The sequence below is a fragment of the Pseudomonas sichuanensis genome (assembly GCF_003231305.1).
Taxonomy (GTDB): Bacteria; Pseudomonadota; Gammaproteobacteria; order Pseudomonadales; family Pseudomonadaceae; genus Aquipseudomonas; species Aquipseudomonas sichuanensis.
In genome coordinates this window covers 1-56053 of record NZ_QKVM01000025.1, presented here as the reverse complement: position 1 = coordinate 56053, position 56053 = coordinate 1, and the positions used below count along the sequence as shown (strand labels likewise).

Here is a 56053-nt window from a genome sequence, read left to right as displayed (position 1 = left end):
CTGCCGTCCGGCCCGACGATGCTGCTCTGCCCGCAATACTGGATCTCGCCTTCGCTGCCACAGTAGTTGGCGTAGACCAGGTAGCACTGGTTCTCCTGCGCCCGCGAGCGCACGGTCACCTGGCAGACGAAGTCATACGGCGCCATGTTGGCCGTTGGCACCAGGATCAGCTCGGCGCCGGCCAATGCCAGGCGCCGGGCGTTCTCCGGGAACTCGATGTCGTAGCAGATCAGCAGGCCGACCTTCCAGCCGTCCAGCTCGACCACCGGGAAGTGGTTGGCGCCTGGGCTGAACATCGAACGGTCAAGCTCGCCGAACAGGTGGGTCTTGCGGTAGTTGCACAGGCTGCGGCCATGGGCGTCGATCAACTGAACGCTGTTGTAGATCGCGCCGTCGTCGGCCCGCTCGGGGTAGCCGTAGACGATGGCGATGCGCTGAGCCTGGGCGATTTCCACCACGCTCATCGCCGAAGGGCCATCGTCGGCCTCGGCCAGGCGTTCCACCTGGTCCAGGCCAATGTTGTAGCCACTCAGGAACATCTCCGGGCACACCAGCAGCTGGGCGCCTTGTTGGGCAGCCCGCTGGGCCTGGTGCTGCAGGCGTTCGAGGTTGCCGGGCACGTCCAGGGGGCCGGGCGTGCCCTGGAACAGGGCGATGCGCATCACGCTACTCCTTCGCTCAGTCGGCCAGGGCGATCGGTCCGATTTCATGGAACACGTCGCCCGGGCCTGGGTTGTCCGGGTGGGTCTGGCCACCGAAGTGGTTCATGATACCCCACACCGCATTCAGCGAAGTCTGCACCGCGCCTTCCACCCAGGCCGGGGTCCACGACACGTCGTCACCGGCGATGAAGATGCCGCGTTGCTCGGCGGGCATGTCCTGTTGCATGAAGTGCGCGTACATGCGCTGGTTGTAGCGATAGTGGCCCGGCAGCGCGCCCTTGAAGGCACCGAGGAAGTGCGGGTCGGCCTCCCAGGAGATGGTGATCGGGTCGCCGATGATGTGCCCGGCGATGTCGGTCTTGGGGTAGATCTTCTTCAGTGCGTCGAGGGCCAGCTGCACGCGCTTTTCGGTCGGGTGCGGCAGCATCTTCAAGGCATCGCTCATCCAGGCGTAGGACAGGCAGATCACCCCTGGCTTGTCGTCACCGTTGTCGAACAGGTAGGTGCCGCGGGTCAGGCGGTCGGTCAGGGTCATGCTCATCAGGTCGCGGCCGGTCTCTGGGTCCTTGTCCTTCCAGAATGGCCGGTCGACCATCACGAAGGTCTTCGACGACTGCATGTAGCGGGTGCGGTCCAGGGCCATCCACATCTTTTGCGAGAACAGCGCCTCCTCGCAGTCGATCTGGGTGGTCAGCAGCCAGCTCTGGCAGGTGGTGAGCACCGCCGCATAGTGGCGTACGTCGCCATAGTTGTCGGTAACGGCCAGCAGGCCATCGGAGGCCCGAGCGATGCGCTTGACCCCGGTGCGCGGTGCGCCGCCGTGCAGCGAACGCAGGCTGGTGCCGGCCGGCCAATGGGCGCAACGCTCCGGCACATGGCGCCAGATACCCTGCGGTACCTGCTCGACGCCGCCGACTACCAGGTGCTGATGATCGTCGCAGTTGGTCATGACCACCCGGAAGATTTCCAGCATCGAGTTGGGGAAGTCCGAATCCCAGCCGCCGGTACCGAAGCCCACCTGGCCAAACACTTCGCGGTGCTGGAAGCTCAGCTTGGCGAACGAGCGCGAGGTGGCGACGAAGTCATAGAAGGTGCGGTCATCCCACAGCGGCACCAGCTTGTTCCACAGGTCTTTCAGGCGGGGCACGTCGCGGTCGCGAATGGCCTGCTGGATGTCGCTGAATTGCGCGCCGCTTTCCAGGGCGTCGGCCCAGGCATCGGCCACTTCATGGAACAGCTGCGGCAGGTCGGCCTTGTTTTCGGCGTAGTAGGTCTGGCCTTCAAGGTCGATCACTGTGCTGCCCGAGGCAGGGGTGAGCGGGTTGGGGAAGGGTTTGGTTTCCAGGCCCAGCTTGTCGACGTAGTGATAGAACGCCGTGGACGACACCGGGAAGCGCATGCCGCCCAGCTCGGCGACGATGCCATCGGTGCCATTGAAGGCTTGCGAACGCAGGCGCCCGCCCAGCTTCGACGCTTCGTACACCACCGGCTTGAGGCCCAGTTTCATCAGCTCGTAGGCCGCCACCAGCCCGGCAATGCCACCGCCGACAATCGCCACTTCCTCGCCATGCCGCGCCGCGGGGATGCTGCCCAGGCCGGCCGGGTGTTCCAGCCAGTCATCGAAGCCGAAGGGGAAGTCCGGGCCGAAGATGGTGATGGGTTTCTTGCCGTCGGCGGGGTGGCGGTTGTTCTTGTTCATGTAATGACCTTGCCAGAGAGGCTGCGCAGGGGGCGGAGCCTGAGTATAGAGAATGACTGGTGGCCATTTTATGAAGCGCGGTGTTCGTAAATAAGATGCAGAGTGGCGTCGTTATGTCGTTTGTTTCGTCGTTATGTTGCTATGCCATCTCATATCGACGAATCAGCTCAAAGAGGCCAGATGCTCGACTGTCTCGGGGTACTTCTGCACCAGGCGGATCAAGGCGATGGCCTGGGCGTTGGGTTGGGAGCGGCCTTGTTCCCAGTTCTCCAATGTGCGCGCGTTGGTGCGCAGGTAGGCGGCGAACACCGCGCGGGACATGTTCAGGCGCTGGCGCAGTTCGATCAGCTCGTTGGGTACCAGCGGTGCCAACTGTTCGAATTCGACCTTGTGCGAGCGCAGGGTGAGCTTGCCGGCCCGTTCGCCGGCGAGGGCGTCGAAGCCTTCGGTGAGTTCAGTGAAGATGTTGCGTGGCATTGGTTGTCCTCATCAGGTATTCGCGCTCCAGCAGGTGCTTGAGCGCTTGGCGTTGCTGGGCTGTCAGGTCGTCCTGGACGTCCTTGCCGTACAGCGTGAAAAGCCAGAACTGCTGCCCGGCAGCCCACCAGTAGTAGATGATCCGCGTTCCACCGCGTTTGCCTTTGTGCCGTTGAGTGTCCGCGAAGCGCACCTTCCTCAGGCCTCCCGTGCCCTTGATGACATCGCCGGCATGTGGGTGCATCAGGAGCAATCGCTGCAGCAGGCTGAAATCCTCATCGTCCAGAAGTTGAGGGCGATAGCGCTCGAAGGCGGGTAGTTCGACAAATAGCGCTTCCATGCTTTTGTACGTATCCTGCGTATAGTTTGTGGTGTGGTCGCCAAGGCGTCAATAGGGCGGACTGCTGTCAGCCTAATTGGGGAGGGGAGAACGGGGAGGGGGAGAGAATTGCTGAATATGTCGCAGATAAAGGGCTGTAGCCTTGGAAGTCCCGTCTGCTCGGCATCTGCGGCGATGGGTTGTCCAACCATTCCTACAGACCATTTAAAGATAGGGAATTATCCTACCTGTCTTGTCGTTCTGGTCTGGCTGCACGGGTAATTCTTCACGGCTAATTTCTTGCGGTCGCCGCACATTCGGTGACTGGGCGTGAGAAACCCATCCTTCAACTTGAGCGCCGAGGCATGCTTTATGGCAGCCGTGCGCGGGCAGGCTATCGCCTGGCCGGATTCCAAGTTGGCCGGTTTCTCACCCCGCGTACGGCTGCCACCTTGTTCCTGTGAGAAGGAACAGAGGGCAGCTTTTCCTAGCTCAACTTGGAAACTGCGCCATGAAAAAAATCGTCCCCGACCCACCCCTGAAGCTGAACCCCACCACCGAGCGTTCGTTCTGCACCTGCCAGTCCAGTCACCCGCCCATCTTCACCGTCCGCCCCGGCGTCGATGCCGCCGACGCGCTTGTGCATACCAGCATGTTGGCGTCCGCGATCCAGGAAATCGCCGACGACTACGCCCTGCATCACGCCCCCGAGGCGAATCGGGCGATGATCTGGTCGATCGTGCATTCGGCTGAAACCATCCGGGCACTGGCGGATGGCCTGCTCGACGCGATGGAGGCCTGACGGCTTGCCGCGGGGCAGTCAGCCCGGCTGCCCGCGGTCTACCTTGCTGCTGAGAATGATCGACGTGGTGGTTTTCTCGACCCCGTCGAGGCTACCGATCTGGTCGAGCAACTGGTCCAGTTGCTCCGGCGAATCACTGTGCAGCCAGGCCACATAGTCGAACTCGCCACTCACTGCACACAGCTGCTGCACCTGGCCCATGGCCGACAGCCGCCGCACCACCTCCTTGCCCGCGCGCGGCTGCACCTTGATCCCCACATAGGCTTGCAGCCCGCCACCGATCAGGCGCTGGCCAAGCCGTACGCCATAGCCGGTGATCACCTTGCTCTTCTCCAGCCGTGCCAGGCGCGAGTTCACCGTGGTACGGGCGATGCCGAGCTGCCGGGCGAGGGTGGCGACGCTTTCGCGGGCATTGATCTGCAACAGGGCGATCAGCTGGCGGTCGATTTCGTCGAGGGCGATGGGGCGTGAGTCAGGCATGGCGAATCTCTGCAAGGGACGCGCTAGCCTAGCCAGCCGCCACGGTGCAGGGCAAGCGCTGGCTTTTGTAGCGCAAGCCGCTAATATTGCGGCCTCACGCCTCCCGGCAAGGATCGGGCGGCCACCATTGCAGGCGGAGTTGCAGATGAGTCTCAGGGACTGGTACTGGAAACGCTGGATTCGTCGCCAGGGGGGCAAGGTCAGCCTGGGGGTGTCGAAGTTCGGCAAGCGCGCCGTACTCGACCTTGAGCAGGAGGTCCGCCTCGGCGATGTCATACTCGACTGCCGCGAGCTGTCGATCGGCGCCCACACCTACATCCGCAGCGATTGCCTTCTGCAACTGGTCGAGTCTATCGGGCGCTTCTGTTCGATCGGCAGCGGTGCCGTGATCGGCCAGGAAAAGAACACCCATCCGGTCGATTGGCTCAGTACCCACCCGTTCCAGTACACCGGCACGGCCCTTGAGTACACCGCGCGCGTGGACATGGCCAGCATTGGCCACGATGTGTGGATCGGGCACAGCGCGATGGTGATGGAAGGGGTCAAGGTTGGCACCGGGGCGATCATTGCCACCCGTGCCGTGGTCACCCGGGACGTGCCGCCCTATGCCGTGGTGGCGGGTGTGCCTGCCCGGGTGGTCCGTTACCGCTATCCGCCAGAGATGATCGAGCGCCTGCTCGCCAGCCGTTGGTGGGAGCGTGACGTGCAGGCGTTGCAGCGCTTGCCGCTCAATGACCCGGCGGCCTGCCTGGCGGCAATCGAGCCACTGCCCCCGGCACGCTATGGGCGGATTCGCATCAGCCGTAAAGGTGGCGAGGTGCTGGCCGGCCCGCGGTGAGCGCCCAGGCCGCAGAGACGAAAAAGCCGCGCATCAGCGCGGCTTTTGTATTTCTGGTGGGCCCACACGGACTCGAACCGTGGACCAAAGGATTATGAGTCCTCTGCTCTAACCGACTGAGCTATAGGCCCTCAGCAGGTGCGGCGGATTATAACGAGGGTTTCGATACCGTGCCATCCGAAAGATCCGATAGTGCTATGCGCAGGAAGGTAGCGGCGAACTCGGCGGGCGGCAGGGGCAGGCTGACGATGTAGCCCTGGATCTGTTCACAGCCCTCGGCGGCGAGGAAACGCTGTTGGGCCTGGTTCTCCACGCCCTCGGCAATGATGGTGAGCTGCATGCTGCGCCCGAGCGCAATGATCGCACGGGCGATGGCGGCGTCGTGGGGGTCATCTGGCAGGCCGCGGATGAACGACTGGTCGATCTTGAGGATGTCCAGCGGCAGGCGTTTGAGGTAACTGAGCGAGGAGTAGCCAGTGCCGAAATCGTCGATGGCCAGCTGCACGCCAAGCTGTTTGAGCTGATAGAGCACGACCAGGGCCTCTTCGGCCTGGCTCATGATGAAGTTTTCGGTGATCTCCAGCTGCAGGTCGCCGGCCTTGAGCTGGTAAGTCCTGAGCAGTTGCTCGATGCGCTTGGCCAGGTTCGGCTGGCGCAACTGGGCGCCGGCGAGGTTGATCGAGAGCGGGCCGAAGGACTGGTAGTGCTTTTTCCACGCGTGCATCTGCCGGCAGGTCTGTTCCAGCACCCAGTCGCCAAGCTGGAGGATGGTGCCGTTCTCTTCGGCGAGGTGGATGAACCGCTCGGGCGGCACCTCGCCGAAGGTGGGATGGGTCCAGCGGATCAGCGCCTCGGCGCCTACCAGGCCCTGGGTCTTGAGGCTGAACTTGGGCTGGTAGCACAGGCTCAGCTCATTGCGTTCGATGGCGCGGCGCAGTTCGTGCTCGAGGGCGATGCGTTCGCTGGCCTGGGCGGTAAGGTCGCGGGTGTAGGCTTCGACCCGGTTGCGGCCCTTGGCTTTGGAGCGGTACATCGCGGCGTCGGCGTTGCGGATCAGGGTGGCAACGTCGGTGCCGTCCTGTGGGTAAAGGCTGATACCGATGCTGGCGCTGGTGAAGAATTCATGCTCGCCGGCCTGGAAGGGGGCATGGAAGCAGGCCAGCAGCTTGTTGGCGATGGCGCTGGCGTCGTCGGGTTTGTGCAGGCCGGGCAGCAGGATGATGAATTCGTCCCCCCCCAGGCGGGCCACGGTATCGACGTCGCGCACCTGCTCCTTCAGGCGTTGGGCGATACCTTTGAGCAGCAGGTCGCCGACCGGGTGGCCGAGGCTGTCGTTGATGTGCTTGAAGCGGTCGAGGTCGAGGAACAGCACCGCGCCCTGGCGGTTGGAGACCTGGGCGCAGGTCAGCACGGCCTGCAGGCGGCTCTCGAACAGCGTGCGGTTGGGCAGGCCGGTCAGTGGGTCGTGATGGGCCTGGTAGTCGAGCTTGGCCTGGGCGTGCTTGAGGCTGGAGATGTCGGCGAATACGGCGACGAAGTGGGTGATCTCACGCTCGCTGTTGCGCACGGCGCTGATGGTCAGCCAGCTGGGGTAGAGCTCGCCGTTCTTGCGTTTGTTGTGGATTTCGCCCTGCCAGTGGCCTTCGGCGGTCAACTGGTGCCACATGGCGAGGTAGAAGGCGCTGTCGTGCTGGCCGGAGGCAAGCAGGCGAGGGGTCTGGCCGAGGGCTTCGATTTCGCTGTAGCCGGTGATCTCACTGAAGGCGCGGTTGACCGCGCTGATGCGCTGGTCGATGTCGGTGATCAGCACGCCTTCGGCGGTGTTCTCGAATACCGTGGCCGCCAGTTGCAGTTTTTCCTGCATCAGGTGGCGTTCGGTGATGTCGCGGGCGATGGTCAGCATGCAGTCGACGCCGCCGATCGGCAGTGGCCGGGCGGCCAGCTCGCACAGGCGGATTTGCCCGTCGCTGCGCCGGATATGGCAGCTGAAGTCGCGCACGGCACCCTCGCGCTGGAGCCGTTCGACCAGGCGCTGGCGTTCGTTGAGGTCGACCCAGATGCCGAGGTCCAGGGAGGTCTGGTCGACGTTCGGGCTTATGTCGTAACCGGTCAAGCGACAGAAGCCTTCATTGACCTCCAGCAGCAGGCCATCACTCTGGCGCGACAGCAGCAGGCCGTCGGGGGAAGCATGGAAGGCCTTGGCGAACTTTTCTTCCGAGGTCTGCAGTTGCTGCTGGGTCTCTTTCAGTTGGCTGATGTCACGCACCGCCACCACCAGGGCGCGGGTGCCATCGAGGTCGAAGGCCTCGGCGGAGGTGAGGCCGGTGAACAGTTGGCCGTTGCTGCGCCGGAAGGTCATCTCGAGGTTGCGCACACCGCTGCGCTGCAGGCGTTCGAGCATGATCGGGCCGGTGCCGGCGACGCCCCACAGGTCGAGTTCGGTGGCGGTGCGGCCAAGTACCTGGTTCGGGCTCAAGCCGATCTGTTCTTCGAACGCTTCGTTGACCTCCAGCAGGCAGCCGTCGCTTTGCCGGGCGATGAGCAGGATGTCCGGGCACTGCTGGAATACCGAGGCGAACTTCTGCTCCGACAGGCGCAGGGCATCCTCGGTGTGTTTGGTTTCGCTGATGTCGATCATCAGGCCGCGCATCAGGGGCTTGTGGCCGTGCTCGATCATGCTGACGATGTTGCGCACCCACAGGGCGTGACCGTCGGCGCGGATCACTCGATAGTCGAGGCTGTGATCGCGCCCGGCGGCAGTCTCGCTGTCGCAGTAGGCCTGTGCCCAGAGCGCGTCCTCCGGGTGCAGGATGCTGCGCCAGAAACCGGGCTTGAGCCATTCGCTCAGCGGGTAGCCGAGCAGGTCTTCGGCATGGGGCGAAACATAGCTGTAGGTGAAATCGTTGGCGTCGGCCTCCCAGGCGATCGCCGACAGGCTCTCGACCAGGCCGCGATAGTGGTATTCGCTGCTGCGCAGCTCTTGTTCCAGGGCGATACGCCGGGAAATTTCCGAACTCAGCCGGCGGTTGACGCGAATCACCGCAGCAAGGATGGCCACCAGCAGCAGGACCGCAGGCAGGCCGTACAGCAGCATGTCATGCCAGAAGGTGCGCTGGTCGACGACATTGCCCACCCAGCGTTGCTGGATATGGCTGATTTCGCTGTTGCTCATGTCGGCCATGACCTTGTCGAGGATGGCCACGAGAATCTTCTGCTGCTGTGGCACGGCCATGGCCAGTTGGTAGCGGTAGGGCGTTTCGCCGCTGACATAGAGGCCATCGAGCTTGAGCTGGCGCAGGCTCCAGATGCTCGAGGCAAGGTCGCCGACCACGGCGTCCACGGCGTCGGTGGCCAGTGCCTGCAACGCCGAGCTGACGTTGGGCATGGCCACCAGGTTGAGGTCCGGGTGGTGGGTGCGCAGCAGCTCGTGGGGGGCGTAGTTCTCTACCACGGCGATCTTCAGGCCGTAGAGGTCCTTGAGGCTGCGCGGCTGCGCGCCACCTGCGTGGGCGAGTATGACAATCGGGAAGTCCAGGTAGGGGCGGGTGAAGGCCAGGTAGTTCTGGCGCTCCGGGGTGGACATGATGCCGGGCAGCAGGTCGATGCGGTTATTGCGCGCCTGCTCGAGCACTTCGGTCCAGCTGCTGGGCTCGACCGGTTTGAGCGTGATGCCAAGGCGCTCCTGGATAAGGGCAATGTAATCGGCGGCCAGTCCCTGGTAACGGCCTTCCTGGTCGCGGAATTCGAAGGGCGGCCATGAAGCGTCTACGCCCAGGCGCAGCTGCGGGTGGGCGCTGAGCCAGGCTTGTTCCTCGTCAGTCAGGGTCAGGGCGCCGGCCGTTGTGTTCCAGACCATCAGGAGCAGCAACAGGAGGGCCGGCATCAAGGGCATAGCGGCCTCTCGATCAGGGGGTCTGAGTCGAGTGTAGACGGGCATCCTGCCAGCAGGGTGGTGCCGGTCATGACCTTTTGTCACATAAGAAAAACCCCGGCCTGGGCCGGGGTTCGTCATCACTCGTCGAGGAAGGAGCGCAGATGCTCGCTTCGCGTCGGGTGGCGCAGCTTGCGCAGCGCCTTGGCTTCGATCTGACGGATCCGCTCACGGGTCACGTCGAACTGCTTGCCGACTTCTTCGAGGGTGTGGTCGGTGTTCATGTCGATGCCGAAACGCATGCGCAGCACTTTGGCTTCACGTGCGGTCAGGCCCGAGAGCACGTCACGAGTCGCTTCCTTGAGGCTTTCGACCGTGGCCACGTCGATCGGGGACTGCATGGTGGAGTCCTCGATGAAATCGCCCAGGTGCGAGTCTTCGTCGTCACCGATCGGCGTTTCCATGGAGATCGGCTCCTTGGCGATCTTCAATACCTTGCGGATCTTGTCCTCGGGCATCTCCATGCGTTCACCGAGCTCTTCCGGGGTCGGTTCACGACCCATTTCCTGCAGCATCTGCCGGGAAATGCGGTTGAGCTTGTTGATCGTCTCGATCATGTGCACCGGAATACGGATGGTGCGTGCCTGGTCGGCGATCGAACGGGTGATCGCCTGGCGGATCCACCAGGTGGCATAGGTCGAGAACTTGTAGCCGCGACGGTATTCGAACTTGTCCACCGCCTTCATCAGGCCGATGTTGCCTTCCTGGATCAGGTCGAGGAACTGCAGGCCACGGTTGGTGTACTTCTTGGCGATGGAGATCACCAGACGCAGGTTCGCCTCGACCATTTCCTTCTTGGCGCGGCGGGCCTTGGCCTCACCGATGGACATGCGACGGTTGATTTCCTTGATTTCGGCAACGGTCAGGCCGGTCTCGGTCTCAAGGTCGATCAGCTTCTGCTGGCAGGCGACGATCGCGGCGTTTTTCTCACCCAGGGCAGCGGCCCATTTGGTGCTGCGCTTGGCGAGGTCACCGCTCCAGGTCTGGTCGGTCTCGTTGCTCGGGAACAGGCGCAGGAAGTCGGCCCGCGGCATGCGCGCGTCACGCACGCACAGCTGCATGATGGCGCGTTCTTGCTGGCGCAGACGGTCCAGGGCGCTGCGAACGCGCTCTACCAGTGCTTCGAACTGCTTGGGTACCAGCTTGATCGGCATGAACAGATCAGCCAGGGCCTGCATGGCGCCAATGCTTTCGGCGTGGGTGCGGCCATGCTTCTTCAGCACCTTGAGGGTGATGACGAGCTGCTCGGAGACTGCACCGAAACGCTGGGCTGCAACGACCGGGTCCGGACCGCTTTCGGTCTCTTCCTCGTCGTCACTGCTCTCTGCGTTTTCTTCGTCTTCGTCTTCCTCTTCCTTCGCGGCAGCAGCCTTGGCACCTGGGATCGGTACTTCTTCGGTCGGTGCGGCGATGTTGTCATCAGGGTCGATATAACCGCTGAGGACGTCGGACAGACGGCCACCTTCGGAGGTGACGCGGTCGTATTCGCTGAGGATGTGGTCGACAGTGCCCGGGAAGTGAGCGATGGCGCCCATGACTTCACGGATGCCTTCCTCGATGCGCTTGGCGATTTCGATTTCGCCTTCGCGGGTCAGCAGCTCGACGGTACCCATTTCACGCATGTACATGCGCACCGGGTCGGTCGTACGGCCGATATCGGTCTCAACTGCCGCCAACGCTGCGGCGGCCTCTTCGGCTGCGGCTTCGTCAGTGTCGGCTTCCGCCAACAACAGGGCATCCGCATCCGGAGCACTCTCGAATACGTTGATCCCCATGTCGTTGATCATGCGGATGATGTCTTCCACCTGCTCCGGATCTGAAATATCCTCGGGCAGGTGGTCGTTGACCTCCGCGTAAGTCAGGTAGCCCTGCTCACGACCGCGGGTGATCAACTCTTTGATGCGAGATTGCTGTTGCGCTTTTCCGGACATAACACCCTATCCACTGAAGGTCTTGGCGGGCAAAAAACAAGCCGAGGATTATACCCGAGCATGGACCTCACGCGCCAGATGAGGTCGGGTTTTGTGCGGGAACATTGCGGCGGAGCAAGTCACGAAGCTTGGCAGTTTCGTCCTCGTCCAAGCCTGTTAGACGAGATTTGCTGATCAAATGTTCCAGGCTGCGCTCGCGTTGGCGGGCGGACAAGCTAGTTATAGTGTCGAAAAACTGTTGTTCAAGGTTGTCGGCATCGATCAACCATTCCTTTTCCGCCAGGGCGCGCAGCAAGCGGCCTTGTTCGGTGCCATGCCAGCGTGCGATCAGCTGCATAGAGCTTAGCTTAGGATTCTTCTGCGCAGCCTCGATCAGGGCCACCAGCAGTTGGCTGTAGAGTTGCTGCTCGTCGGCGAAATGACCGGCATCTTCGACCTTGCCGGCCAGCAGCGGGTGGTGCAGCAGCGTGCGCAGCGCCGATAACGACGGTGGTTCCACTGGTGCCGGTACCCGCGGTGGTGCGTCGCCACGTTGGCCATCGCGCTGCCAGGGCTTGCCGCCTTTCTTGTCCCAGGGCTTACCTTCCCATTGTTTCTTGCCGCCCTTGTTCGGTGTCCAGGGGCGTTGCTCCTGTTGCGCCGGGGCGTAGTCGGGCTGGTGCTGCAGGTCGCCATAATCCGGGGTGTAACTGGCCATGGCGTCGTAGTCGAAGCCCGGGTCGTAATCCGGCACGCTGCTGGCGGCCGGCGCACTCTGTGCCAGTTGCTCCAGCTGCTGCGGGTCGAGGCCGGTGATCTCTTTCAGGCGGTTGCGCATCAGTTGGCGCAGGTTTGCCCCTGGGACCTTTTCGATCAGCGGGGCGGCCAGCGTGACCATGTGCGCCTTGCCTTCCAGCGAGCGCGGGTCAGCCTCGTTGCTCAACTGCTCGAAGAAATAGTCGGCCAGCGGCTGGGCGTGCTGGTTGATGCGGGCATGGAAAGCGTCGGTGCCTTCGGCGCGGACCAGGCTGTCCGGGTCCTCGCCCTCGGGCAGGAACAGGAAGCGTGCGCGGCGGCCATCCTGCAGGCTCGGCAGGGTCGACTCCAGTGCGCGCCAGGCAGCCTTGCGCCCCGCCTGGTCGCCGTCGAAGCAGAACAGCACGCTGGGCACCACGCGGAACAGGCGCTTGAGATGTTCTTCGCTGGTGGCCGTGCCCAGTGTCGCCACGGCGTTGCGCAGCCCCTGCTGGGCCAGGGCGATGACATCCATGTAGCCTTCGACGACGATGATTTCGTCGAGGTTGCGGTTGTTTTTGCGCGCCTCGTACAGGCCGTACAGCTCCTGGCCTTTGTGGAATACCGGGGTTTCCGGGGAGTTCAGGTACTTGGGCTTGTCGTCGCCCAGCACTCGGCCGCCGAAGGCAATGACCCGGCCACGGCTATCGCGGATCGGGAACATCACGCGGTCGCGAAAACGGTCGTAACGCTTGCCGCTCTCGGCGTTCTCGATCAGCAGGCCGGCATCGATCATGACCTTCTGCTGCAGCGTGTCGGCGCCCAGGTGCTTGAGCAGGTTGTCCCAGCCTGGCGGGGCGAAGCCCAGGCTGAAATCGCGGGCGATCTCGCCGGACAGGCCGCGGCCCTTGAGGTAGTCCACAGCCGCCTTGCGGGTCGGGTGGCTGCGCAGGGCCTGGCGATAGAATTCGCTGGCCGCTTCGAGCAGCGGGTACAGGGGGGAGTCGGTTGGCTGGCGCGGCTTCTGCCCCCGGCGGCCCTCTTCGCGTGGCACTTCCATGCCGGCTGCACGGGCCAGTTCCTCGACCGCCTGGGGGAAGTCCAGGTTGTCGTGGTCCATGATGAAGCCCAGCGCGTTGCCGCCGGCGCCGCAGCCAAAGCAGTAGTAGAACTGCTTGTCGGGGCTGACGGTGAAGGAGGGCGACTTCTCCTTGTGGAACGGGCAGCAGGCGGAAAGATTCTTGCCGGTCTTCTTCAGCTGGACGCGCGAACTCACCACGTCGACGATGTCGGTGCGGTTCAGGAGGTCATCGATGAAACTCTGGGGAATCAGCCCGGCCATGGCAGCCTCGTCATCTGGCAACTGGCAAGTCTAAACGCTTGTGCTCGGGTTTGGCGTGGGGTGTCGCGAAGGGGTATGTGCTCGTCACCAGCCTGTGAGGGCTCGTCAGAAAGGACGTGCACGTCTGGCCAATGGCCAGGTCTGACGTGTTGCTGCGGGTTGCCCATGGCTTTTGCCGGGGCACCCAAGGCGCATGGCCAAGGGTTTGAAACGACCGCTGCCATCTGCCCGGCACGAGGCCGGGCGGGGCAGAAGCTTTGCGTAGAACGGCTGTATTAGTACAGACGAACTGCGCGGCGCTGTTCGCGCTGAACTTTCTTCGCGTGACGCTTTACAGCGGCAGCGGCTTTGCGCTTACGCTCGGCGGTCGGCTTCTCATAAAACTCGCGGCTACGAACTTCAGCCAGTACACCGGCTTTTTCGCAGGAGCGCTTGAAACGACGCAGAGCTACGTCGAAGGGTTCGTTCTCTTTAACTTTGACGGCTGGCATCCAGGGCTACCTTAATTCATTACCGGGGTAGACGTGCTCCTGGCAAAACATAAGGTGTGCTGGAGTACGTCGGTTTTCAAGGGTTGCGGATGTTAACCCTTAGCTGGCAGGAATGCAAAGCCTCTGATCGAAAACCGCTGGTCGGCACAGGGTGCGGGGACTATCATGCGCGCCTTCGAATTCAGCCTCGACAGGGCACGAACCCATGCTAGTACTGGGATTGGAAACATCCTGCGACGAAACTGGCGTCGCATTATACGACAGCGAACGCGGCTTGTTGGCCGACGCGCTGTTCAGCCAGATCGACCTGCATCGCGCTTATGGTGGTGTGGTGCCCGAGCTTGCCTCGCGCGACCACGTCAAGCGCATGCTGCCGCTGATCCGGCAGGTGCTGGAGGAGGCCGACTGCGTCGCCACCGAGATCGACGCCATCGCCTACACCGCGGGTCCTGGCCTGGTCGGCGCGTTACTGGTGGGCGCCTCCTGTGCCCAGGCCCTGGCGTTTGCCTGGGATATCCCGGCGATCGGCGTGCACCATATGGAAGGGCACTTGCTGGCGCCGATGCTCGAAGAGCAGCCGCCGGAGTTTCCGTTCGTCGCTTTGTTGGTGTCCGGCGGCCACACCCAGCTCGTGCGGGTCGATGGCATTGGCCAATACGAACTGCTCGGCGAGAGCCTGGACGATGCGGCCGGCGAGGCGTTCGACAAGACGGCCAAGCTGATCGGCCTCAATTATCCAGGAGGGCCTGAAATCGCTCGCCTGGCCGAGCAAGGCACCCCAGGGCGCTTCGTGTTCCCGCGGCCGATGTGCGACCGTCCAGGCCTGCAGTTCAGCTTCAGCGGCCTCAAGACGTTCGCCCTGAACACCTGGCAAAAATGCCGTGAGGCCGGGGACGACAACGAGCAAACCCGTTGCGACGTGTCGCTGGCGTTCCAGCAGGCGGTGGTGGAGACTCTGACCTTCAAGTGCAAGCGGGCGCTCAAGCAGACCGGCCTCAAGCGCCTGGTCATCGCCGGTGGCGTGAGTGCCAACACCGCCCTGCGCACGTCGCTCGAGACCATGCTGGCCGGCCTCAAGGGCAACGTCTATTACGCGCGCCCACGCTTCTGCACCGACAATGGCGCGATGATCGCCTATGCTGGCTGCCAGCGCCTGATGGCCGGGCAGCAGCAAGACCTGGCGATCAGCGTGCAGCCGCGCTGGCCGATGGAGCAATTGCCGGCACTGTAGGAAAGGGCTGGGTACGGGCGAGCGTTTCAGAAGTGCCGTTCGCGCCCGGCAAACAAGTCACGCAGATTGTTGCGATGGCGCCAGACGATCATCACCGTGAGCACGGTCATGGGCAGCAGAGCTGCAGGCTCGCGCCAGGCCAGCAGTGGCAGGGTGAGGGGCGTGGCGATCAACGCGGCCAACGAGCTGGTGCGGGTGAGGTAGAAGGTCAGCAGCCAGGCGCTGATGGCCAGCAGGGCGGCCGGCAAGTACAGGGCCATGAGCATGCCAGCGGCAGTGGCCACGCCCTTGCCGCCCTGGAAGCGGAAGTAGATCGGGAACAGATGGCCGACTACCGCGCAGATACCGACCCAGGCCTGCTCTTGCAGGTCCAGCCCGGCCAGGCGTGCCAGCAGCACCGGCAGCATGCCCTTGCACAGGTCGCCCAGCAGCGTCAGGATCGCCAGCTTGCGCCCGGCCAGGCGCAGCATGTTGGTGGCGCCGGCATTGCCCGAGCCGCTGGAACGCGGGTCGGGGCTGCCGCTGAGGCGGCTCAGGACGATGGCAAAGGACAGAGAGCCGAGCAGGTAGGCAAGCAGCGCCAGTGACCAAAACATGCTAACTATTCCGGGCGAGGACGCCCTGATTCTAACGGCGCCCGTCGCCCTTGTCGTGCTGTGGAGAGAAGTGCTTGGACAGAGTGTTCATCGAAGGCCTGGAAGTCGATACCGTGATCGGCGCCTACGACTGGGAGCGGGATATTCGCCAGTGTCTGCGCCTGGACCTGAGTTTCGCCTGGGACAACCGCCCGGCCGCCGCCGGTGATGACCTGTCGTTGGCACTGGACTATGCCAGCGTTTCGGCGCGGGTCCAGGCGTTTGCCGAGCAGGCTCGCTTCGAGCTGGTCGAGACGTTCGCCGAGCGCCTGGTGGCGGTGCTGATGGCCGAGTTCAACATCCCCTGGGTGCGCCTCAAGCTCACCAAGCCGGGCGCAGTGCCGGCGGCTCGCGGCGGCGTTGGCGTGGAGATCGAGCGCGGATGTCTCTGAACACGGTTTACCTCGGCCTGGGCAGCAACATCGACCGCGAGCGGCACTTGTGCGCGGGGCTCGATGCGTTGGCTGGCATGCTCAGCGGCATGCAGTGTTCGGCAGTGTTCGAGAGCCAGGCGGTGGGCATCAAGAGCGGCCCGTTCTACAACCTGGTGGTGCGCGGGCAGACCGAGTTGCCGCTGCTGGAGTTCGACCGCCGGCTCAAGTTCATCGAGGCGGAAAATGGCCGATATGCGCCGGACCGCAAGGGCTTGCCGCTGGATATCGATGTGCTGATGTACGGCGATCTGCACGGCACCTTCGATGGGTTGGTGCTGCCGCGTGCGGAAATCCTGAAAAATGCTTTTGTGCTGTGGCCGCTATCGCTGTTGGCGCCGGCGCTGGTGCATCCGGGTGCAGGGAAAAGCATGGCGCAGCTGTGGCATGAAGCGAGCATCGAACAGGTGCTGGCGCCGGTGCCGTTCGAATGGCGTGGGTTGCAGTTGACCCCGGCGTGAGCCTGCGCCGCCCTCTTCGCGGGTAAACCCGCTCCCACAGGATGTTCATCACCCGCGGCATTCACGCCATCTGTGGGAGCGGCGGTTCGCCGCTGCGATTTACCCGTGAAGAGGCCGGGCAGATCAAGCGGACTTGTAGGCTTCGAGCGCCTTCAGGCGCTCGGCTTTGAGCGCTTCGCCCAGGCCCTGGCCGGAAAGCCCGGTTTCCAGCAATGGCTTCACATCCACGGCCCGCGCCGCTTCTGCGGCCCCGCGCAAGTACTCGCCTTGTGGATAGCCTGAGCCCAGCGTCGCCATCTCGCACGCGGCGATGAAGTCCTCGAAGCGCTGCGGCCGGCGGTACACGTCGAACTTATGCAGCATCTCCAGCAGGCTTGCAGGCTCCAGCGCCAGGGCGTGGTCTGCCCGCTCGGCAAATTCCCCCACCAGCGCCGCCAGCTCCTGGCATTCGCGTGGGGCTTTGAGGCGCTGGTTGAGCGCCTTGATCGCGGCAGGCTGCAGCCCTCGCAGCAGGCACGCCCAGCGTACCGGCAGCGGCTGCTGATGCCTTGCCGCCTGGTGCAGCGCCGGCAATGTATCAGCGCCGTGCGCAAGCTCGGGCATCAGTTCCATCAGCCCGCCACAGCTGCGCAGCACTTCAATGAACACCTGTGGCTCGGGTTCCATCAACGCACGCTCGATCTCTTTCCAGCTGCGCTCGGCGGTCAGCGCCTGTAGTTCGCCAGACTCGGCGATCTGGCGCATCAGCCCCAAGGTTTCTTCGGCGACCTCGAAACCCAAGGGCGCGTAGCGGGCAGCAAAACGGGCAACACGAAGTACCCGCAGGGGATCTTCGGCGAACGCCGGGGAAACGTGACGAAGGATGCGTTCATTCAGGTCGCGTTTGCCGTGGTAGGGATCGTACAGCGTGCCCTGTTCGTCCTCGGCCATGGCGTTGATGGTCAGGTCGCGACGAATCAGGTCTTCCTCGAGGGTGACATCCGGGCTTGCGTGAAAGGTGAAACCGCCATAGCCACGGCCGCTTTTGCGCTCGGTGCGGGCCAAGGCATATTCCTCGCCCGTTTTCGGATGAAGGAATACCGGGAAATCGGCACCGACCGGGCGAAAGCCCAGGGCCTGCATCTGTTCGACCGTGGCGCCGACCACCAACCAGTCGATGTCGCTGACCGGGCGGCCGAGCAGACGGTCGCGCACGGCGCCGCCAACCTTGTAGATCTGCATGTGGAACCTCCATTACTGGCGACAGGATACCTTGTCGGCAGCAATGGAGGGGGCGCTGCGCTAGAGGTGGTGCACCACGGCCAGGTCCATGCGCCCGTAGTCGCCTGCCTCGCCATGTTCGCTGCGCGGCGGCATGTGGTGGGTTTTCATCACCTGGTCGCCCTGGACGGTCTCGAGGTGGATGTCGAAGCCCCACAGGCGATGCAGATGCTTGAGCACTTCGTCGGTGGAGTCGCCCAGTGGCTTACGGTTGTGCTGCTGGTGGCGCAGAGTCAGGGAGCGGTCGCCGCGGCGGTCGATGCTCCAGATCTGCACGTTGGGTTCACGGTTGCCCAGGTTGTACTGGGCGGCCAACTGCTCACGGATGGTGCGATAGCCATCCTCGTCATGGATCGCCGGCACCAGCAGATCGTCGCGCTGATCGTCGTCGAGAATGCTGAACAGCTTGAGGTCGCGCATCACTTTCGGTGACAGGTACTGCAGGATGAAGCTCTCGTCCTTGAAGCTGCTCATGGCGAATTTGAGGGTGGAAAGCCAATCGCTGCCGGCGATGTCCGGGAACCAGCGGCGATCCTCTTCCGTCGGGTTTTCGCAGATACGGCGGATGTCGGTGTACATGGCAAACCCCAGGGCGTAGGGGTTGATGCCGCTGTAATAGGGGCTGTCGAAGCCCGGCTGGAACACCACGCTGGTGTGCGACTGAAGAAACTCCATCATGAAGCCTTCGGTGATCAGCCCTTCGTCGTACAGGTCGTTCATCAGGGTGTAGTGCCAGAAGGTGGCCCAGCCCTCGTTCATCACCTGGGTTTGGCGCTGCGGGTAGAAATACTGCGCAATCTTGCGCACGATGCGCACCACTTCACGCTGCCAAGGCTCGAGCAACGGCGCGTGTTTCTCGATGAAATACAGGATGTTCTCCTGAGGTTCGGCAGGGAAGCGCGCATCGTCGCGCTCGCCGCCCTTTTCGGTGCCTTTGGGGATGGTGCGCCACAGGTCGTTGATCTGCCGCTGCAGGTGTTCTTCACGCTCCTTCTGCCGGCGGCGCTCCTCTTCGGCCGAGATCGGGTAGGGGCGTTTGTAGCGGTCGACGCCATAGTTCATCAGGGCGTGGCAGGAGTCGATCAGGTCCTCGACAGCGTCGATGCCGTGGCGCTCCTCGCACTGGGCGATGTACTGCTTGGCGAATACCAGGTAGTCGATGATGGAGCTTGCGTCTGTCCAGGTACGGAACAGGTAGTTGCCCTTGAAGAAGCTGTTGTGACCATAGCAGGCATGGGCGATCACCAGTGCCTGCATGCACATGGTGTTCTCTTCCATCAGGTAGGCGATGCACGGGTCGGAATTGATCACGATCTCGTAGGCCAGGCCCATCTGCCCACGGCTGTAGGATTTCTCGGTACTGAGGAATTGCTTGCCATAGGACCAGTGGTGATAACCCAGCGGCATGCCCACGGACGCGTAGGCGTCCATCATTTGCTCGGCGGTGATCACTTCGATCTGGTTGGGGTAGGTATCCAGCGCGTAACGCGCGGCCAGGCGACTGATTTCGCGGTCGTAGGTCTGGATCAGCTCGAATGTCCATTCGGAGCCGGTGGAAATGGGTTGGCGTCTCTGCTCTCTGGCGGTCATGTGGCTAACCTGCGCTGGAAGAGTTCACGGAAGACCGGGTAGATGTCGCCGGCCGATACCAACTGTTGCTGGGCAAAGGTGTCGGGGAAACCCTCGCCGATGCGCTCGTATTCGTACCACAGCGCCTGATGCTCGCGCGGGGTGATTTCGACATAAGTGTAGTACTGCACGTGCGGCATGATCTGCTTGGACAGGATGTCGCGGCAGATCGGCGAGTCGTCGTTCCAGTTGTCACCGTCGGACGCCTGGGCGGCGTAGATGTTCCAGTCGCTGGCCGGGTAGCGCTCAGCCATGATTTCCTGCATCAGCTTGAGCGCACTGGAAACGATGGTGCCGCCGGTTTCACGGGAGTAGAAGAATTCTTCCTCGTCGACTTCGCGGGCACTGGTGTGGTGCCGGATGAACACCACCTCGATGCGGTCATAGTTCCGTTTGAGGAACAGGTACAGGAGGATGAAGAAGCGTTTGGCGATGTCCTTGGTGGCCTGGGTCATGGAGCCGGAAACGTCCATCAGGCAGAACATCACCGCCTTGGAGCTGGGGTTGGGCTGCTTGACCAGCAGGTTGTATTTGAGGTCGAAGGTGTCGAGAAATGGCAGGCGGTTGATACGTGCCTTGAGCCGCTCGATCTCGGCCTCGGTTTCCTGGATGTCGGTGAAGTTGTCGGGCTCCTCGACTTTCAGCCGATCCAGTTCCTTTTGTGCCTCGCGCAACAGTGCGCGGCTGCTGCCGGTCAGCGCGATGCGCCGGGCATGGGCCGAACGCAGGGTGCGCACGATGTTGATGCGCGAGGGGTTGCCTTCGTTGGCGATCCCGGCGCGCACGGTCTTGAAGGTGTCGGCACCGGTCAGGTGGCGTTTGACCAGGTTGGGCAGCTCGAGGTCCTCGAACATGAATTCGAGAAACTCTTCCTGAGTGATCTGGAAGACGAAATCGTCCATGCCCTCGCCGGAGTTGCCGGCCTTGCCACGCCCGCCACCCCCGCCGCCGCCTTGTGGTCGAGCGATGTGCTCGCCTGCAGTGAATTCTTTGTTACCGGGGTGGACGACAGTCTGCTTGCCGCCGCGACCGTGGTGCAGCACCGGTTCGTCGATGTCACGGCCCGGGATGCTGATCTGCTCGCCATGCTCCATGTCCATGATGGAGCGGCGGCTAACGGCCTCTTCGACGGCTTTCTTGATGTGCTCACGGTAGCGCCGCAAAAAACGCTGGCGGTTGACCGTGCTCTTGTTCTTGCCGTTCAGGCGTCGGTCGATTACGTAGCTCATGATCCCTCCGGTGACTGGATGCAGCTACTGGCTTCAAGCTGCAAGATGGAGCAGCCACCGCTGCTGAAAGCCGTGGCGCCAGAGCTGAGCCTGGCGCCGTGCGGCTTGCAGCTTGCGGCTTGTCACTTGCCGCCTTACTGCGATTTTCTGACCCGCAGGTACCATTCCGACAGCAAACGCACCTGCTTGTCGGTGTAGCCGCGCTCGACCATCCGGGTGACGAAGTCGTTGTGCTTCTGTTGATCCTCCTTGCTGGCCTTGGCATTGAAGCTGATGACCGGCAGCAGGTCCTCGGTGTTGGAGAACATTTTCTTCTCGATGACCACCCGCAGTTTCTCGTAGCTGAGCCAGCTGGGGTTCTTGCCATTGTTGTTGGCCCGGGCGCGCAGCACGAAGTTGACGATTTCGTTGCGGAAGTCCTTCGGATTGCTGATGCCGGCCGGTTTCTCGATCTTTTCCAGCTCTTCGTTGAGGGCGATGCGGTTGAGGATCTCGCCGGTTTCGGGGTCGCGGTACTCCTGGTCCTGAATCCAGAAATCGGCATACAGCACGTAGCGGTCGAAGATGTTCTGGCCGTACTCGCTGTAGGACTCGAGGTAGGCGGTCTGGATCTCCTTGCCGATGAACTCGATGTAGCGCGGCGCCAGGTATTCCTTGAGGTAGCGCAGGTAGCGCTCGCGCACTTCGGCCGGGAATTGCTCCTGCTCGATCTGCTGCTCAAGCACATACAGCAGGTGCACCGGGTTGGCGGCGATCTCGTGCGGGTCGAAGTTGAACACCTTGGACAGGATCTTGAAGGCGAAGCGGGTCGACAGGCCGTTCATGCCCTCGTCGACGCCTGCCGAGTCGCGGTACTCCTGGATCGATTTGGCCTTGGGGTCGGTATCCTTGAGATTCTCACCGTCATAGACCCGCATCTTCGAATAGATGTTGGAGTTTTCCGGCTCCTTGAGCCGCGAAAGCACGGTGAACTGGGCCAGCATCTTGAGGGTGTCGGGCGCGCAGTGGGCCTTGGCCAGCGAACTGTTGACCAACAGCTTGTCGTAGATCTTGATTTCGTCGCTGACCCGCAGGCAGTAGGGCACCTTGACGATGTAGATACGGTCGATGAAGGCTTCGTTGTTCTTGTTGTTGCGGAAGGTGTGCCACTCCGATTCGTTGGAGTGGGCCAGCAGGATACCGGTATAGGGGATGGCCCCGAGGCCTTCGGTACTGTTGTAGTTGCCTTCCTGGGTGGCGGTGAGCAAGGGGTGCAGGACCTTGATCGGCGCCTTGAACATTTCGACGAATTCCATCAGGCCCTGGTTGGCCCGGCACAGCGCCCCCGAATAGCTGTAGGCGTCGGCGTCGTTCTGCGGGAATTCTTCGAGCTTGCGGATATCCACCTTGCCGACCAGGGCAGAAATGTCCTGGTTGTTCTCGTCACCGGGTTCGGTCTTGGCGATGGCGATCTGATTGAGGATCGACGGATAGAGCTTGACCACCTTGAACTTGCTGATGTCACCGCCGAACTCCTGCAGACGTTTGGTGGCCCAGGGCGACATGATGGTGTTGAGGTAACGGCGGTTGATGCCGAACTCTTCTTCGAGAATCGCGCCATCTTCGGTGGCGTTGAACAACCCCAGCGGGGACTCGAATACCGGCGAGCCCTTGATGGCATAGAAAGGTACTTTTTCCATCAGCTGCTTGAGTTTCTCGGCCAGCGACGATTTACCGCCGCCCACCGGGCCCAGCAGGTAGAGGATCTGCTTCTTCTCTTCCAGGCCTTGGGCGGCATGGCGGAAGTAGGAGACGATCTGGTCGATGCATTCTTCCATCCCATGGAAGTCGGCAAAGGCCGGATAGCGGCGGATCACCTTGTTGGAGAAGATCCGCGACAGCCTGGAGTTGCTTGAGGTGTCGATCAGCTCTGGGTCGCCGATGGCCAGCAACAGCCGCTCGGCCGCCGAGGCATAGGCACTGCGATCCTCTTTGCACAGCTCGAGGTACTCCTGCAGCGTGAGTTCTTCCTGGCGGGTGGACTCGAAACGTTGTTGGAAGTGGCTAAAAATGCTCATGACGTCACCTCGCTCGATACGTGGAGACGACGCCGGATCAGTCAGCCGATGCTGGCATGCAGCCGGTTTTTGCCGGTTGCTGTATACCCCCCAGAACACCCTGAAACGCTACCGATGACCCGCACGCCGGTGTACCGGCTCTCCCCTTTTTTGGATGGCCTGGGCTTAAGGATAGTTGGTTATACGAGAGGTCAAGGGCGGGGGGCGAAGAAGACCTCTGCGACCGTTCGTCAGGTCGGTCGCGAGCCCGCACGGAACGCGGGCTGCAGGAAAAATGAAAAAATTATTCAGCGCTGCCCTGGGCGGTTTCGCTCGGGTAGGTGGCGCGCCACAGCTCGAAGCCTCCGTCGATGCTGTAGACGTTGGAGAAGCCCTGGCCGACGAGGTAGGCGGCGGCGCTCTGGCTGGAGTTGCCGTGGTAGCAGACTACCAGTGTAGGCGCGTCCAGGTCGGCGTTGCGGATGAAGTCGGCAACCGAATGGTTATCCAGATGAGTGGCGCCGCTGATGTGGCCGGCGGCATAGGCTTGCGGGTCGCGAATGTCGACCACGACCGCGCCTTTTTCGCGCAGGGCGAGGGCCTGTTCGGGGGAGATGCGCTTGAATTCGCTCATGGGGCGGTTCCTTCAGGGCTGATCGGTAGGGGCGGCTGGTGCTGCCGGCAGGCGAGGGGTGCCCTCGCGGGTGCAGTCGCAGCGGTGGTACTCGCCGCTGTCGACGTTGTACAGGGTCATGGCGCCCCCCCAGACGCAGCCGGTGTCCAGGGCGATGACGCCCGGCGCGCTGACGCGGCCTTCAAGGGCGGCCCAGTGGCCGAAGATGATCTTCACATGGCGAGCACGACGCTCGGGGTGGTCGAACCATGGCTTGTAGCCTTTCGGCGCGCTGTCTGCGCCTTCCTTGGTCTTGAGGTCGAGCTTGCCGGCGGCGGTACAGAAGCGCATGCGGGTGAAGTAGTTGGTGATCACCCGCAGGCGCTCGACGCCGGTGAGATCCTTGCTCCACTTGTTCGGTTCGTTGCCGTACATGCCGTCCAGGTAGAGCTTCAGGCGATTGTCGTCGCGCAGCACTTCCTCGACTTCAGCTGCCAGCTCGAGCGCTCTGCCCAGGGTCCATTGCGGCGGGATCCCGGCGTGAACCATGGCGATGCCACGGGGCTCGTCGTAGTGCAGCAGCTTCTGCCGGCGCAGCCAGTCGAACAGTTGGTCGGCGTCCGGCGCTTCGATGATTTCGCGCAGGGTGTCGCTCTTCTTCAGGCGCTCGACGTTATGCCAGGCCGCCAGCAGGTGCAGGTCGTGGTTACCCAGCACGCACACCAGGGCGTGCCGAATGGAATACAGGTAGCGCAGTGTTTCGAGCGACTCGGGGCCGCGGTTGACCAGGTCACCTACCAGCCACAGGCGATCGACGGCAGGGTCGAAGCGTACGCGTTCGAGCAGGCACTTGAGCGGCTGCAGGCAGCCTTGCAGGTCACCGACCGCGTAAGTGGCCATCAGTGCAGGGCTCCGGGAACGGCCAGGCGGAACGGTGCGATCTCGGCATCGAAACGTTTACCGTCTTCGGCGAACATCTGATAGCTGCCCTGCATGGTGCCGACGCGGGTGCTGATGACCGCCCCGCTGCTGTAGGTGTGGCTCTGGCCCGGGTCGATCAGCGGTTGTTGGCCGATCACGCCGGCGCCGCGCACTTCCTCGACTTCGCCATCGCCATTGGTGATCAGCCAGTGACGCGACATCAGTTTGGCCTTGACCGTGCCGTTGTTCTGCACGGTGATGGTGTAGGCGAAAGCGAAGCGACTGTTTTCGGGGTCGGATTGTTCTTTGAGGTAGCGGGTCACGACGCTGACGTCGATCTGGTAGCGGGGGTCGGACATGCAAGGGCCTTGGGCGAACTGACGCAATAACGCAGTCTAGGCCATTGGCGGGGGGGAGGGCCAGTCATGGCTGACCGTGGGGCAAGCCCGCTCCCGTGGGAGCGAGCTTGTGTTGCGAGGTGGGGTCAGCCTTGCTGCTCGGCCAGCTTGTCGGCCAGGCGCACGAACGCTGCCAGGTCCAGTTGCTCGGGGCGCAGGCTGCCATCGACGCCAGCGGCCTCGATGGCCTGGCTGTCGAGCAGACCCTTGAGCGTGTTGCGCAGGGTCTTGCGGCGCTGGTTGAAGGCTTCGCGCACGACACGCTCCAGCAGCAGCGGGTCCTTGGCTGGGTAGGGCAGCACTTCATGGGGCACCAGGCGCACGATGGCCGAATCGACCTTCGGTGGCGGGTTGAAGGCGCCGGGGCCTACGTTGAACAGGTGTTCCACGCGGCAGTGGTACTGCACCATGATCGACAACCGCCCCCAGTCACCACCGCCAGGCCCTGCGGCCATGCGCTCGACCACTTCCTTCTGCAGCATGAAGTGCATGTCGCGGATCAGGTTGGCGTGTGCCAGCAGGTGGAAGATCAGTGGCGTGGAGATGTTGTAGGGCAGGTTGCCTACCACTTTCAGGCTGCGTGGCGGTACACCCAGCTGATTGAAGTCGAACTTCAGGGCGTCGCCCTGGTGCAGGCGGAAATTGTCACGCCCGGCGAACTTGTGCTGCAGGATCGGCACCAGGTCCTTGTCCAGCTCCACCACGTCCAGTTGTGCGCCGCTGTTCAGCAGGCCCTCGGTGAGGGCGCCCTGGCCAGGGCCGATTTCCAGCAGGTTCTCGCCGGCCTTGGCGTGGATCGCCCGCAGAATGCGGTCGATGATTCCGGCGTCATGCAGGAAGTTCTGGCCGAAGCGCTTGCGCGCCCGGTGTTGGTAATGCTCGGTCATGGTCGGTTCTCGGCCATCTGGTAGGCGGTTTCCAGGGCGACGCGCAGGCTGCCGGTGTCGATCTTGCCGGTGCCGGCCAGGTCCAGGGCGGTGCCGTGGTCGACCGAAGTGCGGATGATCGGCAGGCCCAGCGTCACGTTGACCGCAGCGCCGAAGCCCTTGTACTTGAGTACGGGCAGGCCTTGGTCGTGGTACATCGCCAGCACCGCGTCGCAGTGCTCCAGATATTTGGGGGTAAACAGGGTATCGGCCGGTAATGGTCCGCGCAGGTCCATGCCTTCGGTACGCAGGCGCTCCAGTACGGGCTCGATGATGTCGATTTCTTCGCGGCCAAGGTGGCCGCCTTCGCCGGCATGCGGGTTGAGCCCGCAGACCAGGATGCGTGGTTTGCCGATGCCGAACTTGTCACGCATGTCCGCATGCAGGATGCGGGTCACGCGCTCCAGGCGCTCGGCGGTGATGGCGTCGGCAACGTCGCGCAGCGGCAGGTGCGTGGTCACCAAGGCCACGCGCAGGCCATGGGTGGCCAGCATCATGACCACCTGTGCGGTGTGGGTGAGGTCGGCAAGGAACTCGGTATGGCCGGAGAACGCGATTCCGCTCTCGTTGATCACGCCTTTGTGTACCGGGGCGGTGATCATCCCGGCAAAAAGCCCGTCAAGGCAGCCTTGCCCGGCGCGTGTCAGCGTATCCAGCACAAACGCGGCGTTGGCCTTGTTCAGTTGCCCGGCGGCCACAGGCGCGGCCAGGGGCGTATCCCAGACGTACAGGCTGCCGGCAGGGGCAGGGTGTTCGGGCAGGTTGTCCGGGGTGACGGCCAGCAGGCTGACGGCCAGGCCCAGCTGCGTGGCCCGCTCGGCGAGCAGGTCACGGCTGGTGATGGCGATCAGGGGATGGGGCTGGGCCTCGGCGGCGAGCAGCAGGCACAGGTCGGGGCCTATGCCGGCTGGTTCGCCGGGTGTAACGGCGAAGCGCAGGGGCTTCACTGGGTGGCCTGGTCAGCGCCAGGCAGTTTGACTTCAACGTAGGCCTCGTCGCGGATCTGGCGCAGCCAGGTCTGCAGCTCTTCGTCGTACTTGCGGTTGCGCAGTACGCTCATGGCCTGCTGTTCACGGGCTTTTTCGGTGCTGTCGGTGGCGCGGCGGCCCAGCACTTCCAGCACATGCCAGCCGTACTGGGTACGGAACGGCTTGGTCACCACGCCTTGTTTGGCGTCGGCCATCTGCTCGCGGAATTCCGGGACCAGGCTGTCCGGGTCGACCCAGTTCAGGTCGCCACCGTGGAGTGCCGAACCCGGGTCTTCCGAGAAGCTCTTGGCCAGGGTGGCAAAGTCTTCGCCGCTGCTGATCCGGTCGTACAGTTTTTCAGCGAGCTCCTTGGTGGCGGCTTCGCTGCGGATCTCGCTTGGCTTGATCAGGATGTGGCGCACATGCACTTCGTCACGCAGCACGCTCTCGCTGCCACCACGTTTCTCCTCGAGCTTGAGGATGATGAAACCGTTGGGGATGCGAATAGGCTGGGTGACGTCGCCGGCGCTCATGCTGCTGAGCATCTTGGCAAAGTCCGGTGGCAACTGGCCGGCTTTACGCCAGCCCATCTCGCCGCCTTCCAGGGCGTTCTCGCTGGCCGAGCGCTCGATGGCCAGCTTGCCGAAGTCGGCGCCCTGCTTGAGCTGCTGGTAGACCTGGCCGGCCTGCTGGGCTGCCGCCTGGATGGCCGTGGAGTTGGCGCTTTCCGGGGTCGGGATGAGGATGTTGGCCAGGCGGTACTCTTCCGACATCTGCATCTTGCCGAGGTCGGAGTTGAGGAAGTTCTTCACTTCCTGCTCGGACACCTGGATACGTTCGGCGACGCGACGCTGACGCACGCGGCTGATGATCATCTCGCGCTTGATCTGTTCGCGGGCGTCGTCGAACGACAGGCCATCATGGGCCAGGGCGGCACGGAACTGCTCGGGCGACATGCCATTGCGCTGGGCAATGGTGGCGACGGCCTGGTTCAGTTCTTCGTCGGTGATGCGGATGCCCGAGCGCTCGCCGATCTGCAGTTGCAGGTTCTCGACGATCAGGCGTTCCAGTACCTGCTGCTCCAGTGCGCCAGCCGGCGGCACGCCGCCACCGCGTTTGGCGATGGTCTGCTGGACTTCACGCACGCGCTGGTCCAGTTGGCTCTGCATGACCACGTCGTTGTCGACGATGGCCACCACGCGGTCCAGGGACTGCGGTGCGGCATGCGCCGCGCCACTGAGTAAAACGGCGCCCAGCATCAGCGGGCGCAGACGATCAATAAGCTTGGTCTTCACGTTCACGATAACCTTGAATGCCTTTGTCCAGGAACGACTCAACCTTGTTGCCCACTACGCCGCCGAGGCCCTTGAGCACGACTTGCAGGAAGATACCGTGGTCGCCCTTCTCGTTGTCCGGGACCGCCTGGCTGAAGTCGTCGTAGTCGATCCAGTAGCGGTTGATCAGGCGCAGCTTCCAGCAGCAGTTGTCGTACTCGAAACCGCCCATGGCTTCCAGGGTGCGGTTACGGTTGTAGTCGTGCTGCCAGCGTGCGATCACACTCCACTGCGGCACGATCGGCCAGATGACCGAGAAGTCGTGCTGCTGGATCTTGTAGTAATCCTTGATGTAGCCCGGTTCGCCTGGTGTGCCGTAGTCGCCGCCGCCAACTTTCCACAAACCGGTCAGCGAGTCATAGGTGATCAGGTCGTTGCGGTAGCGGTAGCCGAGGTTGACGATCTTGTTCGGATTGTCTTCAGGCTGGTAGTGGAACATCGCGCTACCCGAGCGGGTGCTGCGGCTGTCCGGGTCCCAGTTGAAGTCCGAGTTGAAGCGCCAGTCGCGGTTGAAGGCGTACTCGTATTCCAGCGCGTACGGCGAGACATCCGACAGGCTGTCCTTGCGGGTGCTGTAGTCAATGCCTGGCAACTGGACCTTGCGGTCCTTGAAGTAGAACGCCTGGCCAATGCTGAAGCGCTGACGCTGGAAGCCGTTGTCCTCGATCCAGCGGTTGGTCACGCCCAGCGACAGCTTGTTTTCGTCGCCGATGCGATCGGTGCCGCTGAAGCGGTTGTCGCGGAACAACGAACCGTAGTCGAACAGACGCTCGCCCGTATCGAAGAGCGGGATGTCCTTCTGGTCCTTGTACGGGACATAGAGGTAGAACAGCCGCGGCTCGAGGGTCTGGCGGTAATTGGTGCCAAAGAGTTGGGTCTTGCGGTCGAAGTACAGGCCGCTGTCGACGCTGAAGATCGGGATGTCGCGGTTCAGCGTACTGTTGTAGCTGCCATAGCCCGGTAGACCCGACTGGGTGATTGCCTGGGCCTGGCCCTGACTGTCCAGATCGAGGTCGTAGCGGGTAACGGCGTACTTGAGCTTCGGCTTGATGTAGCCGTAGCTCGCTTCCATTGGCAGGCTGATGGCGGGTGCCGCATGCAGACGGGTACCGTTGGCCCGGGCGATGCCGGTGACACTCTCGTCAAGGCGGCGACCGCCCAGGACGTTACCGGCATCATCAGTCACGAGGCCGAGCGAAGTGTCAGGCTTGCCATCCTTGTCGAACACCAGATCGTTCTTCAGGTCACGTTCGAAGCGAACGGCCTCGGCTTCGTAGCTGAGGTCGAGCCCTTCGGGGTGGTACGGCAGCAAACCGGTGATCGAAAGCTGTGGAAGCTTGTCGTAAGGGGTAATCTGCGAAATGGTCGCCATTTCGTAGGCATGCACGTTCAACCGGGCGGTGTAGTCGTCGCCACGGTAGTTGAGCGTGCCGCGCTGGTTGACGTAGTCCCGGCTGTCGACACCGATCTGGTCCGATTCCAGGTCCTGGAAGTAGAACGGGTCACTGATGTCGGTGTAGTCCACCTCAGCCATCAGGCGATCATCCAGGCCGCCCTTGTGCTGCCAGTTGATCATCCAGCGTTCTTTCTTGTAGTCCGTCTGCAGCTTGCGGTCGTCGTCCTGATCGCTCAGGTAGGCGCCACCGAACTGACCTTCGCTGGATTTGGTCAGGTAGCGGAATTCGCCTTCCATGAGCATGCCGCGCTTGGCCATGTAGCGCGGGTACAACGTGGCGTCGTAGTTCGGCGCCAGGTTGAAGTAGTACGGAGTGACCAGCATGAAGCCGGTATCGCTGCTGCTGCTGAACGATGGCGGCAGGAAGCCGGACTGCCGACGATCATCGATCGGGAAGTAGATGTACGGCGTATAGAAGACCGGGAAATCCTTGACCCGCAACGTGACGTTGGTGGCAGTACCAAAGCCGGTGGCCGGGTTGAGGGTGATGTTGTTGCCCTTGAGCTGCCACGCGTTGCTGCCCGGCTCACAGGTGGTGTAGGTACCGTCCTTGAGGCGGATGATCGCGTTTTCCGCGCGCTTGGCGTACAGCGCATTACCGCGGATGTGCGATTTGTGCATCACGTATTCGGCGTTGTCGACCCGGGCTTCGCCGGTGTCGAGCTGAATCTGTGCTTCGTCGCCGACCACCAGGGAGCCGTTGTCACGGATCTTGACGTTGCCCTTGAGCTCGCCACGGTTCTCGGCCTGGTACAGGTTGGCTTCGTCCGCTTCGGCCTGCATGCTGCCCTGGCGCATGACCACGTCACCGGCGAGGGTGGCGATCTGCTGTTCCTGCTGGTACTTGGAAACCTTGGCGTTGATGTAGGTCGGGGCTTCGTCCTTGGGCGTGGTGTCATCCATGCCTGGGCGGATTGGCTCGATATAGGCGCCACCGCAGTACGGGCCGGTCTCGGCCAGCTGCGCGGCCGTGAGCTTCTCGCGGGGTACCCAGTCGAGGTGGCTGTAGTCTTCGCTGCGCGATTTCAGGGCGCGGCCCTTGCTCTCGGTAACCAGCACCGGCTTGTCGGCCTGTTCCTGGGCCACTTGCTCCGGTGTTTCATCACCGGAACTGGCGGCAGCGGCACCCGGATGAACCGGGCGAGGCGGCAGGTTGCTGGCAGCCTTGGGCTTGCAGTCCCAGCCACCGGAAGCGGACACTTGGCAGTCGAACTGCTCGGCTGCTAACGCATGCGGCATGGCCAGAGGTTGCAGGGCCAGCAGACCGCCAGTGACCAGCAATGGAAACTTTCTACGAAACGCGGGGGATTTCAATGCCATCTTATTAGTCCGGGCTTCCTGCGTGCCATCTGCCCGCGTGTGGGGGCCGCACGCCTCTCGATGGTCTGAAAAAGATGCTGGATAATAAAGCATGACCCGCTTGACGGCTAGCGCCGTCGGAGACCCTTGTAATGCCCGACCACGATGTACGTCTGCAACAACTGACTGCCTGGCTCGCCGAGCAGCTCGAGATTCTATTTCGCACCAACGGCTGGGGTGACGTGCCCGCCGGCAGCCTGACCGCCGCCAGCAGCGATGCGAGTTTCCGCCGCTACTTCCGCTGGGAGGGCGCCGGCCACAGCTTCGTGGTCATGGATGCGCCACCGCCCCAGGAGAACTGCCGCCCGTTCGTTGCCATCGACCACCTGCTGGCCAGTGCGGGCGTGCATGTGCCGTACATCCATGCCCAGGACCTTGAGCGCGGCTTCCTGCTGCTGGGCGATATGGGGCGCCAGACCTACCTGGACGTCATCGATGCTGACAACGCCGATGCCCTGTTCAAGGACGCCATCGAGGCTTTGCTGGCGTTCCAGCGCCTGCCGATGGACGCACCGCTGCCCAGCTACGACGATGCGCTGCTGCGCCGCGAAGTCGAACTGTTCCCGGAGTGGTACGTTGGCCGCGAGCTGGGCGTGAAGCTGAGCGAGGCCCAGCAGGCCAGTTGGCAGCGGGTCAGCCAACTGCTGATCGACAGCGCCCTGGCGCAACCGAGAGTGCTGGTGCACCGCGACTACATGCCGCGCAACCTGATGCAAAGCACGCCGAACCCAGGGGTACTGGATTTCCAGGACGCGGTCTACGGCCCGGTTACCTACGACATCACCTGCCTGTTCAAGGACGCTTTCCTCAGCTGGCCCCAGGCCCGCGTCGAGGGGTGGTTGAGCGATTACTGGCAAAAGGCCCAGGCCGCCGGTGTTCCCGTGCAGCCGGCATTCGAGGACTTCCACCGCGCCAGCGACCTGATGGGGGTGCAGCGCCACCTCAAGGTGATCGGTATTTTCGCCCGCATCTGCCACCGTGACGGCAAACCGCGCTACCTCACTGACGTACCGCGTTTCTTCGCCTATATAGATGAAGTGATTGGTCGTCGTCCGGAGTTGGCCGAGCTGGGCGCGCTGATCAGCGAACTCAAGGCCGGGGCCCATTCATGAAGGCAATGATCCTCGCGGCGGGCAAGGGCGAGCGCATGCGCCCACTGACCCTGCACACCCCAAAACCGCTGGTGCCGGCCGCCGGCAAGCCGTTGATCGAGTACCACCTGGAGGCGCTGGCCCGTGCCGGCTTCACCGAGGTGGTCATCAACCATGCCTGGCTCGGCCAGCAGATCGAGGATCACCTGGGCGATGGCAGCCGCTTTGGCCTGCGCCTGCGCTACTCGCCGGAAGGCGAACCGCTGGAGACCGGCGGCGGCATCTTCAAGGCACTGCCGCTGCTGGGTGATGCGCCGTTCGTGCTGGTCAACGGCGATATCTGGACCGACTACGACTTCGGCGCGTTGCGGGCGCCGTTGCAGGGGCTCGCGCACCTGGTGCTGGTTGGCAACCCCGGGCACCACGGGCGAGGCGACTTCCGCCTGCAGGGCGAACAGGTGACTGATGGTGATGATGCGCCCGGGACGCTGACGTTCAGCGGTATCTCGGTGCTCGACCCGGCGCTCTTCGAGGGCTGCCAACCCGGCGCCTTCAAGCTCGCACCGCTGCTGCGCAAGGCCATGGCAGCGGGCCAGGTGAGTGGCGAGCACTATCAGGGGCGCTGGGTCGATGTCGGCACCCCCGAACGCCTGGCCGATGTCGAACGCCTGATCGGCGAGCGCGCCTGATATGTGGTGGCCAAGCACAGTGATTGGTGCCGGGGCCGGTTTCGCCATGGCCAGTATCCCCGGGGCGTTGCTCGGGGCGCTGCTGGGCCAGGCCATGGATCGGCGGCTGCGTCTGCAGGGATGGGACGACATGCGCGAGCGCCTGGGCGGGCACCCGGCGCTGCGCGACGAAGAGTTGCTGTTCGTGCTGCTTGGGCGTCTGGCCAAGAGCGATGGCCGGGTTGCCGAGGGGCATATCCAGCAGGCGCGCCAGGAAATGACCCGACTGGACCTGGCGGAGCCCGCGCGGCTGCGGGCGATTGCCGCGTTCAACCGGGGCAAGTCGGGCAAGGGGCGGCTGGGCCATTACCTGCGTCGGATCAAGTTGCAGCCGCATGCCGCCGAGGGCACCTTGCGCGCCTGCTGGCGAATGGTCTGGGCGGATGGCAAGGCCGGCCGGCATGAGCACGATCTGCTGCTGCGGTGGGGCGAGCAACTGGGGCTCAGCCGTCAGCAGGTGCAGGCCCTGGCCAAGGAGTACGAGCCACGGCGCTCGTCCGTCGAAGGCGGTGTGATGACCTATGCCGCCGCCCTGCGGCTGCTTGGGGTGGAGCCGGACACCGAGGCCGACAAAGTCAAGCAGGCCTATCGGCGACTGCTCAGCCGGCACCATCCGGACAAGCTGGTGGGCAGTGGTGCCAGTGAGGCCAAGGTGCGCGAGGCGACCGAGCACACGCGCGAGCTGCACCAGGCCTATGCCCTGATCCGCAAGCGGCGGGGCCTCTAGCAAAGCTATCGCGGGGCAAGTCGCATCGGCGCCCCGCGATGATCGTCACTGTTCCTGCGGTGTCAGCCAGCCGCGAACCCGGCGCAGCAACTGCTCTTGCTCCGCTGCCTTGTTGCCCGGCATGGCCATCAGCGAAATCTGGCGGTACGCGCTGTCCTTCTGCCGCTTGCTGGCCTGCAGGCGCTGCTCGGCGGCCAGGCGGTCCTGGGGCCGCGCGGTGTAGTAGAGGTCGGCGGTCGGCACTTTCAGGGTTGGGGTCAGGCTCAGCAGGTCGTGCTCGACCCGTGCCGGCGTCTGCGCGGCGACCATCACCAGCTTCTGTACCTCTGGCGGCTGCTTCTCGCTGAGGTAGCGCGCCGCCCAGTAGGCGCCGCTGCCGTTGCCCAGCAGCACGATGCTGCGCGCCTGCTGCTGTTGCGCATAGGCCACGGCGGCATCCAGGCGGGCGAAGATGCGCTCGGCATCGGCCTGGTCGGTGTGTTCGTCGGCATTGGCGGCGTCGGTGCTTTCGGCGGTGTCCGTCTCGGCGGCCGTGGCTTGGGCAACGTTGGCGTTGGCGTCTGCGGGGGTATCCTTGGTCGGCGCCGTTTCGCCCGCGTCCTTGGCCGGTTCTGCGGCGGGCTTGGCCTCGGCGCGCGCCTGCGGGCGTTCGGCCAGCAGGTCTGGAAGGCTCACGCTCAGGGTGTGCCAGCCGACATCGGGGAAACCGCGGCGCAACGGCCCGACCGTGGTCGGCCAGTCGGCGCTTTCGCCGGCACCGGGGACGATGATCACCGCACCTTTCGGGTCGCTGTCGTTGGCTGGCTTCCACAGCGCCAGGAAGTGTTCACCGTTGGCCTGCAGGGTTTGCTGCTCGGCCTTGGGCACCTGGCGCTCGAGGGCCAGGGCATCGTCCTGGCTGCGTTCGGCCAGTGCCGGGCGCACTGCGGGGGCAGGGGCGGCCTCGGCGGCTGCAGCGGGTTTTTCGGCATCGGCCGCTTGCGCGCCGAGGGGCAGGAGCGAGGCCAGGCAGAACATGGCCAGCGTCGTGCGATAGAGTGTGAGCATGGATCGGTCCAAGGCCATAAAGTTAACGGCAGCCTAATAGTATTTGTCCGCGACGGCCACGTCAGGTGGCCGTCCTTGCCAAGACGAGCGTAGAGATGAAGCGAGTGCGTTGCCTGTGGGTTATCGGCTGGTTGTGTCTACCCTTGATCGCTTTGGCGCGCCCGGAGGCGCCGCCTTCGGTAGTGCTGGAGCCCGCCCAGCAACACTGGCTGGAGGCGCATCGCAGCCTGCGGGTCGGCCTGGTACTGCAAGCGCCCTATGCCCAGTTCGACCGGCGTTTGCAGCAGTTCTACGGGGCCAACGTCGAGCTGGTCAGCGCGCTGGCCCAGGCCCTCAGGCTCGACCTGACCTGGCGCGGTTTCACCGATGAAGCGGCCCTGGAGCACGCGTTGCAAGCTGGTGAGATCGATTTCGCCCCAGGCCTGACCCAGACCCCCGCCAGCCTGCGCAACTGGTTGTTCAGCGACCCGTACATGCGCGTGCCGCAACTGGTGGTGGGCCTGCGCAGCGGTGCGGTGGCGGTGGACCTGGAGAAGCTCGGCGCCAACGACCGAGTGGCGGTGCGCATGCCATCCAGGCTCGCCGACTACCTGCGCGGCAACTACGGCAACCTCAACCTGCAGGGCGTGCCCAACGAGCGTGAGGCCCTGCAACTGGTGCTGGGCGGGCAGGCCGGTTTTGCCGTGCTGGACGAGGCGCAGCTCAGTCGCCTGTCCCGCGAGAGTGAGTTTGGCGAACTGGCCGTGGTCGGTGACATCGGCCTGCCGCAATTGCTGCGGGTAGGTTCGCGGCGCGACTGGCCGCTGTTGGCCGACGTCCTTGAGCGTGGGCTGCAGGCCATGCCGGCCAAGGACCTCGAGCAGATCCACCAACGCTGGCTGCAACCGAAATACCCGCGCTTCTCCGAATCGCCCGGCTTCTGGCAGAACCTCGCCTTGCTGTTCGGGCTGTTGCTGTTGTGCGCCCTGGCCACGCTGGTGTGGCAGCGTCGCCAACAGCGGGGGCTGGAGCGCGGCTTGCTGGCGGCACGCGAGAGCCTGGCCGAGCGCCAGACCCGCGAGCAGGCGTTGCGCCTGAGCCAGTTTTCCATCGACCAGAGCACCGTCGGGATTCTGTGGGTCAACTGGGACAGCCACGTGCGCTACGCCAACCATGCCGCCGAACGCATGCTCGGTTTCGCCGAGAACGCCTTGCTAGAGCGCCCGCTGATCGATATCGAGCCCACCTTGGCCATGGACCGCTGGCTGGCGCTGTGGAAGCGCGCGCGTGGCGGCGAAGGCGAGTTGCAGTTCGAGAGCCAGTGCCGCTGCGCCGACGGCAGCTTGTTGCCGGTCGACCTGTCGTTGTCGTTCCTGCGCTTTCGCGATGCCGAATACCTGGTGGTGTTCCTCACCGATGTCACCGAACGCCGCCGGGCATTGGCCGCCCTGCGCGAAAGCGAAGCGCGGCTCAAGGGGATTGCCGGCAACGTGCCGGGGCTGGTGTTCCGCCTGGAGCGCGATGCCGCCGAAGGCGAGTTGGAGTTCCCCTACATCAGTGAAGGCAGCGAAGCGCTGGTCGGTTACACCCCAGCGGCGATCCAGCACCCTGACATGGGCCTGCGCAACCTGGTACACCCGCAGGACCGCGCCGACTATCACCGGGTCCAGGACATGGCCCTGGCCACTGACCAGGACTGGTCGTGGCAAGGCCGCATTCTCACCCGCCAGGGCGAGCAGCGCTGGGCCGACATCAAGGCCACCACCCGGCGCCTGGCCGATGGCCGAGTGGTGTGGGACGGGGTGGTCTGGGACATCACCCAGGGCAAGCAGGCCGAGTTGGCGCTGGCCGGGTCCCAGGAGCAACTGCGCGAGTTGTCGGCGCACCTGGAGAGCGTGCGCGAAGAAGAGAAGGCGCGGATTGCCCGCGAGGTGCACGACGAACTGGGGCAGATGCTGACGGTGCTCAAGCTTGAGGTGTCGATGTGCGAGCTGGCGTTCGCCGAGCTGGACCCTGCCCTCAACGAGCGCCTGGCCAGCATGAAACGCCTGATCGCCCAGTTGTTCCAGCTGGTACGCGACGTGGCCACGGCCCTGCGCCCGCCGATCCTCGACGCCGGCATCGCCTCGGCCATCGAGTGGCAGGCGCGGCGTTTCGAAGCGCGCACGCAGATACCCTGCCTGGTGCAGGTGCCGGACAATCTGCCACCCTTGAGTGATGCCAAGGCCATCGGCCTGTTCCGTATCCTGCAGGAGGCGCTGACCAACGTCATGCGCCATGCCCGGGCGCACACGGTGCAGATCGAACTGGTGCACGAGGCCGGGCAGTTGCGCATGACCGTGATCGATGACGGCGTGGGGTTTGCCATGGAGGCGGCGCGGCCGACTTCGTTCGGCCTGGTGGGCGTGCGTGAGCGGGTACTGATGCTCGGAGGCAGCATGAGCCTGGACAGCGAGCCGGGCGAGGGCACCAGCCTGAGCGTGGCGATTCCTTTGAAGCAGGAGAAACAATCGTGATTCGAGTGCTGGTGGCGGAAGACCACACCATCGTCCGGGAGGGCATCAAGCAGTTGATCGGCCTGGCCAAGGACATGCAGGTGGCGGGCGAGGCGGGCAATGGCGAGCAGTTGCTCGAGACCTTGCGCCACACGCCCTGCGAGGTGGTGCTGCTGGATATCTCCATGCCAGGGGTGAACGGCCTGGAGGCGATCCCGCGGATCCGCGCGCTGAACAACCCGCCGGCGATCCTGATGCTGTCGATGCATGACGAAGCGCAGATGGCGGCGCGGGCGCTCAAGGCCGGTGCGGCGGGCTATGCGACCAAGGACAGCGACCCGGCGCTGCTGCTCACGGCCATCCGCCGGGTGGCCGGGGGCGGGCGTTACATCGACCCGGCCCTGGCCGACCGCATGGTGTTCGAGGTGGGCCTGACCGAAACCCGGCCGCTGCACACGCTGCTGTCGGAGCGCGAGTTCTCGGTGTTCGAGCGCCTGGCCCAGGGGGCCAACGTCAATGACATCGCCCTGCAGCTGGCGCTGTCGAGCAAGACCATCAGCACCCACAAGGCGCGGCTGATGCAGAAGCTCAAGGTCAACTCGCTGGCGGAGCTGGTGAAGTACGCCATGGAGCACAAGCTGGTGTGAGTGTTCTGGTTGCGACAGGTAGAGCAGCGGCCTGGCGCATATTCCTGTGGGAGCGGGTTTACCCGCGAATGGGCCTGGCCTGCGGATCTCGGTGGTTGCACTGGTCTCTTCGCGGGTAAACCCGCTCCCACAGGCTTGGCATGGACACTGATTGGCATTCCAAACGCGCCATCCTTGTAGGGCGTTCCCTACAGCAAGTCTTCCATCCGGATGATGGCATTCTCTCAGCACCCCCGATTTCCGGGCGTTTGCGCCTCTTCTACTCTTTTGCCTACGCAGTCATTCCAACAAGAAGGTGCAGGGCATGAGCGAGGCGAATTCGAACGAGACGCTGGTCAGCTTCCGTGGTGTGCAGAAGAGCTACGACGGCGAATCGCTGATCGTCAAAGACCTCAACCTGGACATTCGCAAGGGTGAGTTCCTGACCCTGCTCGGCCCTTCCGGTTCGGGCAAGACCACCAGCCTGATGATGCTGGCCGGCTTCGAAACCCCTACCGCCGGCGAGATCCAGCTGGCCGGGCGCTCGATCAACAACGTGCCGCCGCACAAGCGCGACATCGGCATGGTGTTCCAGAACTACGCGCTGTTCCCGCACATGACCGTGGCCGAGAACCTGGCCTTCCCGCTGACCGTGCGCAACCTGAGCAAGACCGACGTCAGCGAACGGGTCAAGCGCGTGCTCAACATGGTCCAGCTCGATGCCTTCGCCAAGCGCTACCCGGGGCAGCTGTCCGGTGGCCAGCAGCAGCGCGTGGCGCTGGCCCGGGCATTGGTGTTCGAACCCCAGCTGGTGCTGATGGACGAACCGCTCGGCGCCCTGGACAAGCAACTGCGCGAACACATGCAGATGGAGATCAAGCACATCCACCAGCGCCTGGGCGTGACCGTGGTGTACGTGACCCATGACCAGGGCGAGGCGCTGACCATGTCCGACCGGGTGGCGGTGTTCCATCAGGGCGAGATCCAGCAGATCGCCGACCCGCGCACCCTCTACGAAGAACCCTGCAACACCTTCGTCGCCAACTTCATCGGTGAGAACAACCGTATCAACGGCACGCTGCTGGCCAGCGATGGCAAGCGTTGCCAGGTGCAACTGGGCCGTGGCGAGCGGGTCGAGGCGCTGGCGGTCAACGTCGGCCAGGCCGGCGAGCCGGTCACCCTGTCGATCCGCCCCGAGCGCGTGCGCCTCAACGGCCACAGCGAAAGTTGCGTCAATCGCTTCTCCGGCCGGGTGGCCGAGTTCATCTACCTGGGCGACCACGTGCGGGTGCGCCTGGAGGTCTGCGGCAAGGCCGACTTCTTCGTGAAGCAGCCGATTGCCGAACTCGACCCGGCCCTGGCCGTGGGCGACGTGGTACCGCTGGGCTGGGAGGTGGAGCACGCCCGCGCGCTCGATCCGATTGCACAAGCCCACTGATCGATTGCTTCACCAACCCTGTACTGTGGAGAGAATAATAATGCGCAAGCAGTTGAAACTGACCGCCCTGGCCCTGGGGTTGTTCGCCGCCGGCCAGGCCATGGCGGCCGACCTCACCGTGATTTCTTTCGGGGGCGCCAACAAGGCCGCCCAGACCAAGGCGTTCTACGAGCCATGGGAGAAGGCGGGCAAGGGCAAGATCGTCGCCGGCGAGTACAACGGCGAGATGGCCAAGATCAAGGCCATGGTCGACACCAAGAGCGTGAGCTGGAACCTGGTGGAGGTGGAGTCGCCAGAGCTGGCCCGCGGTTGCGACGAGGGCATGTTCGAGGAGCTCGACCCGGCGTTGTTCGGCAATGAAGGCGACTATGTGCCGGGCGCCATCCAGCCCTGCGGCGTGGGCTTCTTCGTGTGGTCCACGGTCATGGCCTACAACGCCGACAAACTCAAGACCGCCCCCACCAGCTGGGCTGATTTCTGGGACACCAAGCAGTTCCCGGGCAAGCGCGGCCTGCGCAAGGGCGCCAAGTACACCCTCGAATTCGCCCTGATGGCCGACGGTGTCGCGCCGAAGGAAGTCTACAAAGTGCTGGCCACCAAGGAGGGCCAGGACCGCGCCTTCAAGAAGCTCGACGAGCTCAAACCGAGCATCCAGTGGTGGGAAGCCGGTGCCCAGCCGCCGCAGTACCTGGCCTCGGGTGACGTGGTCATGAGCTCGGCCTACAACGGCCGCATCGCCGCTGTGCAGAAAGAGAGCAACCTCAAGGTGGTGTGGAACGGCGGCATCTACGACTTCGACGCCTGGGCCATCCCGAAAGGTGCCAAGGATGCCGAAGAGGCGAAGAAATTCATCGCCTACAGCGTCCAGCCCGAGCAGCAGAAGATCTACTCCGAGAACATCGCCTACGGCCCGGCCAACAGCAAAGCCGTGAGCCTGCTGTCGGACGCGGTGAAGAAAGACATGCCGACCACGCCTGAGAACATTGCCAACCAGGTGCAGATCGACGTGGCCTTCTGGGCCGACAACAGCGAGCAGCTGGAGCAACGCTTCAACGCCTGGGCGGCGAAGAAGTAGGGGCACGGTCCCTGAGCCCTGTAGGAGCGGCCTCGTGCCGCGAAAGGGCCGCGAAGCGGCCCCAGGTTCTCAGCCGTGATGCACAAGATGCTGGGGCTGCGTTGCAGCCCTTTCGCGGCACAAGGCCGCTCCTACAGTTAGCGCGTCAAGCCTGAGGTCGCCGCTGTCCTTTTGAAGCGGCCTCAATGTTTCCCTGTTTTCCCGGAGTTCGCCATGGCCATTGCAGTGCCCCTCAACGAAGGCGCAGGTAAAAGCCTCAAACAGCGCCTCAAGCATGCCGAGCGGGTCAACCGCTGGAAGGCCCAGGCATTGATTGCGCCGCTGGCGCTGTTCCTTCTGCTGGTGTTTCTGGTGCCGATTGCCGCGCTCTTGTACAAGAGCGTCGGCAACCCCGAAGTGGTCGCGGGCCTGCCGCGCACCGTCGAGGCCGTGGCGCAGTGGGACGGCAAGAGCCTGCCCGGCGAGGAGGCCTACAAGGCCCTGAGCCAGGACCTGGCCGAATCACGCAAGAACCAGACACTGGGCGATCTGTCCAAACGCCTGAACATGGAGCTGGCCGGCTACCGCAGCCTGCTGGCCAAGACTGCGCGGGCCCTGCCGTTCAAGGCGGAGCCTGCTTCTTATAAAGATGCCTTGCAGACGCTGGACGAGCGCTGGGGCGACCCGGCCTACTGGCAGGCGATCCGCCGCAACACCAGCAGCGTCACGCCGTTCTACCTGCTGGCGGCGCTCGATCACCGCATCGACGACCTCGGTGAGCTGGCCAAGGCCACGCCAGACCAGGCCATCTACCTCGACATCTTTGCCCGCACCCTGTGGATGGGCGTGGTGATCACCGCCATCTGCCTGGTGCTGGCCTATCCGCTGGCCTACCTGCTGGCCAACCTGCCTACCCGGCAGAGCAACCTGCTGATGATCCTGGTGCTGCTGCCGTTCTGGACCTCGATCCTGGTGCGGGTGGCGGCGTGGATCGTGCTGCTGCAGTCGGGCGGGCTGATCAACAGCGCGCTGATGGCCATGGGCATCATCGACCAGCCGCTGGAACTGGTGTTCAACCGCACTGGCGTGTACATCTCGATGGTGCACATCCTGCTGCCGTTCATGATCCTGCCGCTGTACAGCGTGATGAAGGGTATCTCGCCCAGCTACATGCGTGCGGCGATCTCGCTGGGCTGCCACCCGTTCGCCAGCTTCTGGCGGGTGTACTTCCCGCAGACCTACGCCGGCGTCGGTGCCGGTTGCCTGTTGGTGTTCATCATCTCGATCGGCTACTACATCACCCCGGCACTGCTGGGCAGCCCGAACGACCAGATGGTCAGCTACTTCGTCGCCTTCTACACCAACACCAGCATCAACTGGGGCATGGCCACCGCGCTGGGCGGGTTGCTGCTGCTGGCCACCGTGGTGCTGTACCTGATCTATAGCTGGCTGGTCGGCGCCAGCCGCCTGCGCCTGAGCTGAGGAGCCTTGTCATGCTGAGCCCCTACATGTCGCCCGTGGAGCGGGTGTGGTTCTACACCTTGCGCATTCTCTGCGGGTTGGTACTGCTGTTCCTGGTGCTGCCGGTGCTGGTGATCGTGCCGCTGTCGTTCAACAGCGGGAGTTTCCTGGTGTACCCGCTGCAGGGCTTCTCGCTGCACTGGTACCAGGACTTCTTCGCCTCGGCCGAATGGATGCGTTCGCTGAAGAACAGCATCATCGTCGCCCCGGCGGCGACGGTGCTGGCCATGGTGTTCGGCACCCTGGCCTCGATCGGCCTGACCCGCGGCGACTTCCCCGGCAAGTCGCTGGTGATGGCGCTGGTGATCTCGCCGATGGTGGTGCCGGTGGTGATCATCGGTGTGGCGAGTTACTTGTTCTTTGCCCCGCTGGGGATGGGCAACAGCTTCATCTCGCTGATCCTGGTGCATGCGGTACTGGGTGTTCCCTTCGTGATCATCACCGTGTCGGCCACGTTGCAGGGCTTCAACTACAACCTGGTGCGTGCGGCAGCCAGCCTTGGCGCCTCGCCGTTGCTGACCTTCCGTCGGGTGACCCTGCCGCTGATTGCGCCGGGGGGCATTTCCGGGGCGCTGTTCGCCTTCGCCACCTCGTTCGATGAGGTGGTGGTGACCCTGTTCCTTGCCGGGCCCGAGCAGGCCACCCTGCCGCGGCAGATGTTCAGCGGCATCCGCGAGAACCTGAGTCCGACCATCGCGGCGGCGGCGACCCTGCTGATCGCGTTTTCGGTGGTGTTGCTGCTGACTCTGGAGTGGTTGCGTGGGCGTAGCGAGAAGCTGAGGACCCAGCAGCCGGGCTGATATTCGGATGCTTGTACCGGCCTCTTCGCGGGTGAACCCGCTCCCACAGGTTATGTGCAGCTCTCGAGATCTGCGCGATCCCTGTGGGAGCGGGTTTACCCGCGAAGGGCCGGCACAGGATTGATACCAATCAGCCTTGATCCGCTTCCCTGGGTTACAATGCGCGCCACCGTGATTCTGCCCAACAGGTGCGCCATGCAGCCCTACGCTATTGCCCCCTCCATTCTTTCCGCCGATTTCGCCCGCCTGGGCGAGGACGTCGACAAGGTTCTGGCCGCCGGGGCCGACATCGTCCACTTCGATGTCATGGACAACCACTACGTACCCAACCTGACCATCGGCCCGATGGTCTGCACCGCGCTGCGCAAGTACGGCGTGACCGCGCCGATCGACGTGCACCTGATGGTGAGCCCGGTCGATCGCATCATCGGCGATTTCATCGAAGCCGGCGCCACCTACATCACCTTCCACCCGGAAGCCACCCAGCACATCGACCGTTCGCTGCAGCTGATCCGCGACGGCGGCTGCAAGGCCGGCCTGGTGTTCAACCCGGCCACCAGCCTGGATGCGCTGAAGTACGTGATGGACAAGGTCGACATGGTCCTGCTGATGAGCGTCAACCCAGGCTTCGGCGGGCAGAAGTTCATCCCCGGTACCCTCGACAAGCTGCGTGAGGCCCGGGCACTGATCGACGCCAGCGGCCGCGATATCCGCCTGGAGATCGATGGCGGCGTCAACGTCAACAATATCCGCGAAATCGCCGCAGCCGGCGCCGACACCTTCGTTGCCGGTTCGGCGATCTTCAACGCCCCGGACTATCAGGAAGTGATCGCCAAGATGCGTGCCGAAATGGCGCTGGCACGCGCATGAGCGGCTTCGAGCAGCTGTTCCCGGGGACGCTGCCCAGGCTGGTGATGTTCGATCTGGATGGCACCCTGATCGATTCGGTCCCCGACCTGGCCGCAGCCGTCGACCGCATGCTGCTCGAACTCGGGCGCGAGCCCGCCGGGCTCGACGCCGTGCGTCACTGGGTGGGCAACGGCGCCCAGGTGCTGGTGCGCCGGGCGCTGGCCGGTGGCCTGGACCACGACAGCGTGGACGATGCCCTGGCCGAGCGCGCGCTGGCGCTGTTCATGGAGGCCTACGCCGACAGCCATGAACTGACCGTCGTCTACCCCGGTGTGCGCGACACCCTGCGCTGGCTGAGCAAGCAGGGCGTGGAGATGGCGCTGATCACCAACAAGCCCGAGCGCTTCGTTGCCCCGTTGCTCGACCAGATGAAGATCGGGCGCTACTTCCGCTGGATCATCGGCGGCGACACCCTGCCACAGAAAAAACCCGACCCGGCGGCGCTGCTGTTCGTGATGAAGATGGCCGGTGTGGCGCCTGCGCAGTCGCTGTTCATCGGCGATTCGCGCAGCGACGTGCTGGCGGCGAAAGCGGCCGGGGTGCAGTGTGTCGGCCTGAGCTATGGCTACAACCATGGCCGCCCCATCGACGAGGAGTCTCCCAGCCTGGTGATCAGCGACCTGCGCCTGCTGCTGCCTGGTTGCTTAGTCACCGACACTGGGATAACGTTGGCGGACCTTCAAGCCCCGCACAGCAGAGACAACGACGTGGTGGTTACTGGCAAATTCTGGATGAAAGTCATCAAGGCTCTGGCCCGCTGGCGCTGGCGCGCCTGACTTATGCCCGCCGGCGCCTGCCGGCCCGTCCGCTTGCCTGACCCCATTGCTGCTTGCCACGAGGCTACACATGACCCGCGAAGAATTCCTGCGCCTGGCCGCTGCCGGCTATAACCGCATCCCCCTGGCCCGCGAAACCCTGGCCGACTTCGATACCCCCCTGTCGATCTACCTCAAACTGGCCGACCAGCCCAACTCGTACCTGCTCGAATCCGTGCAGGGCGGCGAGAAGTGGGGCCGTTATTCGATGATCGGCCTGCCGTCGCGCACCGTCATGCGTGTACATGGCTACCACGTGAGCATCCTGCAGGATGGCGTGGAAGTGGAAAGCCATGAGGTCGAAGACCCGCTGGCCTTCGTCGAAACCTTCAAGGATCGCTACAAGGTCGCCGACATTCCGGGCCTGCCGCGTTTCAACGGCGGCCTGGTCGGCTACTTCGGCTACGACTGCGTGCGTTATGTGGAAAAACGCCTGGGCGCTTGCCCGAACCCGGACCCGCTGGGGGTGCCGGACATCCTGCTGATGGTCTCCGACGCCGTGGTGGTGTTCGACAACCTGGCGGGCAAGATGCACGCCATCGTGCTGGTCGACCCCAGCGACGAGCAGGCCTTCGAGCAAGGCCAGGCCCGTCTCGAGGGCCTGCTGGAGAAGCTCCGCCAGCCGATCACCCCGCGCCGCGGTCTTGACCTCGATGGCCCGATGGCCGCCGAGCCGGCGTTCCGCTCCAGTTTCACCCAGGGTGACTACGAACGCGCGGTGGACACCGTCAAGGAGTACATCCTCGCCGGCGACTGCATGCAGGTGGTGCCGTCGCAGCGCATGTCCATCGATTTTGCGGCCGCGCCGATCGACCTCTACCGTGCTCTGCGCTGCTTCAACCCGACGCCCTACATGTACTTCTTCAACTTCGGCGACTTCCATGTCGTGGGCAGTTCGCCGGAAGTGCTGGTGCGGGTCGAGGACAACCTGGTCACGGTACGCCCGATCGCCGGTACCCGCCCGCGCGGCGCCACCGAAGAGGCCGACCGCGCCCTGGAAGACGACCTGCTGTCGGATGACAAGGAAATCGCCGAGCACCTGATGCTGATCGACCTGGGCCGCAACGACGTGGGGCGTGTGTCGTCCACTGGCAGCGTGCGCCTGACCGAGAAGATGGTGATCGAGCGCTATTCGAACGTGATGCACATCGTCTCCAATGTCACCGGCCAACTGGCCGAGGGGCTGACGGCAATGGATGCGCTGCGGGCGATCCTGCCGGCGGGCACCCTGTCGGGGGCGCCGAAGATCCGCGCCATGGAGATCATCGATGAGCTGGAACCGGTCAAGCGCGGTGTCTACGGCGGCGCCGTGGGCTACTTCGCCTGGAACGGCAACATGGATACCGCCATCGCCATCCGCACTGCGGTGATCAAGGACGGCGAGCTGCATGTGCAGGCCGGCGGCGGCATCGTCGCCGACTCGGTGCCGGCACTGGAGTGGGAAGAAACCATCAACAAGCGTCGGGCGATGTTCCGCGCGGTGGCCCTCGCCGAGCAGACCAGCAAACGCTGAGCAGGCCGTGGTCCATGAACCCGGTGGGCCGCCACGCGCCCCCGGAGTCCCCCGTATTCAAGAGGTTCGTTCCAGATGCTACTGATGATCGACAACTACGACTCCTTCACCTACAACGTCGTGCAGTACCTCGGCGAGCTGGGTGCCGAGGTCAAGGTCATCCGCAATGACGAGATGACCATCGCCCAGATCGAAGCCCTCAACCCCGAGCGCATCGTGGTTTCCCCCGGCCCCTGCACCCCGAGCGAAGCCGGTGTGTCCATCGAGGCCATCCTGCACTTCGCCGGCAAGCTGCCGATTCTGGGCGTCTGCCTTGGCCATCAATCGATCGGGCAGGCCTTCGGCGGTGACGTGGTACGTGCCCGCCAGGTGATGCATGGCAAGACCAGCCCGGTGGTGCACCGTGACCTGGGCGTGTTCGCCGGCCTCAACAACCCGCTGACCGTCACCCGTTACCACTCGCTGGTGGTCAAGCGCGAGACGCTGCCGGACTGCCTGGAAGTGACCGCCTGGACCGCCCACGCCGATGGCTCGGTCGACGAGATCATGGGCCTGCGCCACAAGACACTGAATATCGAAGGGGTGCAGTTCCACCCCGAGTCCATCCTGACCGAGCAGGGCCACGAGCTGTTCGCCAATTTCCTCAAGCAGACCGGCGGCCGCCGCTAAGGACCGAGCATGGATATCAAGACTGCGTTGAGCCGTATCGTCGGCCACCTGGACCTGAGCACCGAAGAAATGCGCGAGGTCATGCGCCAGATCATGACCGGCCAGTGCAGCGAGGCGCAGATCGGCGCCTTCCTGATGGGCATGCGCATGAAGAGCGAAAGCATCGACGAGATCGTCGGCGCGGTGTCGGTGATGCGCGAGCTGGCCGACAAGGTCGAGCTCAAGAGCCTCGACGGCGTGGTCGACATCGTTGGCACCGGCGGCGATGGCGCGAACATTTTCAACGTTTCCACCGCGTCGTCGTTCGTCCTTGCGGCCGCCGGCTGCCCGGTGGCCAAGCACGGCAACCGCGCGGTGTCCGGCAAGAGCGGCAGCGCTGACCTGCTGGAAGCCGCCGGTATCTACCTGAACCTCACCCCGGTGCAGGTCGCCCGCTGCATCGACAGCCTGGGGATCGGTTTCATGTTCGCCCAGAGCCACCACAAGGCCATGAAGTATGCCGCCGGCCCGCGTCGCGAGCTGGGGCTGCGTACCCTGTTCAACATGCTCGGCCCGCTTACGAATCCGGCCGGGGTGAAGCATCAGGTGGTCGGGGTGTTCAACCAGGCGCTGTGCCGCCCGCTGGCCGAAGTGCTGCAGCGCCTTGGCAGCAAGCATGTGCTGGTGGTGCACTCCAAGGATGGCCTGGACGAGTTCAGCCTGGCGGCGCCCACCTTCGTGGCCGAACTGAAGAATGACCAGATCAGCGAGTATTGGGTCGAGCCCGAAGACCTCGGCATGAAGAGCCAGAGCCTGCACGGCCTGGCGGTCGATGGCCCGCAGGCGTCGCTGGACTTGATCCGTGACGCATTGGGCCGGCGCAAGACCGAGAACGGCCAGAAGGCCGCCGAAATGATCGTGCTCAATGCCGGTGCGGCGCTGTACGCCGCCGATCACGCCATGACCCTGGCCCAGGGCGTGGAACTGGCCCACGACGTGCTGCACACCGGGCTGGCCTGGGAAAAGCTGCAGGAGCTGGGCGCCTTTACCGCGGTATTCAAAGTGGAGAACGAAGCATGAGCGTGCCGACGGTGCTGGAAAGGATCATCGCCCGCAAGTTCCAGGAAGTGGCCGAGCGCAGCGCGCGGGTCAGCCTCGCCGAACTGGAGCGCCTGGCCAAGGCGGCTGACGCCCCGCGTGGCTTCGCCAATGCCTTGATCGAACAGGCCAAGCGCAAGCAGCCGGCGGTGATCGCCGAGATCAAGAAAGCTTCGCCAAGCAAGGGTGTGATTCGCGAGCATTTCGTGCCGGCCGACATCGCGGTCAGCTATGAAAAAGGCGGGGCGACCTGCCTGTCGGTGCTGACCGACGTGGATTACTTCCAGGGTGCCGATGAGTACCTGCAGCAAGCCCGCGCCGCAGTGTCGCTGCCGGTGATCCGCAAGGACTTCATGGTCGATCCGTACCAGATCGTCGAAGCCCGCGCTTTGGGTGCCGACTGCGTGCTGCTGATCGTCTCGGCGCTGGATGACGTGAAGATGGCCGAGTTGGCCGCCACGGCCAAGGACGTCGGCCTCGACGTGTTGGTCGAAGTGCACGACGGCGATGAGCTGGAGCGCGCGCTGAAGACCCTCGATACCCCGCTGGTCGGCGTCAACAACCGTAACCTGCACACCTTCGAGGTCAGCCTGGAGACCACGCTCGACCTGCTGCCACGCATCCCCCGCGATCGCCTGGCCATCACCGAGAGTGGCATCCTCAATCGGGCCGATGTCGAGTTGATGGCAATCAACGAGGTGTATTCGTTCCTGGTCGGCGAGGCGTTCATGCGCGCCGAGCAGCCGGGGCTGGAACTGCAACGGCTGTTCTTCCCTGACCAGGTGAAGAAGACTGTTCAGGCCCTGGACTGATCGAATCGAAGCCGGCCTTTGTTGCCGGCTTTTTTGTGTCTGTATTCGAGGGCCTCATCGCGGGGCAATCCCGCTCCCACGGGTGACAAGGTGGGAGCGGGCTTGCCCCGCGATGAGGCCGGTAGAGTTTTCATCGAAGGTGGATCAATGACCGATCAACCCCTGGCCCTGACCGTCGAACAGGGCCTGCACGCCGAGCAGGAATTGCTGGCCGCCGTGTGCCGTGGCGAGCGTGACGCTGGCGTGCTGTTCTGGCGCCCCACCGACCATGCGCTGGTGATGCCACGCCGGATGAGTCGGCTGGATAACTTCGAAGCCGCCTGCGCCGAGTTGGCGATCGCCGGCTGGCCGGTATTGCTGCGCGAAACGGGTGGTGAGCCTGTGCCGCAGTCGCATTCAACCGTGAACGTGGCGCTGGTCTACGTCGCTCCGCGCAGCGAAGGCGATCACGGACGCATCGAGAATGCCTACGAGCGACTGTGCCTGCCGCTGTGCGATGTACTGCGCGAGTGGGGTGGGGTGGCGTCGGTGGGGGAAATCGATGGCGCCTTCTGCGATGGCCGCTACAACGTCAACCTGAACGGCCGCAAACTGGTCGGCACGGCCCAGCGCTGGCGCCAGGGCCTGGGCGGCAAGCGCCCGGTGGTGTTGGTGCACGGCGCACTGCTGCTGGACAACGAGCGCGAATCGATGGTGGCGGCGGTCAATCGTTTCAATGAATGTTGCGAGCTTGAACAGCGTTGCCGGGCCGACAGCCATATCGCCTTGCATGAAGTGGCGCCGCAGGCGCCCTGGTTCGAGCGCCTTTCCCTGGCCTATGCCGAGGTCATTGCCGGGCTGCCGAAGGATTAGCGGGTGCCGTAGACCACCATGGTCTTGCCCTTCACCTGCACCAGGCTGCGCTCCTCGAGATCCTTGAGGACGCGGCCGACCATTTCCCGCGAACAGCCGACGATGCGACCGATTTCCTGGCGGGTAATCTTGATCTGCATGCCGTCGGGGTGGGTCATGGCGTCTGGCTGCCTGCACAGTTCGAGCAGGCAGCGGGCAACCCGGCCGGTCACGTCGAAGAAGGCCAGGTCACCGACCTTGCGCGTGGTGTTGCGTAGCCGCTGAGCCATTTGCGCGCCGAGGGCGTAGAGAATCTCCGGGTCCTGGCGGCCCAGCTCGCGGAATTTGTCGTAGCTGATCTCGGCCACTTCGCATTCGGTCTTGGCCCGCACCCAGGCGCTGCGCTGATGCTCCTGGCCGGCGGGCTCGAACAGGCCCAGCTCACCAAAGAAGTCACCGTTGTTGAGGTAGGCGATGATCATCTCGTGGCCGTCGTCGTCCTCGATCAGGATGGTCACCGAGCCTTTGATGATGAACGAGAGGGTCTCGGCCCGGTCGCCCGCGCAGATGATGTTGCTTTTGGCGGCGTAGCGACGGCGCTGGCAGTGCACCAGCAGCTTTTCGATGTTCTTGATCTTGGGCGCAAGGGCTGAGGAGACCATCACGAAATCCTGTTCGATGTGAGGCATTGGCTTTTTATTGAGGCTGCCTGGCGTGATGCGCCAGTCATTTGGCGCCAGCTTATCAGACACGTCTCCATGTATCGGCATTAAAGCGCTGCGCCTTGAGCTTTTCCGACAGCGTCACAAGGTCTAAGCTGGCACCCTTTTTACGAGATCGGGAGTCCGGATAGATGAAGGCACGCATCCAGTGGGCGGGTGAAGCAATGTTCCTCGGCGAGTCGGGGAGTGGCCATGTCGTGGTCATGGACGGCCCGCCCGAAGCCGGAGGCCGCAACCTTGGCGTGCGCCCGATGGAAATGCTGCTGTTGGGGCTGGGCGGATGCAGCAGCTTCGACGTGGTCAGCATCCTCAAGAAGTCGCGCCAGGCGGTGGAGAGCTGCGAAGCGTTCCTGGAAGCCGAGCGCGCCAGCGAGGACCCCAAGGTGTTCACCAAGATCCACATGAACTTCGTGGTCAAAGGGCGTGGGCTGAAAGAGGCACAGGTCAAGCGCGCGGTGGAGCTGTCGGCCGAAAAGTATTGCTCTGCATCGATCATGCTCGAGCGTGCCGGGGTGGAAATCACTCACGGTTACGAGATTGTCGAACTCGCGTGACGGGCAATGGCGCCTGGCAGTCAGGCGCTTTGCAGATTCAGCCGCTCAGCGGCCAGTAGCCAGGCGACGCCCGGCGCTAGCGCGAGCAGCAATAACGGGATGTTGAACAGCAGTAGCCCAAGTATTTCGCTGGTGCTCCAGGTACTGCCGAAACTTTGGGCAAACAGCATGCACTGCAGCAGTGCCGTGGCCACGGCGGCCAGCCCGAACAGGGCGATGAGCGCACGACGCTTGCGGCAATTGCAAGCCGGCAGCAGGAACAGCAGCAGCCCGGGCACAGTGAACAGCAGCATCTCGGTCACACTGTTGCTGTCGGGCTCGCCGAGGTCGGGCAGTTCCAGGCTGAAGGCGGTTTGCCTGATGGCGGCTGTCATCAGGCAGACAAACACATACGCAACCGGTATCAGCCCGAGGCTTTGCAGCAACCGCGCCGTGATCAGTCGAAACTTCAACGGCGCAACGCCGGCAGCAACCGCAACAGGCGCTCGGGTAGCCTGGCTCGCAGCTGTGCACTCAAGGCTTCCCGTCGTTTCTGGTACAGCAGGCCCAGGCCGATGACGCCAAGGCCGATCAGGGTGACCACCAGCGGGAACAGCAGCGAGTCGGCAAATACCTCGTAGGACAGATAGCCGAGGTAGGCCGCCACGCCCATCGCCCCGAACACCATGAATACCGGCCGGCGCAGCAACACGGCCAGCCCCATCAGCCCCAGGTTGATCAGGCAATACAGTGCCTTGCCCAGTTCGCTGGCGCTGTCCATCGACGTCAGCCCGCCCCAGAACGCCAGCAGGCCGGCGAGGTAGCCCCAGCCAGCGTAGTCCTGGCGGGTGCGGCCATCGATGCCTACGAATACCACCAGCACGGCCAGGCCGAACCACACAGAGACCGTGCGGCGCTGCTCCCAGCTGAACACATCGCCATACACCCACTCGGTCAGGTCCATGGACATGAACCACAGCGCAAGCGCGATCGGCATGACGATGAACGGGAAGGGCACCAGGCGCAGCATCAGCAGGCCGGCTACCACGGTTGCGGCCTCCATGGCCAGCCAGCCGCCCTGCACATAGGTGTAGTACTGGTGATAGTCACCCTGGGCATCGTCCAGCGGCCACCAGCCCGCCAGCCGCTCCACGGCGAACACTGCCAGTGGCACGATACTCACCGCGACGGCCGCCAGCACGCCGGCGGCGATGGGCTGCCCGCGGCGTTGCAGTGACAGGGCGAACAGGGTGAGCGTGGCGATGTAGAGCAGGGCGATGGCCAGCAGTGCACTGTCGCCGATCCGCATCCAGGCTTCGGTGAGCAGCCAGCCCATCGCCCCCATGATCAGCAGGGCGCCGAAGTAGAAGGCGACGTGGGCCAGTTGGAAGCTGCCGCGGCTTTGCGGCTGCTGGCGAAGGAAGTCCAGCAGTGCGCGGTCCTGGCCCGGTTGCAGTACACCGGCGTCCACCGCGCGTGCCAGGTCCTTGGCGTCGAAGCGTTCCATGCGCTGTGCCTCAGATGCGATAGGTGCTCTTGGTCATGACCTTGGCCATCAGGCTCATGCCGAATCGGATGGGCGCCGGGAAGCGATAGCCGCCAGCTTCCAGCGCGGATTCGGCGTGGTGCTCTTCGTCGACGCGCATCTGTTCAAGGATCGCGCGGGATTTGCCATCGCTCTCGGGGATCTGTTCAAGGTGCTCGTCCAGGTGTTTGCACACCTGATGCTCGGTGGCGGCGACGAAACCCAGGCTGACCTTGTCGCTGACCAGGCCGGCGAGTGCGCCGATGCCGAAGGACATGCCGTAGAACAACGGGTTGAGCACGCTGGGGTGGCTGTTGAGCTGGCGAATACGCTGCTCGCACCAGGCCAGGTGGTCGATTTCTTCTTCTGCCGCATGCTCCATGGCCTTGCGCACCTGGGGCAGCTTGGCGGTCAGGGCCTGGCCCTGGTAGAGCGCCTGGGCGCAGACTTCACCGGTGTGATTGATACGCATCAGGCCGGCGACGTGGCGGCTCTGCTGCTCGTCGAGCTCGGCGTCGGGCTGGATGATCGCCGGTGACGGGCGCGAAGGTTGGCCGCTGAAGGGGAGCAGGGTGCGCATGGCGGTATCGGCCTGCAGCAACAAGCGGTCGAGCGGCGAGTAGTGACGTTCGGTAGCCATCGGGCACCTCCACTAGAGTGTGCCCGACAGTTTACCGCAATCGGCTGGAGGGGGCTTGCCCTGGATCAGCCCGGTGGCCAGTGCATCTGGCGCTGGCCAAGCACGTGCATATGGATGTGGTAGACGGTCTGGCCGCCTTTGGGGTTGCAGTTCATGACGACGCGGAAGCCTTCCTCGCAGCCTTGCTCGACGGCCAGGCGCTGGGCGGTGAAGAGGATGTGCCCGGCCAGGGCTTTGTCTTCTTCGGTCAGGTCGTTGAGGGTGCGGATGTGTTTTTTCGGGATGACCAGGAAATGGACCGGCGCCGCGGGGGCGATATCCTTGAAGGCCAGAATCTGGTCATCTTCGTAGATGATATCCGCCGGGATTTCCCGGTTGATGATTTTGAGGAATAGATCGTCCACAGCACTTGCTCCATGGTGAGTGTCCGGGCCGAGTGTACTGAGCCCGCTGCCACTCGCCCAGTGCTTATTCCATGCCGACCGGGCAGTAGCGACGGTGGATCACGCCGGCCAGCTTGCGTGCCAACCAGCGCGGCAACAGGCGCGGGGCAAAGGCCAGCCAGCGGTTACGGCGGCCGGGGATGATCCGCGCGCGGTTCTTGTCCAGGGCGCGTACGGTGTACAGCGCGATCTCCTCGGGGCTCGGGCTGTTGTCGTCGAGGCGGGGAATGCGCCGGCGCGACGAACGAACCGGCCCGGGGCACAACACCGAGACTTTGATCCCGGTGCGCCCGAGCTCTTCGCGCAAGGCTTCGCTGAAGCTGAGCACATAGGCCTTGCTGGCGGCGTAGGCGGCCATCCAGGGGCCGGGCGCGACCCCGGCCAGGCCTGCGACATTGAGGATCTGCCCGCCACCCTGCACGGCCATCAGGTTGCCGATGGCATGGCACAGGCGGCTCAGGGCCAGGATATTGACCTCCAGCAGGTCCTGCTCATCGGCCCATTCATGGGCAAGGAAGGGCCCGTAGGTGCGTTGGCCTGCGCAGTTGACCAGCAGGTCGATGCGCCGCTCGCCTTCCTCCAGCTCAAGCACGAACCCCGACAGGCGCAGGGGCTGGCTGAGGTCGCAGGCGCGGAACAGCACTTCCACGCCAAAACGCTGGGTCAGTTCGATGGCCACCGGCTCCAGCGTCTCGCGCTGGCGTGCCACCAGGATCAGATTGCGCCCGCGCCGCGCCAGGGCCTCCGCCAGGGCCAGGCCCAGGCCGGTGGAAGCGCCGGTAATCATGGCGTAACGGGTCATGCAAGGCTCCTGGGGCGTAAGGGGCGCCTAGTTTACAGCCTGGTTGGTTTGCTACAAGGCGTTGCTGCGTAGCTGTTGGGCGCGATCCAGGGCGCCCTGGTATTCGCCGTGCAGGCGTTCGATCAGGGCTGCGGCGCTGGGCAGGTCGTTGATCTCGCCGACGCCCTGGCCAGCGGACCAGACGGTCTTCCAGGCCTTGGCTTCCTCGTCCAGCGGCTTGAGCTTGCCGGCCTCATGGCTGCTGGTGAGCGCCGCCAGGTCGTAACCGGCCTGGTCCAGGCTTTGTCGCAGAAAACTGGCCGGGATGCCGGATACTGCTGGCGTGTGGATGATATCGGCGGCGGTTGCGCCGAGGATCATCTGTTTATAGGCGTCCTGTGCCTGGCTCTCACGGGTGGCGATGAAGCGTGTGCCCATGTAGCCCAGGTCTGCCCCCAGCAATTGCGCCGCGAGCAGTTCGTGGCCGTGGTTGAGGCAGCCTGCCAGCAGCAGGGTCTTGTCGAAGAACTGGCGGATCTCGGCGATCAGGGCGAACGGGCTCCAGGTGCCGGCATGGCCACCAGCGCCGGCGGCCACGGCGATCAGCCCATCGACACCGGCCTCTGCCGCCTTCTGCGCATGGCGCCGGGTGGTCACGTCATGGAACACCAGGCCGCCGTAGCCGTGCACTGCATCCACCACCTCCTTCACTGCGCCGAGGCTGGTGATGACGATGGGCACGCGATGCTCGACGCACAGGGCCAGGTCGGCCTGCAGGCGCGGGTTGCTCGGGTGGACGATCAGGTTGACTGCATAGGGTGCTGGCGCCTGCAACTGAGCCAGGCCTGCCTCGATCTCCTCCAGCCAGGCCTTGAAGCCTGCGCTGTCGCGCTGGTTGAGCGCAGGGAAGCTGCCCACCACACCGCTGGCGCAACAGGCCAGCACCAGTTGCGGGTTGGAAATCAGGAACATCGGCGCGGCCACCAGTGGCAGGCGCAGCCGCTGTTGCAGCAAGGCGGGCAGGGACATGGCGAAACTCCTGTGCAGGGCGGCTTATCGTCAGAACGGTTTGACCACCACCAGAATTACGATCCCCAGCAGGATCAGTACCGGCGCCTCGTTGAACCAGCGGTAGTACACGTGGCTGCGGGTATTGGTGCCGGCGGCGAAGCGCTTGCGCTGGGCGCCGCAGATATGATGGTAGGCGGTCAGCAGCACCACCAGGGTCAACTTGGCGTGCAGCCAACCCTGGCTCAGCCAGCCGGGGTTGAGGTAGAGCATCCAGCCGCCGAACACATAGGTGGCGATCATTGCCGGGTTCATGATGCCCCGGTACAGCTTGCGCTCCATGGTGATGAAGCGGTCGAGGCTGATGCTGTCCTGGCTCTGGGCGTGGTAGACGAACAGGCGTGGCAGGTAGAACAGGCCGGCGAACCAGCAAACCACGCTGACGATGTGCAGCGCCTTGATCCATAGATAGAGCATGTGCGGTTCCTTCAGGTTTTCACGGTCGTGCGAATAGTAGTGGGCAAGCGCCGAAGGGTCATGGGAATAGTTGTTACAGGCCTGCCGGGCCCCTATTATCGTGCGCTTTCCAGTGGGCTCGTTGATAAGGGGCAAGCGTTATGATCAAGGTCGGTATCGTCGGCGGCACGGGTTACACCGGTGTCGAACTGCTGCGTCTGCTGGCGCAGCATCCACAGGCCGAAGTGGCGGTCATCACTTCGCGCTCCGAAGCGGGCGTGGCGGTTGCCGACATGTACCCCAACTTGCGCGGCCACTACGACGGGCTGTGTTTCAGCGTGCCGGACAGCAAGGCGCTGGGCGCCTGTGATGTGGTGTTCTTCGCCACCCCGCACGGTGTGGCCCACGCCCTGGCCGGCGAGCTGCTGGCGGCAGGCACCAAGGTCATCGACCTGTCCGCCGACTTCCGCCTGCAGGACGCCGTGGAGTGGGGCAAGTGGTACGGCCAGCCGCACGGCGCGCCTGAACTGCTCAAGGACGCGGTCTACGGCCTGCCTGAAGTGAACCGCGAGAAGATCCGCCAGGCGCGCCTGATCGCCGTGCCCGGTTGCTATCCGACCGCTACCCAGCTGGGCTTCCTGCCGTTGCTGGAAGCTGGCCTGGCCGACCCTTCGCGTCTGATCGCCGACTGCAAGTCCGGCGTCAGTGGTGCAGGCCGTGGTGCCGCGGTAGGTTCGCTGTTCTGTGAGGCCGGCGAAAGCATGAAAGCCTATGCGGTCAAAGGGCACCGCCATCTGCCGGAGATCAGCCAAGGCCTGCGTCTGGCCGCGGGCAAGGACATCGGCCTGACCTTCGTGCCCCACCTGACCCCGATGATCCGTGGCATTCACGCCACCCTTTATGCCAACGTCGTTGATACCTCGGTCGATTTGCAGGCGCTGTTCGAAAAGCGCTACGCCAACGAACCGTTCGTCGACGTGATGCCGGCCGGCAGCCACCCGGAGACCCGCAGCGTGCGCGGCGCCAACGTCTGCCGTATCGCCGTGCACCGGCCACAGGGTGGCGACCTGGTGGTGGTGCTGTCGGTGATCGACAACCTGGTCAAGGGCGCGTCCGGCCAGGCGGTGCAGAACCTGAATATCCTGTTCGGCCTGGACGAGCGCATGGGCCTGTCCCATGCCGGCCTGTTGCCGTAAGCCTGCACTGTGGCAAAGGGCCCGCCATGTGCGGGCCTTTTTCA

At 63.9% G+C, this 56053-nt stretch carries 53 protein-coding genes and 1 tRNA gene (1 of these 54 cut by a window edge); 23 read left to right on the top strand and 31 right to left on the bottom strand.

What is annotated here, in order from left to right; all coding sequences use genetic code 11:
• The 4 genes from DM373_RS14925 to DM373_RS14910 form a co-directional block, all read right to left on the bottom strand.
• Positions 1–662, bottom strand: the 5' portion of a protein-coding gene (locus tag DM373_RS14925) for a carbon-nitrogen hydrolase family protein (protein ID WP_110994304.1). Its footprint begins 133 nt before the window's first position; only the first 662 of its 795 coding nucleotides appear in the window; its start codon is at positions 660–662; its stop codon lies off the left edge, out of view.
• A 16-nt stretch (positions 663–678) separates the two neighbouring features.
• A complete protein-coding gene (locus DM373_RS14920) occupies positions 679–2361 on the bottom strand; it encodes a flavin monoamine oxidase family protein (RefSeq protein WP_110994303.1) in 1683 nt (560 codons plus the stop codon).
• A gap of 162 nt (positions 2362–2523) precedes the next feature.
• Complete coding sequence (locus DM373_RS14915; RefSeq protein WP_110994302.1) at positions 2524–2838, bottom strand: helix-turn-helix domain-containing protein; 315 nt, start codon at positions 2836–2838, stop codon at positions 2524–2526.
• A complete protein-coding gene (locus DM373_RS14910) occupies positions 2816–3178 on the bottom strand; it encodes a toxin (protein WP_110994301.1) in 363 nt (120 codons plus the stop codon). The genes DM373_RS14915 and DM373_RS14910 overlap by 23 nt, the downstream gene beginning before the upstream one ends.
• Before the next feature lie 490 nt (positions 3179–3668).
• Here DM373_RS14910 and DM373_RS14905 point away from each other — a divergent pair, with 490 nt between their 5' ends.
• Positions 3669–3959, top strand: coding sequence for a DUF3077 domain-containing protein (locus DM373_RS14905; protein ID WP_110994300.1), 291 nt, complete (start codon positions 3669–3671; stop codon positions 3957–3959).
• An 18-nt stretch (positions 3960–3977) separates the two neighbouring features.
• On the opposite strand, the gene DM373_RS14900 is transcribed toward DM373_RS14905, so the two are convergent.
• Entirely contained in the window at positions 3978–4439 is a 462-nt protein-coding gene (locus DM373_RS14900) for an Lrp/AsnC family transcriptional regulator (RefSeq protein ID WP_110994299.1), read from the bottom strand.
• A 145-nt stretch (positions 4440–4584) separates the two neighbouring features.
• Here DM373_RS14900 and DM373_RS14895 point away from each other — a divergent pair, with 145 nt between their 5' ends.
• Positions 4585–5277, top strand: a complete 693-nt coding sequence (locus DM373_RS14895) for a CatB-related O-acetyltransferase (RefSeq protein WP_110994298.1) — start codon at positions 4585–4587, stop codon at positions 5275–5277.
• A 54-nt stretch (positions 5278–5331) separates the two neighbouring features.
• Here the strand turns inward: DM373_RS14895 and DM373_RS14890 are convergent.
• The 5 genes from DM373_RS14890 to rpsU form a co-directional block, all read right to left on the bottom strand.
• Positions 5332–5408 (bottom strand) — tRNA-Ile (locus DM373_RS14890).
• Positions 5409–5425: 17 nt separating this feature from the next.
• Complete coding sequence (locus tag DM373_RS14885) at positions 5426–9169, bottom strand: bifunctional diguanylate cyclase/phosphodiesterase (RefSeq protein ID WP_110994297.1); 3744 nt, start codon at positions 9167–9169, stop codon at positions 5426–5428.
• A gap of 119 nt (positions 9170–9288) precedes the next feature.
• Positions 9289–11139 (bottom strand): RNA polymerase sigma factor RpoD, encoded by a 1851-nt coding sequence (rpoD, locus tag DM373_RS14880; RefSeq protein ID WP_110994296.1) that lies wholly within the window; start codon positions 11137–11139, stop codon positions 9289–9291.
• A 67-nt stretch (positions 11140–11206) separates the two neighbouring features.
• Complete coding sequence (dnaG, locus tag DM373_RS14875) at positions 11207–13195, bottom strand: DNA primase (protein WP_110994295.1); 1989 nt, start codon at positions 13193–13195, stop codon at positions 11207–11209.
• A 275-nt stretch (positions 13196–13470) separates the two neighbouring features.
• Positions 13471–13686, bottom strand: coding sequence for a 30S ribosomal protein S21 (gene rpsU, locus DM373_RS14870; RefSeq protein WP_003255575.1), 216 nt, complete (start codon positions 13684–13686; stop codon positions 13471–13473).
• 205 nt (positions 13687–13891) lie between these two features.
• On the opposite strand from rpsU, the gene tsaD reads away from it, so the two are divergent.
• Positions 13892–14917, top strand: a complete 1026-nt coding sequence (tsaD, locus tag DM373_RS14865; RefSeq protein WP_110994294.1) for a tRNA (adenosine(37)-N6)-threonylcarbamoyltransferase complex transferase subunit TsaD — start codon at positions 13892–13894, stop codon at positions 14915–14917.
• A gap of 26 nt (positions 14918–14943) precedes the next feature.
• Here tsaD and plsY read toward each other — a convergent pair whose 3' ends face one another.
• The gene (gene plsY / locus DM373_RS14860; RefSeq protein ID WP_110994293.1) at positions 14944–15513 is read right to left on the bottom strand and encodes a glycerol-3-phosphate 1-O-acyltransferase PlsY; all 570 of its coding nucleotides are present in this window, start codon (positions 15511–15513) and stop codon (positions 14944–14946) included.
• A 74-nt stretch (positions 15514–15587) separates the two neighbouring features.
• Between plsY and folB the strand changes: the two genes are divergently transcribed.
• Complete coding sequence (gene folB / locus DM373_RS14855; RefSeq protein WP_110994292.1) at positions 15588–15944, top strand: dihydroneopterin aldolase; 357 nt, start codon at positions 15588–15590, stop codon at positions 15942–15944.
• On the top strand, positions 15935–16444 hold the full coding sequence (folK, locus tag DM373_RS14850) for a 2-amino-4-hydroxy-6-hydroxymethyldihydropteridine diphosphokinase (protein WP_110994291.1): 510 nt from the start codon (positions 15935–15937) through the stop codon (positions 16442–16444). The genes folB and folK overlap by 10 nt, the downstream gene beginning before the upstream one ends.
• 123 nt (positions 16445–16567) lie before the next feature.
• Here the strand turns inward: folK and DM373_RS14845 are convergent, their stop codons facing one another.
• The 11 genes from DM373_RS14845 to DM373_RS14795 all read right to left on the bottom strand — a co-directional run bounded on the left by DM373_RS14845 (position 16568) and on the right by DM373_RS14795 (position 30534).
• Positions 16568–17665: a multifunctional CCA addition/repair protein gene (locus DM373_RS14845; RefSeq protein WP_110994290.1), complete on the bottom strand. Its 1098-nt coding sequence runs from the start codon at positions 17663–17665 to the stop codon at positions 16568–16570.
• A gap of 60 nt (positions 17666–17725) precedes the next feature.
• A complete protein-coding gene (locus DM373_RS14840; protein ID WP_110994289.1) occupies positions 17726–19294 on the bottom strand; it encodes a SpoVR family protein in 1569 nt (522 codons plus the stop codon).
• Positions 19291–20562 (bottom strand): YeaH/YhbH family protein, encoded by a 1272-nt coding sequence (locus DM373_RS14835; RefSeq protein ID WP_110994288.1) that lies wholly within the window; start codon positions 20560–20562, stop codon positions 19291–19293. The genes DM373_RS14840 and DM373_RS14835 overlap by 4 nt, the downstream gene beginning before the upstream one ends.
• 134 nt (positions 20563–20696) lie before the next feature.
• Positions 20697–22619 (bottom strand): PrkA family serine protein kinase, encoded by a 1923-nt coding sequence (locus DM373_RS14830; RefSeq protein ID WP_110994287.1) that lies wholly within the window; start codon positions 22617–22619, stop codon positions 20697–20699.
• A gap of 283 nt (positions 22620–22902) precedes the next feature.
• Positions 22903–23232 carry a thiosulfate sulfurtransferase GlpE gene (glpE, locus tag DM373_RS14825; protein WP_110994286.1) on the bottom strand — a complete coding sequence of 110 codons (330 nt, stop codon included), beginning with the start codon at positions 23230–23232 and terminating at the stop codon, positions 22903–22905.
• Positions 23233–23244: 12 nt separating this feature from the next.
• A complete protein-coding gene (locus DM373_RS14820; RefSeq protein WP_110994285.1) occupies positions 23245–24111 on the bottom strand; it encodes a symmetrical bis(5'-nucleosyl)-tetraphosphatase in 867 nt (288 codons plus the stop codon).
• The gene (gene apaG / locus DM373_RS14815) at positions 24111–24491 is read right to left on the bottom strand and encodes a Co2+/Mg2+ efflux protein ApaG (RefSeq protein ID WP_110994284.1); all 381 of its coding nucleotides are present in this window, start codon (positions 24489–24491) and stop codon (positions 24111–24113) included. The genes DM373_RS14820 and apaG overlap by 1 nt, the downstream gene beginning before the upstream one ends.
• 125 nt (positions 24492–24616) lie before the next feature.
• Positions 24617–25417, bottom strand: coding sequence for a 16S rRNA (adenine(1518)-N(6)/adenine(1519)-N(6))-dimethyltransferase RsmA (gene rsmA, locus DM373_RS14810; protein WP_110994283.1), 801 nt, complete (start codon positions 25415–25417; stop codon positions 24617–24619).
• A complete protein-coding gene (gene pdxA / locus DM373_RS14805; protein WP_110994282.1) occupies positions 25414–26403 on the bottom strand; it encodes a 4-hydroxythreonine-4-phosphate dehydrogenase PdxA in 990 nt (329 codons plus the stop codon). Before pdxA ends, rsmA begins: the two co-directional genes overlap by 4 nt.
• On the bottom strand, positions 26400–27719 hold the full coding sequence (surA, locus tag DM373_RS14800) for a peptidylprolyl isomerase SurA (RefSeq protein ID WP_110994281.1): 1320 nt from the start codon (positions 27717–27719) through the stop codon (positions 26400–26402). Before surA ends, pdxA begins: the two co-directional genes overlap by 4 nt.
• Positions 27700–30534 (bottom strand): LPS-assembly protein LptD, encoded by a 2835-nt coding sequence (locus DM373_RS14795; protein WP_110994280.1) that lies wholly within the window; start codon positions 30532–30534, stop codon positions 27700–27702. Before DM373_RS14795 ends, surA begins: the two co-directional genes overlap by 20 nt.
• Positions 30535–30665: 131 nt before the next feature.
• Here DM373_RS14795 and DM373_RS14790 point away from each other — a divergent pair, with 131 nt between their 5' ends.
• Genes DM373_RS14790 through DM373_RS14780 form a run of 3 tightly spaced genes read left to right on the top strand, consistent with a single transcriptional unit; the run spans position 30666 to position 33119 of the window.
• Positions 30666–31685, top strand: a complete 1020-nt coding sequence (locus DM373_RS14790) for an aminoglycoside phosphotransferase family protein (protein ID WP_110994279.1) — start codon at positions 30666–30668, stop codon at positions 31683–31685.
• Complete coding sequence (gene murU, locus DM373_RS14785; protein ID WP_110994278.1) at positions 31682–32353, top strand: N-acetylmuramate alpha-1-phosphate uridylyltransferase MurU; 672 nt, start codon at positions 31682–31684, stop codon at positions 32351–32353. Before DM373_RS14790 ends, murU begins: the two co-directional genes overlap by 4 nt.
• Position 32354: 1 nt before the next feature.
• Positions 32355–33119: a TerB family tellurite resistance protein gene (locus DM373_RS14780; RefSeq protein ID WP_110994277.1), complete on the top strand. Its 765-nt coding sequence runs from the start codon at positions 32355–32357 to the stop codon at positions 33117–33119.
• Between the two features lie 45 nt (positions 33120–33164).
• Here DM373_RS14780 and DM373_RS14775 read toward each other — a convergent pair whose 3' ends face one another.
• Complete coding sequence (locus tag DM373_RS14775) at positions 33165–34166, bottom strand: alpha/beta hydrolase family protein (RefSeq protein WP_110994276.1); 1002 nt, start codon at positions 34164–34166, stop codon at positions 33165–33167.
• Positions 34167–34261: 95 nt separating this feature from the next.
• On the opposite strand from DM373_RS14775, the gene DM373_RS14770 reads away from it, so the two are divergent.
• The 13 genes from DM373_RS14770 (at position 34262) to DM373_RS14710 (ending at position 48726) form a co-directional block, all read left to right on the top strand.
• Entirely contained in the window at positions 34262–36661 is a 2400-nt protein-coding gene (locus tag DM373_RS14770) for a PAS domain-containing sensor histidine kinase (RefSeq protein ID WP_110994275.1), read from the top strand.
• Complete coding sequence (locus DM373_RS14765) at positions 36655–37287, top strand: response regulator (RefSeq protein WP_172670942.1); 633 nt, start codon at positions 36655–36657, stop codon at positions 37285–37287. Before DM373_RS14770 ends, DM373_RS14765 begins: the two co-directional genes overlap by 7 nt.
• A gap of 304 nt (positions 37288–37591) precedes the next feature.
• Entirely contained in the window at positions 37592–38704 is a 1113-nt protein-coding gene (locus DM373_RS14760; RefSeq protein WP_110994274.1) for an ABC transporter ATP-binding protein, read from the top strand.
• 40 nt (positions 38705–38744) lie between these two features.
• Positions 38745–39779, top strand: coding sequence for an ABC transporter substrate-binding protein (locus DM373_RS14755; protein ID WP_110994273.1), 1035 nt, complete (start codon positions 38745–38747; stop codon positions 39777–39779).
• Between the two features lie 213 nt (positions 39780–39992).
• The gene (locus DM373_RS14750; protein ID WP_110994272.1) at positions 39993–41240 is read left to right on the top strand and encodes an ABC transporter permease; all 1248 of its coding nucleotides are present in this window, start codon (positions 39993–39995) and stop codon (positions 41238–41240) included.
• 11 nt (positions 41241–41251) lie between these two features.
• Positions 41252–42079 carry an ABC transporter permease gene (locus tag DM373_RS14745; protein WP_110994271.1) on the top strand — a complete coding sequence of 276 codons (828 nt, stop codon included), beginning with the start codon at positions 41252–41254 and terminating at the stop codon, positions 42077–42079.
• Positions 42080–42274: 195 nt separating this feature from the next.
• Complete coding sequence (gene rpe, locus DM373_RS14740) at positions 42275–42949, top strand: ribulose-phosphate 3-epimerase (RefSeq protein WP_110994328.1); 675 nt, start codon at positions 42275–42277, stop codon at positions 42947–42949.
• Positions 42946–43764, top strand: a complete 819-nt coding sequence (locus DM373_RS14735) for a phosphoglycolate phosphatase (RefSeq protein ID WP_110994270.1) — start codon at positions 42946–42948, stop codon at positions 43762–43764. Before rpe ends, DM373_RS14735 begins: the two co-directional genes overlap by 4 nt.
• A gap of 70 nt (positions 43765–43834) precedes the next feature.
• Positions 43835–45316 carry an anthranilate synthase component I gene (trpE, locus tag DM373_RS14730; RefSeq protein ID WP_110994269.1) on the top strand — a complete coding sequence of 494 codons (1482 nt, stop codon included), beginning with the start codon at positions 43835–43837 and terminating at the stop codon, positions 45314–45316.
• 75 nt (positions 45317–45391) lie between these two features.
• Positions 45392–45985 carry an aminodeoxychorismate/anthranilate synthase component II gene (locus tag DM373_RS14725; protein ID WP_110994268.1) on the top strand — a complete coding sequence of 198 codons (594 nt, stop codon included), beginning with the start codon at positions 45392–45394 and terminating at the stop codon, positions 45983–45985.
• A gap of 9 nt (positions 45986–45994) precedes the next feature.
• Positions 45995–47044, top strand: coding sequence for an anthranilate phosphoribosyltransferase (trpD, locus tag DM373_RS14720; RefSeq protein WP_110994267.1), 1050 nt, complete (start codon positions 45995–45997; stop codon positions 47042–47044).
• The gene (trpC, locus tag DM373_RS14715; protein ID WP_110994266.1) at positions 47041–47874 is read left to right on the top strand and encodes an indole-3-glycerol phosphate synthase TrpC; all 834 of its coding nucleotides are present in this window, start codon (positions 47041–47043) and stop codon (positions 47872–47874) included. Before trpD ends, trpC begins: the two co-directional genes overlap by 4 nt.
• Positions 47875–48021: 147 nt before the next feature.
• Entirely contained in the window at positions 48022–48726 is a 705-nt protein-coding gene (locus DM373_RS14710) for a lipoate--protein ligase family protein (RefSeq protein ID WP_110994265.1), read from the top strand.
• Here DM373_RS14710 and crp read toward each other — a convergent pair.
• Positions 48723–49367 carry a cAMP-activated global transcriptional regulator CRP gene (crp, locus tag DM373_RS14705; RefSeq protein ID WP_110994327.1) on the bottom strand — a complete coding sequence of 215 codons (645 nt, stop codon included), beginning with the start codon at positions 49365–49367 and terminating at the stop codon, positions 48723–48725. The genes DM373_RS14710 and crp overlap by 4 nt on opposite strands.
• Positions 49368–49558: 191 nt before the next feature.
• Between crp and DM373_RS14700 the strand changes: the two genes are divergently transcribed.
• Positions 49559–49981, top strand: coding sequence for an OsmC family protein (locus DM373_RS14700; RefSeq protein WP_110994264.1), 423 nt, complete (start codon positions 49559–49561; stop codon positions 49979–49981).
• Positions 49982–50001: 20 nt separating this feature from the next.
• Here the strand turns inward: DM373_RS14700 and DM373_RS14695 are convergent, their stop codons facing one another.
• The 7 genes from DM373_RS14695 to hemJ all read right to left on the bottom strand — a co-directional run bounded on the left by DM373_RS14695 (position 50002) and on the right by hemJ (position 54834).
• Positions 50002–50355, bottom strand: coding sequence for a hypothetical protein (locus DM373_RS14695; RefSeq protein ID WP_244215078.1), 354 nt, complete (start codon positions 50353–50355; stop codon positions 50002–50004).
• Positions 50356–50429: 74 nt separating this feature from the next.
• On the bottom strand, positions 50430–51467 hold the full coding sequence (locus tag DM373_RS14690) for a DUF2157 domain-containing protein (RefSeq protein ID WP_110994263.1): 1038 nt from the start codon (positions 51465–51467) through the stop codon (positions 50430–50432).
• A gap of 10 nt (positions 51468–51477) precedes the next feature.
• Positions 51478–52125 (bottom strand): 2-polyprenyl-3-methyl-6-methoxy-1,4-benzoquinone monooxygenase, encoded by a 648-nt coding sequence (coq7, locus tag DM373_RS14685; protein WP_110994262.1) that lies wholly within the window; start codon positions 52123–52125, stop codon positions 51478–51480.
• Between the two features lie 65 nt (positions 52126–52190).
• Positions 52191–52529, bottom strand: coding sequence for a histidine triad nucleotide-binding protein (locus tag DM373_RS14680; RefSeq protein WP_011531867.1), 339 nt, complete (start codon positions 52527–52529; stop codon positions 52191–52193).
• A gap of 64 nt (positions 52530–52593) precedes the next feature.
• Positions 52594–53370: an SDR family NAD(P)-dependent oxidoreductase gene (locus tag DM373_RS14675; protein WP_110994261.1), complete on the bottom strand. Its 777-nt coding sequence runs from the start codon at positions 53368–53370 to the stop codon at positions 52594–52596.
• A gap of 51 nt (positions 53371–53421) precedes the next feature.
• A complete protein-coding gene (locus tag DM373_RS14670) occupies positions 53422–54378 on the bottom strand; it encodes an NAD(P)H-dependent flavin oxidoreductase (protein WP_110994260.1) in 957 nt (318 codons plus the stop codon).
• 30 nt (positions 54379–54408) lie between these two features.
• The gene (hemJ, locus tag DM373_RS14665) at positions 54409–54834 is read right to left on the bottom strand and encodes a protoporphyrinogen oxidase HemJ (RefSeq protein ID WP_110994259.1); all 426 of its coding nucleotides are present in this window, start codon (positions 54832–54834) and stop codon (positions 54409–54411) included.
• Between the two features lie 140 nt (positions 54835–54974).
• On the opposite strand from hemJ, the gene argC reads away from it, so the two are divergent.
• Positions 54975–56009, top strand: coding sequence for an N-acetyl-gamma-glutamyl-phosphate reductase (gene argC, locus DM373_RS14660; protein WP_110994258.1), 1035 nt, complete (start codon positions 54975–54977; stop codon positions 56007–56009).
• The last annotated feature ends 44 nt before the right edge of the window (positions 56010–56053 follow it).

Bases quoted from the DNA above. Each gene is read 5' to 3' on its own strand.
- DM373_RS14920 (WP_110994303.1), bottom strand. From the start codon at position 2,361: ATGAACAAGAACAACCGCCACCCCGCCGACGGCAAGAAACCCATCACC.
- DM373_RS14915 (WP_110994302.1), bottom strand. From the start codon at position 2,838: ATGCCACGCAACATCTTCACTGAACTCACCGAAGGCTTCGACGCCCTC.
- DM373_RS14910 (WP_110994301.1), bottom strand. From the start codon at position 3,178: ATGGAAGCGCTATTTGTCGAACTACCCGCCTTCGAGCGCTATCGCCCT.
- DM373_RS14905 (WP_110994300.1), top strand. From the start codon at position 3,669: ATGAAAAAAATCGTCCCCGACCCACCCCTGAAGCTGAACCCCACCACC.
- DM373_RS14900 (WP_110994299.1), bottom strand. From the start codon at position 4,439: ATGCCTGACTCACGCCCCATCGCCCTCGACGAAATCGACCGCCAGCTG.
- DM373_RS14895 (WP_110994298.1), top strand. From the start codon at position 4,585: ATGAGTCTCAGGGACTGGTACTGGAAACGCTGGATTCGTCGCCAGGGG.
- DM373_RS14885 (WP_110994297.1), bottom strand. From the start codon at position 9,169: ATGCCCTTGATGCCGGCCCTCCTGTTGCTGCTCCTGATGGTCTGGAAC.
- rpoD (WP_110994296.1), bottom strand. From the start codon at position 11,139: ATGTCCGGAAAAGCGCAACAGCAATCTCGCATCAAAGAGTTGATCACC.
- dnaG (WP_110994295.1), bottom strand. From the start codon at position 13,195: ATGGCCGGGCTGATTCCCCAGAGTTTCATCGATGACCTCCTGAACCGC.
- rpsU (WP_003255575.1), bottom strand. From the start codon at position 13,686: ATGCCAGCCGTCAAAGTTAAAGAGAACGAACCCTTCGACGTAGCTCTG.
- tsaD (WP_110994294.1), top strand. From the start codon at position 13,892: ATGCTAGTACTGGGATTGGAAACATCCTGCGACGAAACTGGCGTCGCA.
- plsY (WP_110994293.1), bottom strand. From the start codon at position 15,513: ATGTTTTGGTCACTGGCGCTGCTTGCCTACCTGCTCGGCTCTCTGTCC.
- folK (WP_110994291.1), top strand. From the start codon at position 15,935: ATGTCTCTGAACACGGTTTACCTCGGCCTGGGCAGCAACATCGACCGC.
- DM373_RS14845 (WP_110994290.1), bottom strand. From the start codon at position 17,665: ATGCAGATCTACAAGGTTGGCGGCGCCGTGCGCGACCGTCTGCTCGGC.
- DM373_RS14840 (WP_110994289.1), bottom strand. From the start codon at position 19,294: ATGACCGCCAGAGAGCAGAGACGCCAACCCATTTCCACCGGCTCCGAA.
- DM373_RS14835 (WP_110994288.1), bottom strand. From the start codon at position 20,562: ATGAGCTACGTAATCGACCGACGCCTGAACGGCAAGAACAAGAGCACG.
- DM373_RS14830 (WP_110994287.1), bottom strand. From the start codon at position 22,619: ATGAGCATTTTTAGCCACTTCCAACAACGTTTCGAGTCCACCCGCCAG.
- glpE (WP_110994286.1), bottom strand. From the start codon at position 23,232: ATGAGCGAATTCAAGCGCATCTCCCCCGAACAGGCCCTCGCCCTGCGC.
- DM373_RS14820 (WP_110994285.1), bottom strand. From the start codon at position 24,111: ATGGCCACTTACGCGGTCGGTGACCTGCAAGGCTGCCTGCAGCCGCTC.
- apaG (WP_110994284.1), bottom strand. From the start codon at position 24,491: ATGTCCGACCCCCGCTACCAGATCGACGTCAGCGTCGTGACCCGCTAC.
- rsmA (WP_110994283.1), bottom strand. From the start codon at position 25,417: ATGACCGAGCATTACCAACACCGGGCGCGCAAGCGCTTCGGCCAGAAC.
- DM373_RS14795 (WP_110994280.1), bottom strand. From the start codon at position 30,534: ATGGCATTGAAATCCCCCGCGTTTCGTAGAAAGTTTCCATTGCTGGTC.
- DM373_RS14790 (WP_110994279.1), top strand. From the start codon at position 30,666: ATGCCCGACCACGATGTACGTCTGCAACAACTGACTGCCTGGCTCGCC.
- murU (WP_110994278.1), top strand. From the start codon at position 31,682: ATGAAGGCAATGATCCTCGCGGCGGGCAAGGGCGAGCGCATGCGCCCA.
- DM373_RS14780 (WP_110994277.1), top strand. From the start codon at position 32,355: ATGTGGTGGCCAAGCACAGTGATTGGTGCCGGGGCCGGTTTCGCCATG.
- DM373_RS14775 (WP_110994276.1), bottom strand. From the start codon at position 34,166: ATGCTCACACTCTATCGCACGACGCTGGCCATGTTCTGCCTGGCCTCG.
- DM373_RS14770 (WP_110994275.1), top strand. From the start codon at position 34,262: ATGAAGCGAGTGCGTTGCCTGTGGGTTATCGGCTGGTTGTGTCTACCC.
- DM373_RS14760 (WP_110994274.1), top strand. From the start codon at position 37,592: ATGAGCGAGGCGAATTCGAACGAGACGCTGGTCAGCTTCCGTGGTGTG.
- DM373_RS14755 (WP_110994273.1), top strand. From the start codon at position 38,745: ATGCGCAAGCAGTTGAAACTGACCGCCCTGGCCCTGGGGTTGTTCGCC.
- DM373_RS14750 (WP_110994272.1), top strand. From the start codon at position 39,993: ATGGCCATTGCAGTGCCCCTCAACGAAGGCGCAGGTAAAAGCCTCAAA.
- DM373_RS14745 (WP_110994271.1), top strand. From the start codon at position 41,252: ATGCTGAGCCCCTACATGTCGCCCGTGGAGCGGGTGTGGTTCTACACC.
- rpe (WP_110994328.1), top strand. From the start codon at position 42,275: ATGCAGCCCTACGCTATTGCCCCCTCCATTCTTTCCGCCGATTTCGCC.
- DM373_RS14735 (WP_110994270.1), top strand. From the start codon at position 42,946: ATGAGCGGCTTCGAGCAGCTGTTCCCGGGGACGCTGCCCAGGCTGGTG.
- trpE (WP_110994269.1), top strand. From the start codon at position 43,835: ATGACCCGCGAAGAATTCCTGCGCCTGGCCGCTGCCGGCTATAACCGC.
- DM373_RS14725 (WP_110994268.1), top strand. From the start codon at position 45,392: ATGCTACTGATGATCGACAACTACGACTCCTTCACCTACAACGTCGTG.
- trpD (WP_110994267.1), top strand. From the start codon at position 45,995: ATGGATATCAAGACTGCGTTGAGCCGTATCGTCGGCCACCTGGACCTG.
- trpC (WP_110994266.1), top strand. From the start codon at position 47,041: ATGAGCGTGCCGACGGTGCTGGAAAGGATCATCGCCCGCAAGTTCCAG.
- DM373_RS14710 (WP_110994265.1), top strand. From the start codon at position 48,022: ATGACCGATCAACCCCTGGCCCTGACCGTCGAACAGGGCCTGCACGCC.
- crp (WP_110994327.1), bottom strand. From the start codon at position 49,367: ATGGTCTCCTCAGCCCTTGCGCCCAAGATCAAGAACATCGAAAAGCTG.
- DM373_RS14700 (WP_110994264.1), top strand. From the start codon at position 49,559: ATGAAGGCACGCATCCAGTGGGCGGGTGAAGCAATGTTCCTCGGCGAG.
- DM373_RS14695 (WP_244215078.1), bottom strand. From the start codon at position 50,355: ATGACAGCCGCCATCAGGCAAACCGCCTTCAGCCTGGAACTGCCCGAC.
- DM373_RS14690 (WP_110994263.1), bottom strand. From the start codon at position 51,467: ATGGAACGCTTCGACGCCAAGGACCTGGCACGCGCGGTGGACGCCGGT.
- coq7 (WP_110994262.1), bottom strand. From the start codon at position 52,125: ATGGCTACCGAACGTCACTACTCGCCGCTCGACCGCTTGTTGCTGCAG.
- DM373_RS14675 (WP_110994261.1), bottom strand. From the start codon at position 53,370: ATGACCCGTTACGCCATGATTACCGGCGCTTCCACCGGCCTGGGCCTG.
- DM373_RS14670 (WP_110994260.1), bottom strand. From the start codon at position 54,378: ATGTCCCTGCCCGCCTTGCTGCAACAGCGGCTGCGCCTGCCACTGGTG.
- hemJ (WP_110994259.1), bottom strand. From the start codon at position 54,834: ATGCTCTATCTATGGATCAAGGCGCTGCACATCGTCAGCGTGGTTTGC.
- argC (WP_110994258.1), top strand. From the start codon at position 54,975: ATGATCAAGGTCGGTATCGTCGGCGGCACGGGTTACACCGGTGTCGAA.